At 33.2% G+C, this 57,671-nt stretch carries 52 protein-coding genes and 1 riboswitch (2 of these 53 running past the window's edge); of the genes, 16 read left to right on the forward strand and 36 right to left on the reverse strand.

The features are described 5' to 3' along the window. From dinB to lpxK, 5 genes are all read right to left on the reverse strand, one after another. A protein-coding gene (gene dinB, locus A0O34_RS12260; protein ID WP_066755002.1) for a DNA polymerase IV crosses the window boundary here: on the reverse strand, positions 1–129 show its 5' portion. The gene continues 969 nt to the left of window position 1, outside the view; 129 of the gene's 1,098 nt are visible here — the first part of the coding sequence; the start codon lies at positions 127–129; the stop codon falls past the left edge of the window. A 42-nt stretch (positions 130–171) separates the two neighbouring features. After that, on the reverse strand, positions 172–627 hold the full coding sequence (locus tag A0O34_RS12265) for a GNAT family N-acetyltransferase (protein WP_185097262.1): 456 nt from the start codon (positions 625–627) through the stop codon (positions 172–174). 3 nt (positions 628–630) lie between these two features. After that, positions 631–1,146, reverse strand: a complete 516-nt coding sequence (locus tag A0O34_RS12270) for a TlpA family protein disulfide reductase (protein ID WP_066755006.1) — start codon at positions 1,144–1,146, stop codon at positions 631–633. A gap of 104 nt (positions 1,147–1,250) precedes the next feature. Then, positions 1,251–2,066, reverse strand: a complete 816-nt coding sequence (locus A0O34_RS12275; RefSeq protein ID WP_066755008.1) for a purine-nucleoside phosphorylase — start codon at positions 2,064–2,066, stop codon at positions 1,251–1,253. Then, positions 2,053–3,075, reverse strand: a complete 1,023-nt coding sequence (lpxK, locus tag A0O34_RS12280) for a tetraacyldisaccharide 4'-kinase (RefSeq protein WP_066755010.1) — start codon at positions 3,073–3,075, stop codon at positions 2,053–2,055. The genes A0O34_RS12275 and lpxK overlap by 14 nt, the downstream gene beginning before the upstream one ends. Before the next feature lie 131 nt (positions 3,076–3,206). On the opposite strand from lpxK, the gene truA reads away from it, so the two are divergent. The 3 genes from truA to A0O34_RS12295 all read left to right on the forward strand — a co-directional run bounded on the left by truA (position 3,207) and on the right by A0O34_RS12295 (position 6,253). Then, positions 3,207–3,938: a tRNA pseudouridine(38-40) synthase TruA gene (truA, locus tag A0O34_RS12285; RefSeq protein WP_066755012.1), complete on the forward strand. Its 732-nt coding sequence runs from the start codon at positions 3,207–3,209 to the stop codon at positions 3,936–3,938. A gap of 28 nt (positions 3,939–3,966) precedes the next feature. Next, positions 3,967–4,305, forward strand: coding sequence for a hypothetical protein (locus A0O34_RS12290; protein WP_066755014.1), 339 nt, complete (start codon positions 3,967–3,969; stop codon positions 4,303–4,305). Between the two features lie 187 nt (positions 4,306–4,492). Beyond that, entirely contained in the window at positions 4,493–6,253 is a 1,761-nt protein-coding gene (locus A0O34_RS12295) for an ABC transporter ATP-binding protein (RefSeq protein ID WP_066755016.1), read from the forward strand. An 89-nt stretch (positions 6,254–6,342) separates the two neighbouring features. Here the strand turns inward: A0O34_RS12295 and A0O34_RS12300 are convergent, their stop codons facing one another. Together A0O34_RS12300 and A0O34_RS12305 are read right to left on the reverse strand one after the other, a co-directional pair. Then, a complete protein-coding gene (locus tag A0O34_RS12300; protein ID WP_066755018.1) occupies positions 6,343–6,681 on the reverse strand; it encodes an FEKKY domain-containing protein in 339 nt (112 codons plus the stop codon). A 69-nt stretch (positions 6,682–6,750) separates the two neighbouring features. Further along, on the reverse strand, positions 6,751–9,132 hold the full coding sequence (locus tag A0O34_RS12305) for a patatin-like phospholipase family protein (RefSeq protein ID WP_228394287.1): 2,382 nt from the start codon (positions 9,130–9,132) through the stop codon (positions 6,751–6,753). Positions 9,133–9,656: 524 nt separating this feature from the next. Between A0O34_RS12305 and A0O34_RS12310 the strand changes: the two genes are divergently transcribed. Then, positions 9,657–9,869, forward strand: coding sequence for a hypothetical protein (locus A0O34_RS12310; RefSeq protein ID WP_066755020.1), 213 nt, complete (start codon positions 9,657–9,659; stop codon positions 9,867–9,869). A 61-nt stretch (positions 9,870–9,930) separates the two neighbouring features. Here the strand turns inward: A0O34_RS12310 and A0O34_RS12315 are convergent, their stop codons facing one another. The 18 genes from A0O34_RS12315 to A0O34_RS12400 form a co-directional block, all read right to left on the reverse strand. After that, positions 9,931–11,229, reverse strand: a complete 1,299-nt coding sequence (locus A0O34_RS12315; protein WP_066755021.1) for an MFS transporter — start codon at positions 11,227–11,229, stop codon at positions 9,931–9,933. A 21-nt stretch (positions 11,230–11,250) separates the two neighbouring features. Then, the gene (locus tag A0O34_RS12320; protein WP_082891152.1) at positions 11,251–12,666 is read right to left on the reverse strand and encodes a hypothetical protein; all 1,416 of its coding nucleotides are present in this window, start codon (positions 12,664–12,666) and stop codon (positions 11,251–11,253) included. Between the two features lie 102 nt (positions 12,667–12,768). Continuing rightward, a complete protein-coding gene (locus tag A0O34_RS12325; protein WP_066755023.1) occupies positions 12,769–14,037 on the reverse strand; it encodes a sensor histidine kinase in 1,269 nt (422 codons plus the stop codon). Positions 14,038–14,105: 68 nt separating this feature from the next. Continuing rightward, positions 14,106–14,783: a response regulator transcription factor gene (locus A0O34_RS12330; protein WP_066755025.1), complete on the reverse strand. Its 678-nt coding sequence runs from the start codon at positions 14,781–14,783 to the stop codon at positions 14,106–14,108. 318 nt (positions 14,784–15,101) lie between these two features. Continuing rightward, positions 15,102–15,854 carry a DUF3575 domain-containing protein gene (locus tag A0O34_RS12335; RefSeq protein ID WP_066755027.1) on the reverse strand — a complete coding sequence of 251 codons (753 nt, stop codon included), beginning with the start codon at positions 15,852–15,854 and terminating at the stop codon, positions 15,102–15,104. Positions 15,855–16,111: 257 nt separating this feature from the next. Next, positions 16,112–17,110, reverse strand: a complete 999-nt coding sequence (locus A0O34_RS12340) for a T9SS type A sorting domain-containing protein (protein WP_066755029.1) — start codon at positions 17,108–17,110, stop codon at positions 16,112–16,114. 145 nt (positions 17,111–17,255) lie between these two features. Continuing rightward, positions 17,256–17,906 (reverse strand): 3,4-dihydroxy-2-butanone-4-phosphate synthase, encoded by a 651-nt coding sequence (ribB, locus tag A0O34_RS12345; protein WP_066755031.1) that lies wholly within the window; start codon positions 17,904–17,906, stop codon positions 17,256–17,258. 90 nt (positions 17,907–17,996) lie between these two features. After that, a riboswitch (FMN riboswitch) is annotated at positions 17,997–18,122 on the reverse strand. Positions 18,123–18,260: 138 nt separating this feature from the next. Then, positions 18,261–18,701: a DUF1801 domain-containing protein gene (locus A0O34_RS12350; protein WP_066755033.1), complete on the reverse strand. Its 441-nt coding sequence runs from the start codon at positions 18,699–18,701 to the stop codon at positions 18,261–18,263. Positions 18,702–18,703: 2 nt separating this feature from the next. Beyond that, entirely contained in the window at positions 18,704–19,459 is a 756-nt protein-coding gene (locus A0O34_RS12355; RefSeq protein ID WP_066755034.1) for an SMI1/KNR4 family protein, read from the reverse strand. A gap of 12 nt (positions 19,460–19,471) precedes the next feature. Further along, positions 19,472–20,140, reverse strand: coding sequence for a DUF4272 domain-containing protein (locus A0O34_RS12360; RefSeq protein ID WP_066755036.1), 669 nt, complete (start codon positions 20,138–20,140; stop codon positions 19,472–19,474). Between the two features lie 132 nt (positions 20,141–20,272). Next, complete coding sequence (locus A0O34_RS12365) at positions 20,273–20,794, reverse strand: GNAT family N-acetyltransferase (protein ID WP_066755038.1); 522 nt, start codon at positions 20,792–20,794, stop codon at positions 20,273–20,275. A 44-nt stretch (positions 20,795–20,838) separates the two neighbouring features. Beyond that, positions 20,839–21,243, reverse strand: coding sequence for an NAD(+)--rifampin ADP-ribosyltransferase (gene arr / locus A0O34_RS12370; RefSeq protein WP_066755039.1), 405 nt, complete (start codon positions 21,241–21,243; stop codon positions 20,839–20,841). 2 nt (positions 21,244–21,245) lie between these two features. Next, entirely contained in the window at positions 21,246–21,836 is a 591-nt protein-coding gene (locus A0O34_RS12375) for a hypothetical protein (protein ID WP_157886011.1), read from the reverse strand. 138 nt (positions 21,837–21,974) lie between these two features. Then, positions 21,975–23,153 (reverse strand): hypothetical protein, encoded by a 1,179-nt coding sequence (locus A0O34_RS12380; RefSeq protein WP_066755043.1) that lies wholly within the window; start codon positions 23,151–23,153, stop codon positions 21,975–21,977. 164 nt (positions 23,154–23,317) lie between these two features. Next, complete coding sequence (gene groL, locus A0O34_RS12385) at positions 23,318–24,943, reverse strand: chaperonin GroEL (RefSeq protein WP_054511663.1); 1,626 nt, start codon at positions 24,941–24,943, stop codon at positions 23,318–23,320. Positions 24,944–25,023: 80 nt separating this feature from the next. Further along, positions 25,024–25,302 (reverse strand): co-chaperone GroES, encoded by a 279-nt coding sequence (locus A0O34_RS12390; RefSeq protein ID WP_066755045.1) that lies wholly within the window; start codon positions 25,300–25,302, stop codon positions 25,024–25,026. A 154-nt stretch (positions 25,303–25,456) separates the two neighbouring features. Beyond that, positions 25,457–27,835, reverse strand: coding sequence for a M1 family metallopeptidase (locus A0O34_RS12395; RefSeq protein ID WP_066755047.1), 2,379 nt, complete (start codon positions 27,833–27,835; stop codon positions 25,457–25,459). Positions 27,836–27,850: 15 nt separating this feature from the next. After that, positions 27,851–28,222 carry a winged helix-turn-helix transcriptional regulator gene (locus A0O34_RS12400; protein ID WP_066755053.1) on the reverse strand — a complete coding sequence of 124 codons (372 nt, stop codon included), beginning with the start codon at positions 28,220–28,222 and terminating at the stop codon, positions 27,851–27,853. 137 nt (positions 28,223–28,359) lie between these two features. Between A0O34_RS12400 and A0O34_RS12405 the strand changes: the two genes are divergently transcribed. Then, positions 28,360–29,694 carry an MFS transporter gene (locus A0O34_RS12405; protein ID WP_228394288.1) on the forward strand — a complete coding sequence of 445 codons (1,335 nt, stop codon included), beginning with the start codon at positions 28,360–28,362 and terminating at the stop codon, positions 29,692–29,694. On the opposite strand, the gene A0O34_RS12410 is transcribed toward A0O34_RS12405, so the two are convergent. Next, on the reverse strand, positions 29,674–30,252 hold the full coding sequence (locus tag A0O34_RS12410) for a HupE/UreJ family protein (protein WP_066755057.1): 579 nt from the start codon (positions 30,250–30,252) through the stop codon (positions 29,674–29,676). The two genes, A0O34_RS12405 and A0O34_RS12410, sit on opposite strands and share 21 nt — an antisense overlap. Positions 30,253–30,373: 121 nt before the next feature. On the opposite strand from A0O34_RS12410, the gene A0O34_RS12415 reads away from it, so the two are divergent. The 4 genes from A0O34_RS12415 to A0O34_RS12430 all read left to right on the forward strand — a co-directional run bounded on the left by A0O34_RS12415 (position 30,374) and on the right by A0O34_RS12430 (position 36,795). Then, complete coding sequence (locus tag A0O34_RS12415) at positions 30,374–33,601, forward strand: S8/S53 family peptidase (protein WP_066755059.1); 3,228 nt, start codon at positions 30,374–30,376, stop codon at positions 33,599–33,601. Between the two features lie 147 nt (positions 33,602–33,748). Then, positions 33,749–34,207 carry a DUF6702 family protein gene (locus A0O34_RS12420; RefSeq protein ID WP_228394289.1) on the forward strand — a complete coding sequence of 153 codons (459 nt, stop codon included), beginning with the start codon at positions 33,749–33,751 and terminating at the stop codon, positions 34,205–34,207. A gap of 465 nt (positions 34,208–34,672) precedes the next feature. Beyond that, positions 34,673–35,488, forward strand: coding sequence for a hypothetical protein (locus tag A0O34_RS12425; RefSeq protein ID WP_066755063.1), 816 nt, complete (start codon positions 34,673–34,675; stop codon positions 35,486–35,488). Positions 35,489–35,982: 494 nt separating this feature from the next. Then, positions 35,983–36,795 (forward strand): hypothetical protein, encoded by an 813-nt coding sequence (locus tag A0O34_RS12430; RefSeq protein ID WP_066755065.1) that lies wholly within the window; start codon positions 35,983–35,985, stop codon positions 36,793–36,795. A 96-nt stretch (positions 36,796–36,891) separates the two neighbouring features. Here the strand turns inward: A0O34_RS12430 and A0O34_RS12435 are convergent, their stop codons facing one another. The 3 genes from A0O34_RS12435 to A0O34_RS12445 form a co-directional block, all read right to left on the reverse strand. After that, positions 36,892–37,491, reverse strand: a complete 600-nt coding sequence (locus A0O34_RS12435) for an acyl carrier protein phosphodiesterase (protein ID WP_066755068.1) — start codon at positions 37,489–37,491, stop codon at positions 36,892–36,894. A 93-nt stretch (positions 37,492–37,584) separates the two neighbouring features. Further along, a complete protein-coding gene (gene radA / locus A0O34_RS12440; protein ID WP_066755071.1) occupies positions 37,585–38,934 on the reverse strand; it encodes a DNA repair protein RadA in 1,350 nt (449 codons plus the stop codon). Positions 38,935–39,002: 68 nt separating this feature from the next. Beyond that, complete coding sequence (locus A0O34_RS12445) at positions 39,003–40,214, reverse strand: glycosyltransferase family 4 protein (protein WP_066759682.1); 1,212 nt, start codon at positions 40,212–40,214, stop codon at positions 39,003–39,005. Between the two features lie 41 nt (positions 40,215–40,255). Here A0O34_RS12445 and A0O34_RS12450 point away from each other — a divergent pair, with 41 nt between their 5' ends. The 3 genes from A0O34_RS12450 to A0O34_RS12460 all read left to right on the forward strand — a co-directional run bounded on the left by A0O34_RS12450 (position 40,256) and on the right by A0O34_RS12460 (position 42,825). Continuing rightward, the gene (locus tag A0O34_RS12450; RefSeq protein ID WP_066755073.1) at positions 40,256–41,050 is read left to right on the forward strand and encodes a glycosyltransferase family 2 protein; all 795 of its coding nucleotides are present in this window, start codon (positions 40,256–40,258) and stop codon (positions 41,048–41,050) included. Further along, on the forward strand, positions 41,044–42,129 hold the full coding sequence (locus A0O34_RS12455; RefSeq protein ID WP_066755075.1) for a radical SAM protein: 1,086 nt from the start codon (positions 41,044–41,046) through the stop codon (positions 42,127–42,129). The genes A0O34_RS12450 and A0O34_RS12455 overlap by 7 nt, the downstream gene beginning before the upstream one ends. A gap of 123 nt (positions 42,130–42,252) precedes the next feature. Continuing rightward, complete coding sequence (locus A0O34_RS12460) at positions 42,253–42,825, forward strand: YceI family protein (RefSeq protein ID WP_066755077.1); 573 nt, start codon at positions 42,253–42,255, stop codon at positions 42,823–42,825. A gap of 188 nt (positions 42,826–43,013) precedes the next feature. Here the strand turns inward: A0O34_RS12460 and A0O34_RS12465 are convergent, their stop codons facing one another. The 6 genes from A0O34_RS12465 to A0O34_RS12490 all read right to left on the reverse strand — a co-directional run bounded on the left by A0O34_RS12465 (position 43,014) and on the right by A0O34_RS12490 (position 49,362). Beyond that, positions 43,014–44,708 carry a bifunctional alpha/beta hydrolase/class I SAM-dependent methyltransferase gene (locus A0O34_RS12465; RefSeq protein WP_066755080.1) on the reverse strand — a complete coding sequence of 565 codons (1,695 nt, stop codon included), beginning with the start codon at positions 44,706–44,708 and terminating at the stop codon, positions 43,014–43,016. Positions 44,709–44,710: 2 nt separating this feature from the next. Then, positions 44,711–46,081: a phosphatase PAP2/dual specificity phosphatase family protein gene (locus A0O34_RS12470; protein WP_082891154.1), complete on the reverse strand. Its 1,371-nt coding sequence runs from the start codon at positions 46,079–46,081 to the stop codon at positions 44,711–44,713. After that, complete coding sequence (locus A0O34_RS12475; protein ID WP_066755084.1) at positions 45,994–46,746, reverse strand: SDR family NAD(P)-dependent oxidoreductase; 753 nt, start codon at positions 46,744–46,746, stop codon at positions 45,994–45,996. Before A0O34_RS12475 ends, A0O34_RS12470 begins: the two co-directional genes overlap by 88 nt. Before the next feature lie 179 nt (positions 46,747–46,925). After that, complete coding sequence (locus A0O34_RS12480; protein WP_066755086.1) at positions 46,926–47,963, reverse strand: patatin-like phospholipase family protein; 1,038 nt, start codon at positions 47,961–47,963, stop codon at positions 46,926–46,928. 3 nt (positions 47,964–47,966) lie between these two features. Continuing rightward, on the reverse strand, positions 47,967–48,770 hold the full coding sequence (locus A0O34_RS12485) for a phosphatidate cytidylyltransferase (protein ID WP_066755088.1): 804 nt from the start codon (positions 48,768–48,770) through the stop codon (positions 47,967–47,969). After that, a complete protein-coding gene (locus A0O34_RS12490; RefSeq protein WP_066755090.1) occupies positions 48,760–49,362 on the reverse strand; it encodes a CDP-alcohol phosphatidyltransferase family protein in 603 nt (200 codons plus the stop codon). Before A0O34_RS12490 ends, A0O34_RS12485 begins: the two co-directional genes overlap by 11 nt. 152 nt (positions 49,363–49,514) lie before the next feature. On the opposite strand from A0O34_RS12490, the gene A0O34_RS12495 reads away from it, so the two are divergent. Further along, a complete protein-coding gene (locus A0O34_RS12495) occupies positions 49,515–51,122 on the forward strand; it encodes a CTP synthase (RefSeq protein ID WP_066755092.1) in 1,608 nt (535 codons plus the stop codon). Positions 51,123–51,299: 177 nt separating this feature from the next. Beyond that, entirely contained in the window at positions 51,300–53,096 is a 1,797-nt protein-coding gene (yidC, locus tag A0O34_RS12500) for a membrane protein insertase YidC (protein ID WP_066755093.1), read from the forward strand. Positions 53,097–53,212: 116 nt separating this feature from the next. On the opposite strand, the gene A0O34_RS12505 is transcribed toward yidC, so the two are convergent. Continuing rightward, positions 53,213–53,797: a ribonuclease HII gene (locus A0O34_RS12505; protein WP_066755094.1), complete on the reverse strand. Its 585-nt coding sequence runs from the start codon at positions 53,795–53,797 to the stop codon at positions 53,213–53,215. Between the two features lie 512 nt (positions 53,798–54,309). Between A0O34_RS12505 and A0O34_RS12510 the strand changes: the two genes are divergently transcribed. Both A0O34_RS12510 and A0O34_RS12515 read left to right on the forward strand, forming a co-directional pair. Continuing rightward, positions 54,310–57,270, forward strand: coding sequence for a SusC/RagA family TonB-linked outer membrane protein (locus tag A0O34_RS12510; protein WP_066755095.1), 2,961 nt, complete (start codon positions 54,310–54,312; stop codon positions 57,268–57,270). A gap of 7 nt (positions 57,271–57,277) precedes the next feature. Then, positions 57,278–57,671 carry the 5' portion of a SusD/RagB family nutrient-binding outer membrane lipoprotein gene (locus A0O34_RS12515; protein ID WP_066755098.1) on the forward strand. 1,067 nt of this gene lie beyond the right edge of the window, so only the first 394 of its 1,461 coding nucleotides appear in the window; its start codon is at positions 57,278–57,280; the stop codon falls past the right edge of the window.

Genomic DNA, 57,671 nt, shown 5'->3' on the forward strand with positions numbered 1-57,671 from the left:
ACCACGATGTTCGCCTCCAACAGCAATGGGTTTTCCTCTCAATGCTGGATTATCATATTGCTCCACGGAAGCATAGAATGCATCCATATCAACATGAATAATTTTACGAAGGGGAAAAGGAAAATCCATATCACAAAGATATGGATTCATTTATTTTTAATGATCGAATTATTATGATTTCAATCTCATCGTAAGAAGTAGTGGCTCAAAACCTGCTTTTTCATAAGCTTTTACGGCAGATTCATTTTGATCATAAACATCCAGTCTTATTTCTGAAATACCTTTATCTTTTACCCAAGAAATAAGTGCATCTACAATTAACTGGTTGACTCCTTTTCCTCGATGTTCAGGCTTTACATACATAAAACCGAGATAACCGTATTCTTTGAAGTTATTATAATTTTTTTCAGACTTTTTAATCAAAGCGTATCCTGATGCGATGATCTCGTTATTTTCTTCAACAACCACTAAATGGGCATCTGGCGAAAGAATAAGAGCATGTAAATCGTAGTAGTGAATTTTGCCATCCTTTAAAGTTTCATTAAAAGGTCTTTCCGAAGAAACAATACCTTGTTCAAACTCTAAAAGTATTTCTAAATCCTGTTCTGTAGCTTTTCTTACAATCATAATTTATTTTAAAAGCTTATCTATGGTTGTCTGAATTTCAGGATCTTCGGGAGAAATAGCATAATATTTTGCAATCGCAGATTTTTGATCGATCACCATATATCTTGGAATCCAGTTAAGGTCAATATAATTATTGAAATCATTTTTCCAGCCGGAAGAAAACCAGTAATTCTCTTTGTCTTTCATTTCGAATCTTTCAAGACTTTTATTAAATCCTTCTTTTGATCGGTCTAAGGAAAGGAATACAAAATCGATATTCTTGTTTTTTTCTTCTAATTCTTTAGCTTTTGGAAGTGCATTTAAACAATCTCTACACCATCCGGCCCAAAAATCAATCACTAAAACTTTTCCTTTATGCTGATCCAGAATTTGTTGAATGGTAACGCTTTTACCTTCTTCATTTTCCAGTTTTTGACTTAAAGCTTCTTTAGAAAATTTAGTTTTAAGAACTGTTGGGATCTTTTGAGAACAGCCTAGTCCAAAAATACACATCATCAATAGTAATAATAACTTTTTCATTTTTTCAATTACATTTAATGCAAATCTAAACAATGAAACGCAATTGGAGATTGGTTTCTTATTATTTAGCAAAAATTTAAGAGATTGAGAATTTCTATAAATGCTTATTGATAGTTCTTTACCAAACCTTTTACCAACGTAATAACATTCGGCATTGCTTTATTGGCAGCATTTAATACTTCTTCGTGAGAAACGGCAAAGGCAATGTCCGGCCCACCAAGATCTGTAATAATGGAAACGCAAAAAACTTCCATTCCCATGTGCTTGGCAACGATAACTTCGGGAACGGTACTCATACCGACCATATCGCCACCGATGGCTTTGATCATTCCGTATTCAGCTGGAGTTTCAAAAGTAGGGCCTTGTAAAGCAACATAAACTCCCTGTTGAAATTTAATATTATTTTCTGAGGCAACTTGTTCTGCTACTGCAATCATCTTTTTGTTGTAAGGTTCACTCATATCAACGAAACGAGGACCAAAAGAGTCTATATTTTTTCCACGAAGCGGGTGTTCGGGCATCATGTTGATATGATCTTTTACAATCACAACATCTGCAACGCTAAAATTAGGATTTACTCCACCACAAGCATTAGAAAGAATCAGGTTTTTAATTCCTAATAAATGAAAAATTCGGATAGGAAAAGTAACAGTTTCAATAGAATGACCTTCATAATAATGAAAACGGCCGCTCATCATCAATACTTTTTTGCCTTCCAGAATTCCATAAATTAATTTTCCGCCATGACCTACAATCGTGGTTTGAGGAAAATTAGGAATGTCTTTATATTCTAAAATATGAATAGCTTCCACCTCGTCTTGAAGTTTTCCTAATCCAGATCCTAAAACAATGGCAAAATCAGGAATATCCTGAATAATATTTTTAATGAAATCAGCGGTCTGCTTACTATTTTCTAACATAATCTAAGATGATTTGGTTGAATTCCTCTTTTTTATCGATCACTACATTAATAGGCCAATAGTAAACGATGTCTCTAAGATAATCAAAGGATTTCAAACGAACATAATCTTTCTCAGTTGTTAAGATCAATTTGTATTCACCTAATTTTTTATAATCGGCAATGATCTTTTTAATATCATCTTCTGTAAAATTATGGTGATCTCTGAATTTTAAATGCTTTACTCGTTGTGAAAATTTGGCTAAATGTGCCAACAACGGCTTCGGATTGGCGATTCCTGTAATTAACAGAATATCATAGTAATTCAGGTTGTTGTCAGGAAGCATTTTTTCTTTTCCGTACACATTTTCGTCATACCCGATGGATGAAAAGAATACTTTTTGGGTACGATCCGGTCTGATTCTGGAAATATAATACTGCTTGGTTTCTTCTGTCAGTTCATCAGGACATTTGCTGACCATAATGATGTCTGCTCTTTTATAACCTGTTCTGGATTCTCTCAAATCTCCAGCAGGAAGCAAATGATCTTTAAAGAAAGGATCATTAAAATCAGTCATCAAAATATTAAACCCTGCCTTGATTGCTCTGTGTTGAAATGCATCATCCAAAACCAAAACATCAAGATCCATATCTTCAATGACTTTTTTGGCTCCGGGAACTCTTTCTTCAGAAACGGCAATCACAAAACGGTTTTTGAAACGTTCAAATAATTGCATTGCTTCATCGCCTACAGTTTTATAATTACTCTCGTAATTCGTTACATCATAACCTTTTGTAAGTCTTCCATAACCGCGCGAAAGCACACCTGTTCTGTAATGTTTAGAAAGGTATTGAGCAAGATACATCACCATTGGCGATTTTCCGCTTCCGCCCACGGAGAGGTTACCGACATTAATTATCGGAGTCTTGAATTTCGTAGATTTAAAAATTCCCAGGTCATACATTGTGTTTCGGATACCCGTTACCATATGATAACCGAGGGAAAAAGGATAGAGGTACCATCTTTTCATACGCTTGCAAAAATAAGGATTTTCAAAAGTATTTGGCTAAATATTAACAATGATTTTTCAACATTTATTTTGATAAATGAGTTCATGATTATCATTAAATTAAAGTATTTTTGTAGAGTTATTTTATTACATTGAGGTATTTTATTGAGTTTTCCTATAACGGCAAAAATTATTTCGGCTATCAGATCCAGCCGACTGCTATTACCGTGCAGGAAGAATTGGAAAAGGCACTTTCCACTATTTTAAGAGAAGAAATTAAGACAACAGGCGCCGGACGAACAGATACTGGCGTTCATGCCAAGAAAATATTTGCTCATTTTGATACCGATCAGGTGTTGAATGATCAGTTTTCTCATCGATTAAACAGTTTTCTTCCGGCTGATATTTCCATCAAAAGAATTTTTGAGGTTAAAGATGATTTTCATGCACGTTTTGATGCTACTTTCAGAACATATGAATATTATATCTCGATGGAAAAAAATCCGTTTACACAAGATTCTGCCTGGCAACATTGGAGAAGACCTTTAGATATTAATAAAATGAATGAAGCCTGTAAGATCTTATTTGAATATGATGATTTTACAAGTTTTGCAAAACTTCATACCGACAATAAAACCAATCTTTGTAAAATGTACAAAGCAGAATGGCAACAAAACGGGACTGAATTAAAATTCACTGTTTCTGCGAACCGTTTTCTTAGAAATATGGTACGTGCGATTGTAGGAACCATGGTAGAAATAGGTTCAGGGAAAATAAAACCTGAAGAACTACGAAATGTCATTGAAAATAAAAACCGAAATTCTGCCGGAACTTCTGCTCCTGCACAAGGTTTGTTTTTGGTGGATGTTGGATATGAATTTTAAATAAAACTATTAAAAAAACTAAAACATTATGGTGTCAATTTTTATAATTATTGGAGCTTACAGGTATTATGCCGGCCTTGCGGAGAGGTTTGGAAAAACGAAATGGCATTTCGGACTTTTAGCGATTGGAATTTATCTTGGATTTCAGATTTTATTTCTTTTTTGCTATGCAATTTATGAAGGACTTACAAATCCAGGAAGTTTGAACGATAATAACTATAGCGGTTTTACATTGGTTAATTTAATAAGTTGGTTATTTGCTATTGGTGTTGTGTATGCATTTCATACCTATCTTGAAAAGAAATTTACAAAGGAAATGATAAGAAAACCTTCTTTAGAAATTGAAGAAATTGGAAATAAAGAATAATAAATGATGGTGACTAAGATTGGTATTTAAGACATTAAGATTTATAAAAACCAAAAATTATCTATACCATAAATATCAGCTATCTGATATTTTCTATTACTATTTGATGAAGTTGTAAAGGCAGACAAATTTTAAAGTCTTATTTTTGCAAAAGAATTTTATTTAATTCCTTTCTTCAATTCCTACAATGAAAAAACAAGATACCGGGGCAATTATCAAAAGATTATTCTTCATCGGGATGAAATTCCGTTCGTGGTTTATCATAACTTTGGTAATTTCTATATTTCTTTCCATCGTTTCTACTTACAGGCCGTACCTTACCATGCAGGTGGTAGATAACGATATTACCAAACTTCACGATAAGGCTTTGATGATGAAGCATATTTATCTGTTGGTAGGTTTGGTTTTTGCTGAAACTGTTTTAAACTTTTTCTTAGTGTATTTCTCTAATTATATTTCTCAGAATGTTATCAGAGATATCAGAGAAAGATTATATGCTAAACTGATCTATTTCAGAACATCATTTTTTGATAAAACGCCAATCGGGCAGCTCGTAACGCGTGCTGTAGGAGATGTGGAAACCATTGCGACGGTTTATACCGACGGTTTCCTGATGGTTTTCGGGGATATTTTGAGAATCGTTTTTGTGTTGATAATGATGTTCAGCACGAACGTTCATTTGAGTTATATTACGTTGGCGATTTTACCCTTAATGGTTTTGATTACGAGATTTTTCCAAAAAAGATTGAAAAAAGCTTTTGGAGATGAAAGAACTTGGACTTCAAATCAAAACTCTTTTGTTCAGGAAAGATTAGCAGGAATGCCTATTATTCAGGTGTTCAACAGACAGCAGGCTGAATATAAAAAGTTTGATGATATTAATATTACCTTAAAAGGAGCATTATTGAGAACTGTTTTTATCTTCTCATTATTCTTTCCTGTGGTTGAACTTATTTCTTCACTTTTTATAGGATTTATCCTGTTTTATGGAGGATATATCACAATTAGTGCTGGGGTTGTTATTGCATTTATTCAATATATTTCAATGTTGATTCGTCCTTTGAGACAGATCGCAGACCGTTTCAACAATATCCAACGTGGAATTGTAGGTGCAGAAAGAGTTCTTGGAGTGATGGATGAAGATTACGCAATGCCAAACACTGGAAAAGTGGAGAAAGATCATTTTGACGGTAAAATTGAATTCAAAGAAGTTCGTTTTGCATATGATGAGAAGCAGGAAGTTCTTAAAGGAATTGATTTTAAAGTGAATCCGGGAGAAACCGTAGCGATTGTTGGAGCAACCGGAGCCGGAAAATCTACCATTATTAGCTTGATTACAAGATTATATGATATTAATTCCGGTGAAATATTTATTGATGATGTTGAGCTTAAAGATTACGAATTATATAATTTAAGAAGTCATATCGGAGTCGTATTGCAGGATGTTTTCCTATTCCATGGAAGTATTTTTGAGAATCTTGCTTTTGGGGATGATACGATTACGCTAGAAAAAATAAAAGCGGGCGCCAAAGAAATTGAGGTTGATGATTTTATTGAAAGTCTTCCCGGAGGATATGAATATGTGGTGAGTGAAAGAGGTTCATCGATTTCTTTAGGTCAGAGACAATTGTTATCTTTCCTAAGAGCTTATTTATCTGATCCAAAAATTTTAATTCTGGATGAAGCAACATCTTCTATTGACCACGAAAGTGAAAAACTGATTCAGAGAGCGACAGAGAAAATTACTAAAAACAGAACGTCAATTATTATTGCCCACAGACTTTCAACCATTGAAAAAGCCGATAAAATTATCGTCATGGAACATGGGAAGATTGTAGAAGAAGGTAAACACCTTGAATTATTAGACAAAAACGGATATTATTCCACTCTTTACAAGGCTCAGTTGAGACATGAAGTAGAGGAGAGTGAGGTTGTTGAAAATAATTAAGCTAAAATTATTTTTAGTTTAAAATAAAAAAGATACTTTATTATAAAGTATCTTTTTTTATGCTTGAATGTTTGATGAAAGCCAAGAATCTATAATCCATAAGGGATAATTCCAAGATCTTTTTTCCAAGTTTCACCGTATTTATCAGTTAGACTTTTCGCTAGGGCTAAATTATTTTTCTCCGCTTGTTTTGAAATGGTTGGACTAATCACACAATTTTCATAAACAACATCAACCTTATATTTTTTCCTGAAAGCTTCATGATTTTTCGACATGATCCCGAATTGAATAAAATGAGGTAAGATTTCTACGTCTCTTTTTCCATTTTTATCTTTAATAGTTACTTTAACATCTTTATTTTTCTGCGCAAAGCTTACGCCTGAAAAGGATAATGCAATCAGTAAAAGAAATAATTTTGAGTTTTTCATATATGGTTCTATAACTTATAGATTCAAAATTCAGGTGGAGGTTAAATTTATTTAATTTTAAAATAGTAATTAAAACTTAAAGCCTATACTGAAATATACTCTCCAAAAATTAATCGCATTATTTTTGGAAACATTAATATTGATAGGGCCTAAAATTGATTCATATCCTAGATTAAGACCATATCCATAAATGTCAGAACCTTCTTTTGTGAAGGGTGAAAGATCGTTACTTGCTCTGCCATAATGAAAAGAAGGCGTAAGATAAAGATTTTTATAAAGGTTGTATTGAATATCCACACCCAGTTTAGCGAATGAATTTGTGGGCACTTCTTTTTGTCGCAAACCGTTGAACTCTGGGTTTATTCCGCTAAAATTGTATTCGCTTCCGCCAAGATTATATTTTTGATTTAAAAAAAGATAAGGAGTTTTTTCTAAATTCTGATCTGAATTTTTAGATGAAAAATGAGTCCCTAAAAATGCATTGGCTTTAATCGAAATATTTTTAGTGACGGGAAAAACAAAGTTTTCGTTAATTGCTAAGCTTAATAAGTTTTTTGGAATATAATAATACAAATCAGCCGGATTCAAATAATTATAAAGTGCCGGTTGTATATTTTCTAGATCATATAAATTATACTGATCTCCAAAATAATATTTACTTATAATCTGCAGATTGTTTCCAGAAGTAGGATAATATCTTTCATTTAAACTATTCTGATTGAATTTAAAAAACAGATCAAAATTATTATGCTGATATACCTTATTATCATAGCTGTAACCCGTTATAAATTGGCCTATTTTATCTGCTGAACGATTCAGTTTTTCTGTATTATATTCCATTCCCAATGAAGCCATTGAGTTTGGAGTAATTATGTAATTAATTGCTGTATTGGCAGTTGTATTTCTGTAAATAAAATCAGAGGAATTGGAATTAACTGTTTCGCTATCAAATTCATTACTTGCCCGAAGTAGGAAATCATTACTTTTCAGGTGAGAGGTGGTTCCTTCAGCACTTATCCACCAACGGAAATTCTTATCCATAAATTTTTGAAATTGCAAACGACCTTTGAAACGTTCTGAAATGTCTAAAGTGGCTAAGGCGCGAAATCTATTTTCAATATTTCGATAAGTATAGTTAACGATAATACCGACAGACTGCTCGTTATCATAATGTAATGCAAGCTTAAAAGCACCTGCTTTTACTCTTTTTATAAATATATTCATAATGAGCCCGTCTTCAGAATCGGTATAAGTATAATACACCTTTTCGTATTGCCTCATCCCAAAAACCTTATCAATAGACTCGTTTACTGTTTTTGCATCATAATATTTTCCTTCACTTAAACCCATTAAGCTTTTAATACTTTCAACTTCAGAATGATTATTTAAAGGTGTTCCGTTGTCTTCACTATAAGTGAATTTTATGGTTGGTTTTTTTATTTCTTCAATTAGTTTATGATCATAAATAATTCCTAGTTTACGCTGTTCATTGGCTAAAGCAATAAATTCCGGGATGTGTTTTCTTGCTTCCTGCTCTCCGATTTTAATGATTTCTTTATAATTTTTGAAATCTTTTGTAGTGTAATCATTGAGAGGAGCTACAAAATCAACCAAAATATCAGACATTTTCTTTTGTTGATTAAAATCCTGAACGGAATGGAAAGCGTGGGTTTGGTAGATCATTTTCATGGGATTTTCTATTTCCTTTTTTGTGAAAAGTCTAAACCCGGTATACCCACCAATAATATAATCTGAACCCATATCTTTTACTTCCTGTACCGGAAAATTACGGTCTAGTCCACCGTCTACAAGAAGTTTACCATCAATATAAACCGGTGCAAAGGCTGCAGGAATAGCTAATGTTGCACGTATTGCTAATGGAAGGGAGCCTTTTTTCTGCATTACAAGTCCGCCATTTACAATATCAGAAGAGGTAAGTTGTACAGGAATCTGAAGCTTGCTGAAATCGTTAATATGTTTGGCAGGAAAGGTTAGTGTATTGAGTACTTCAGACATATATTGTCCTTCTATAAAAGAACTCGGTAATGAAGGCAGACCACCTTCAACCGGAAATTCTATGATATACTTATTGTACTCATCTTTCTCGCTGATATTTACCTTATTGTAAGGGATCTTATTGCTTAAAACTCTTTTCCAATTTGTGTCGTACACAATTTTCTTAAGCTGGTCTCCATTATATCCCATGGCATACAAACCGCCTAAAATCCCACCCATACTGGTTCCGGTGATATAATCGACCTTAATTCCCAATGAATCTATTACTTTTAAAATTCCTATATGAGCGAATCCTTTTGCGCCACCACCACTTAGAGCAAGACCGAATTTGGTGTTGCTGGTAATGACTTTTGGAGTGGTTTTTATAGAATCCTGTGCGGGAAGCAATATATAAGTAAAGATGATGTTGAAAATAATTAAAAATTGCTTCATCATATTTTTTTCCAAAAATATAAAAAAATTCAAAGATTGATTTTTGATTTATATTAATTAAAAATCATAAAATGGTTTATATTAGTTGCTTATATTATTTTTTTTAAAGTTTTTTATCCTGTTAACAGTGATTTAAATGAGAATATTTTTCTAAAATATTTGAATAATAAAGACTCTGAATTTCTATTCTCAATATTTTTAATTAAATCATCATCAAAAGTTTTAAAATAATGTTTTAAGTATATAAAATATTGTTAAGCTTAGAATCATTAAAAATAAAAATCCTTTTATTAGCAAGAGTTATGATAATTTTTGTTAAAGTTTTAGGAATTCCAAATCTATGGATTGTATAGGTGTTTTACGAAAAATGGTTGATATTTTCAAATTAAATGATAAAATCTTAACGAAACATTATGTTTGTATCGAAAAATTTATTAATTTTAATGTGAAATTGAACGACTACTCTAATAATTGGTAGGGTGTTTGATATAATTGAATGCTTTTTTTAATTAAACCCCAAAATATAAATGAATAATATACAAGATGAATTTCAGGTCTTCAGAGACGAGTTAAGAAAATTGAATATCGAAGTACAGAAAGTAGTAAAGGTAGGTAACGGTAGCATGGACTTTCACGAGGTTTTTTATAAATCCCCAAGATATGAGGATGTAAAGACTGTCTATGTTCAACGTCACTACCTGGATGAACTTATTGTAAAATTCAGACAAGCTTATAGCTAAAAAATAAAATACGCGGCTCAGGAAACCTGAGCCGCGTATTATTTATCATGTTTGAATAAATTTAATCTTTATCCAACGTCGAATTTTCTTTGGTGTCTTTCATTCGCACATACACGAGCAATGAAAACAAAATACATGCAGTAATGTACCAATAGAAATAATGTTCGGCTCCAAATTTCTTTAGCCATAACGCAATATACTCTGCACTGCCTCCAAATATCGCCACGGTTAAGGCGTAAGGTAGACCTACTCCTAGGGCACGCACTTCTGAAGGGAAAAGTTCTGCTTTTACGATAGCGTTGATAGAAGTGTATCCGCTCACAATAATTAATGCTGCCATGATCAGGAAGAATGCCGTCCACATAGAAGTTGTATGACTTAATGCCGTAAGTAACGGAACAGTACATATCGTTCCCAAAATTCCGAAACCTAATAATAAAGGTCGTCTTCCGATTTTATCCGAAAGTCCTCCAAAAACAGGTTGTAAACAGGCAAAAATAAATAAAGAGATAAATGAAATTAATGTAGATTGTTCTTTAGTAAGATGAACAGTATTCACCAAAAATTTCTGCATATAAGTGGTGTAAGTATAGAAAGCCAATGTTCCTCCCAACGTCAATCCGATTACGGTAAGTAGAGCTTGTGGATGTTTAAGGAGTTCTTTAATGGTTCCTTTTTTCTTATCATTTACATCTTTTTTATTTTCAAAAGCTTCAGTTTCATGAAGGTTTGATCTTAAATATAATGCGATTACCGAAAGAATAGCTCCAATTACAAAAGGAATTCTCCAGCCCCAATCTTCTAATTGAGTTTCTGTCAGAATTAATTTTTGTAAAACCAGCTGTATTCCCAACGCGATTAATTGTCCGCCAATTAACGTCACATATTGAAAACTTGAATAAAAGCCTCGCCTGTCTTCCGTTGCCATTTCGCTGAGGTAGGTTGCCGAAACTCCGTATTCTCCACCCACACTTAATCCCTGTAATAATCGGGCGATAAGAAGTAGAGCAGGGGCTAGGATTCCTATTGTATCATAAGTTGGTGTTAAAGCAATTAACAAAGATCCGAATGACATTAACAAAACTGAAAGCGTCATTGCTTTTTTCCTTCCTATTCTATCGGCGATACTTCCGAACATCCATCCTCCGATGGGACGCATCAAAAATCCGACGAAAAATATTCCGGCTGTGTTCATTAATTGTGCATTAAGATCAGATTCCGGGAAAAATGAATTGGAAAAATAGATGGCAAAGGCAGCGTATGCATACCAGTCATACCATTCTACCAAGTTTCCTATAGAACCGCCCACAATGGCTTTTATCCTTTGGGCAGTTGTAATTTGAGTAGTATTAGCGTTCATATGGGTAAGATATTAAATTTTTTAAAGTACAATTTGAAAAGACAGTAAAAATTCTCCTTTTCTGTCAAAAATTCTTTTTGAAGCGGTATCATATAACGGTCTGCTGCTGTATTGAGCAATAATTCTTGCGTTTTGACCGTATAAAAAAAGATTAGCGCCGATGTCGTAGTAGCTTCCGCTTTGGTTTAATGCTTTCATATCTTTAAGAGCATAATTAAAAAACGGCTGCACTTTCACGATCTTGCTGAATTTAGGAAGTACAAAACCTACTTGGGAAAACCATATATTTCCTGTTCCCATCAAAACTCGATTGTTTCCGGCTCCTTCTAAAGCTTTTTCGCCTGTAAATGTTGCATCAACAGTTCCGGGATTCATAATTCCGCTTACTCTCAGATAATTTGGGCCGTAGTTATAATTATAGAAAACAGAATAGAGCGTAAGTCCCATTTCTTTACTTTTATCACCTAATGGAAGCTCAGAATAAACATCTGCTCCGAAAATGTTGGTATCATGAGATTCAAAAACGTTTTCTGTAGGCTGAGATTGCGTTGCATCTTTATTGGTATAAAAACCTGCTCCAATATTCAGTACTTTTTTTGCAGCTAAATTATTTCCCGCTAAAAATGATGTAGAAGTAACTTCTTTATTAAAAAACTGATAATAAGCATATCCTGCATAAGACAATTTTCCGCTTTGGTTGTTATCAACAGCAACTCCGCCAACAGCGGGTTTCAGATTGGTTGCAAAAGGTTTGTTTACACTGAAACGATAATTAATTCTGTCAAATTCCCCATGAACAAAAACTCCGAATTGTCTTGAAAACTGATCTGCAATTTCAATTGTCGGGAAATTAAAAACAGGAATATCACCCGCAAGCATTTTAGTTGTACTCGCATTCGTCATTCGGCTCACACCGTTCCATGAATGAAGTCCCGCTCCCAAATAAAGATTATTCTTATTAGGTTTTCCTGTCTGAAAATCATTTCTCGGAATAATAGCAAATTCATTGTAAGCATCATGAAAAAAGAAAGGTGCTTTTTTTCCTGCTCCGTTATTTCCTGTTCCAGTTCCTCCGCCAGAAATAAAATTTTGATTATTAATTCCCATCTGCAAAAAGACAGAATAGAACGGCGTTAACTGACTTTGGATAATCAATCTCATTCTTCGGATTCCCGCATCATACGTCTGATCCTGCGGAACTCCATTGACGGCCGTTCCCGGATTATTATCGATACTTCGAAGCCAGATTTGACTCGAAATTCCGAATTTTAACCATTTATCACCTTTTTGATTAAGGTTGATTTTAAGCTCTCCAATATCCAACGGATTCTTTTCTACAGTTGGAACTTCTTCCATCTTTTTTTCGGACTTAATCGTGTCTTGGCTATAGGCGAATTGCACTGCAGTTAAACCGAAAAGTAAGAGTAATTTTTTCATAGGCGTTTTTACTTGTGCCTAAACAAGAAATAAATTCTGAAGAAATTTTGAAGTTTTCACAGAATTTGAATTTTTGTTGTTATGTTTTTGAATTTCAGTTAATTATTTTGTGAAATTAATTTTGACAGTATGTAAATTATGTTCAAAATGATAAGAAATTTCAGTATTATAAATCTCCAAAATCTTCTTCACAAGCGCCAAACCAATCCCAATGGAATTTTGATTGGGATTTCCTCGCTTGAATCTTTTGAATAATTCTTCCGTAGAAATTGTGGGCGGATTTCCTGTATTTGAGATCTGAAAATAAGTTTCTGTAAGCTTTACAAAAATCTTTCCGTTTTCGATATTATGCCTTTTTGAATTGTTGATAAGATTGTTAATAACTATAGATGCCAAATTTTCATCAAAATTAAGATATACATCATCCTGAATTTCGTTAACCAAAGTAAGGTTCTGAATTTCAAATAAATCCTCAAAATAATGAAGTCTGTCTTTTAATAATTCCGAAAAATTAATCAGTTGTGAATCATTTTTTTCAAAATGTTCCAATTTAGCAAGAAGAATTAGAGATTGATTGATAGATGAAAGCCTGTCCAATTCATCATTCATCGAAGAAAGTGTGATCAATTGATTTTCTGAAAGTTCGCTATCCATTAATAATTCTATTTTACCTTTAATAGAAGCTAACGGTGTCTGTAATTCGTGGGAAGTATTTTCTGAAAGTTCTTCCAAAACGTTGTAATCTTTTTTGGAGCTTTCGGACATTTTTAAGAGAAATTTATTTAATGATTTAAATTCTTCAGTCTCTGTTTCCATTAAATTCATCGGGCTGTTATCTCTCAATCTGAATTTTTTAATTTCATCCATCGCGTGATAAAAAGGATCGAGAATTTTTTTTGAAACTAAAACACTCACAATAATCGTGAGAATGACAAGAAAAACCATGATCCACGCTACAACCATGATAATGCTCATCATAAAACGGTTTTCGATAATCGTGATATATCTTACGCTCGTAATAGAATATTTTTTCTGATGAATAACAGGGTAGGTAGTAACGGAAATTCGGTTGATATAGGACTGTATGCTTTTATTCCAGAGATATTTTTCCTCAATAATTTTTTCTTTGGCGATTTTTGTATCAGGCGGAAGAATTTTAACCTGAGTTTGTCGATGATGAGATTTTAAATAATCATAAGCCGAATCTTTCTCCAATTTATGAGTGACATATTCGTTTAAATCTTCCAATTTCAGAATGGCAGAACGCATTGTTGCTCTTTCAAAAGCAAAATACAAAATAGCAAAGCCTGTGACGAGGACAAAAAATACCAAAAAGGTAAATGCTCTGGCAAAACGGAAGCTTAAATTCATTTAATGAGAAGTTAGAATTTAGAGGTTAGAAATTAGTTTTACAATGATTATGTTATTACTAATATTTTTTATTTATCAATCCATTTATAACCCAATCCATAAACGGTTTGCAGATAATCTTTTCCACCTGAATCCAGAATTTTCTTTCTTAAGTTTTTCAAATGTTGATAGACAAAATCTACATTGTCAATACTGTACGTGTAATCTCCCCAAAGATGGCTTGCAATCGCTTGTTTAGATAACATTCTGTTCTGATTATTAATGAAATAGATCAATAAATTCAATTCTTTTTTGGTGAGATTGAGCAGTTGACCGTTAATTTTACACTCTTTAGATTCCAGGTCAATTGTAATTTCGTTAAAACTTAAAATGCGGTTAGCTTCCGGAGTCTTTCTTCTGAGAACCGCTTTTATTCTTGAATGAAGTTCGGGCAATGAAAATGGTTTTGTTACGTAATCATCTGCGCCGTCGTCTAATCCTGTAAGTTTTGTGTCCAGAGAATTTTTTGCTGAAACAATAATTACGCTGGCAGATGGAGAATAATTTTTGATATGTTTGAGGATTTCCAACCCATTTCCGTCAGGAAGCATAAGGTCTAAAAGGATGCAGTCGTATTCAAAAAGTTCAATTTTTTCTAACGCTTCTTTTGCACTAGAAGCCACTTCACAGACGTAATCTTCTTTTTTAAGATAATCTGTGATGTTGGTTGCAAGTTCCTTATGGTCTTCTATGATTAGGATTTTCATATAAAATTATTAAACTGAAATATCGTATTCTTCGGTTTAAAGATATAAAAAAACCGTTCAGCAATATTGAACGGAATTTGTATGTTGAAATTTAATAAAAAATTTAGGCACAAAGGTTTTAACACTTAAGTTTATTTAAGTTAATAGAATTATGTATAGAAGAACACTTTAGTTCTTTTGAAAATCAAAGATTTTCATCTTATGTGAACTTTTGTATTTTCAAAGTAATAAGCTTTCTAAAACTTAAGTGCTCTAAAGTGTTTAATACAAACTTTTGCTTCTTTTGTGGTAAAATTAAAATTTAAACAAGTCTAATTTTTAAAATCTATATCCGAGGGAAAGTCCGCTTCTGAAACCTGCCCAAGGCCCATCGATTTTTATTCGGGCTCCTTTTTCATTGGTTTCAACGGTGTAATCTACAAAAGGAATGTCCAGATCTTCAATTTCTTTTTTTAATTGAGCCTGCATTTCGGGAGTCAGAACGTAGTCGCTTGTCATGGTAAAGTCACCTTTTCCGCTTCCGTAATGTCCGCCAGCGATCCAGAAATCAAGAACGAGATTTTGACTTCTGGTTAAAAGAAACTGAACGCCGACCATTACTCCGCCACTGTTTCCGTTGGCGCTTCCTGTACCTTTTAAGGGGATTTGATAAGTGTTTCCATCGATCGCGTTGTAGTCATAATAGAAATCGAAAGTATTGGAAGTTATCTTTGAATATCTGTAATAAGGTGCGATGTAAAAGCCCTTTCCGTAGCCTTTTCCAAGATAAAAACGAGGTTCTACCGTGAAATTTGTTGCTTTTACTCTAAGATTTTGAAATCTTTTTTCATCTTCGTCACTTAAAAATGAGTTGATGAAAGGAACCTTACCTTCCGGCATCGTTCCAAAGCTTACATTCATTGAAAACCATTGATTTATCGATCTTTCATAAGACAAATTAATGTTTCTGAATACATATCCTGTAACATTGGTTTTAATGATGTTCATTTTTTCCAGAGGTTCGCTGCTGGTTTCCTGTGCGTTGAATTCTGAGAACAACAAGGGAAGAATTATAATGAAATATTTTTTCATGATTTTAAATTTTCATTAAACATTAAGTGATTGGTATTGATACGAAAGCAAAAAACGGGCAGGAAATCAATAAACTGTGAATTTAATTTTCAATTATGATTAAAAATAGTAAACAAATGTTGATTATGGAAGTAAAATTTACCTTTTGAGTGTTTTCTTTTTAAATATAATTCTAAAATCATCAATGATAAATTAAAACAAAAAAAATCCGCTCATCAAGATGAATGAACGGATTTTGTTTTATTGAGTGTTGATTTCTATTTCTTAATAAATTTCGCAGTCTCAGCTTTAGAATCTTTTCCTGAAACTTCAATAAAGTAAGCAGCAGGCGGTAATTCTGAAATCTGAACTTTTCCGGCTTTAAGATCTGCCGTTTTTACTAATTTTCCATCTAAACTGTATACTTTAGCTGTTGAAAAATTTCCTGCTCCTTTCAATTCAATAGCATCTTGAGCTGGATTAGGATAAATTTTTAAACTTTCTTTTTTAGCAACAAAATCTCCTGTTGATAATGTTGGTAAATTAAGAGCCTGAGCAGCGTTTGAGGTTTGGTTATTAATTCCTGCTACAGGAACATTAACAATAGTTTCAATTGTCGTTAATAACGGGAATTTGTGAGTGCTGTCGTAATATGCATAAGAAGTATTGGTAATAGATCCTATTGGAAATATAAACGATGTATCATTCGGTAAGTGAAGATTGAAAGTCTGAACAGATTTGGTTCTCAATACGTTATTAAATGTAGCGGGTCCCAAAAGCAATGTTCCCGATGCGTCAGCAGAAATATTAATTGTTCCTTTGCATAATCCGCTCGCAGAAGGCGATGTGAATGTTCCCTGTGCCTGATCTACCTCAGAATATCCAAATGCGGCAGGATAAGAAATAAATGTTCCGTTATTGGTTGCCAGATTCAAAGTAGCATCTGTAGTTACCAATCCTGTGATTTCCAGTTTTGAAGCCGTTTGTTTGTAGTAAACTGTAGTTCCGCTTCCTACCATTTTCAAAGTAGAACCGGGAAAAGTCGTGATTTCACCAGCAGAAGGAGTCGAATAAACAGTTGAAGATGCTGCACCAGCCGTAAGTTGAGTATTGGTAAAAGTTGTGTTTGCTCCTGTTGCAGAATTATTAGGCGTTCCTGTTACGGATAAATAACTTACCGTTTCGCCAGTCAAAGGATCGTTAAATGCTTTGGTAATGGTAGTTTGCGCTGTATAAAGCCCTGAAGCCATCAGCAAAAAAAGTACAGATTTTCTCATAGTTAAATTTTTCTTTAAAGATAATTAAAAACTGTGTTTCAAAATGTATTTTATTTAATCATAACGGATTTTTAATGAGAGTCTTAAAAACAAAAACCGTCCAATAAAAATTGGACGGCCATTTCTGTGCGTTGAATACGATTTTTTAATTCTGGCTGATAATCATTTTTCGATACATATAAATATCTTCGATTGTTACGACGGTCATGTCTTTTCTTATGGCAAAATCTACAATTTCAGGAAGTCTTGCCATTGTTCCGTCTTCGTTGGTGAGTTCACAAAGTACTGCATCATCACCAAGATTGGCGAGTTTTACAAGATCTACACTTCCTTCTGTGTGTCCGCGTCTTTCGAAAACACCGTCTTTTTTAGCAATTAAAGGAAAAACGTGCCCCGGACTTGCAATATGATCGGCTACTGCATATTCTGCAACAGCTGTTCTGATCGTTGTTACACGATCTTTTGCTGAAACTCCCGATTCCACGCCTTCTTTAGCTTCAATGGAGATCGTAAATGCGGTTTGATTTTTTGAATTGTTGCTTTCCACCATCGGACGGAGGTTAAGATGTTTACTTTTCTCCTCAGAAATGCATAAACAGACGATTCCGCTGCATTCGCGGATCAAAAGTGCCATGTCTTTTTCTGTAATAGTGGATGCGGGAAAGATGATGTCGCCCTCATTTTCACGGTTTTCATCATCAACTAAAAGGATGCCTTTTCCCTGTTGTAATTTTAGAAGTGCATTTTTTACACGTTCTTGTGGAGTTGCTCCGAATTTTTCTAATAATTTTTCCATGTTATTTTAATTTTAAGTTAAAATACACTTCGGTACATGGAAATGAAATACAACACAATAAGCCTATAAGAATAGTCTTATTGATTGTTTCATTTTCTTCTCCCATCCAGACTGTAACTGTCGGTTTTGGAATTTCACCAAATCAGTCCTTTCGTTAAAAAGGAGTCGCGGACTGTAACCGCCGGTAGGGAATTTCACCCTGCCCCGAAGAAAACTTATACTAAGTTTTACTGTATGTTTGTTGTAATTGTTCTTTAATTCATTAATTTTTTATTTAACGCACAGATTACAAATTTCGGGAAGTTTTTTGGAATAGGGAAGAGTTTGTAAATTTATTGTAAATGATGTTTGAACTTATTTTTCTCTACAAGCACATTCATGATTTTCATTTAAATAGGCAATTGTTGCTTTGCACATTTTTTCTAACGTATCAATATTGATGTCAGACAATTTTTTGACATAAATACAGGCTTTACCCATTTTAAATTTTCCAAAATCATCTAATAAATGCTTACTTTCTTCGGTTGGCGAATAAACATACAGTGAAAATTCTGCTTTACGTGGCGAAAAGCCAATGAGTGGCATGTCGCCTTCATGTCCGCTTGCGTATTTATAATGATAGCTACCAAATCCGATAATGGTTGGTCCCCACATTTTAGGCTCAAATCCTGACCATTTGCTCATAAGCTCAATTAACTGAAAGCTATCTGCTTTCTTGTCGTCTTTTTCTACAAATGAGTTAATGAAATCTGTTATGTTGACGGTGGTTTCGGTGGTTTTGTTTGCTTTGGCCATGGTTATTCATATTCTTTTAAATAAGTTACCATTTTTTTCTCAATAAAATCAGTGAATGAATTTGCAATTTTTATAGCTTTAGGAGGTTGATTTTCGTGGGCAAAAATATAAATGTTGTGATTCTCTAAATTGTACAGCAATTGATCTCCATCGCCATACAGCCAAAATTCACCTAAGGTTAAATATTGTTTTTTCTGAATCGTTTCGATGGTTAATTCTTTAAAATCGATGTCTATACCTTCAAGTTGTAAAGTTGATACATTTTGATACCATATTACCAGATCTTCAGGGAGTTGTATAGAAAGTTCTTTTTCTGTATTTTGAATAGCTTCCTGTTTTTCGCCTGCTTCAATAACATCGGAATTACTGTAAGATTTAGTTAATTGTCTGAAAAATTTTGGATAAATATTCTTTAGATATCCGAATTTATTTTCGACTTCCTTTTGAAGCTGTTTTTCTTTTTGTTTTTCTGCTTTACAGAAATCATCAAATTCTTTTTCCCATCCTTTTTTATAAAGATCGGATAAAGCAACAGTTATTTCTTTTGATGTTAACCAGTCAAAAGCTGCTAATTGTCCGATGTATAAATTTCTGATATCACTAAAACTTTCTTTAGGCTTTACTTTAAGAAAAGTCGTTCTCCCGCATATTTTTTCGATACTGTCTTTATATTTTGTAAACCAGCCTATCCATTCCTCGGCAACGAGTTTTCCTTGTGAAAGGCTAGTGAATTTTTCAATAATTTCTTGTTGAGTCATATTTGAAACAGATTAAGTATCACAAGAAACATCATCCCATTCCTGTCCCATATAACTAATAAGCCAATTGAGTGCATATTGTCTTTCATAGACAATTCCCGAATCTATGAGTGTCATCTCGAGATTGTTTAATCGGGCGTCAACACATGCCCAATGATACCTGTAATAAAGATCATTAGCGTCTAATATTTCAGCTTTTGAACGGAGTTGATGGTTGGAATTGATGAAATCATTAGGGTCGTTTTCCCCGCCGATTGGATATTTTTCAAGAGGAATATCATTTAAATCACATAATTCATTCGGAAAAGGTAGTGTGTCCACAAGTTGTAGCGCCCAAAGCAAAACCCAAATACATTCACACTTCCAGGTTTCCTGAAATTTTTTATCTTCTGTAGGATTTTGTAAAAAATCTTTTTCATCAGATGTTGTGGATTCCCAAAGATTACACTCTTTAAGATAGCTGATGGCTTCTTCCGAATCTATACTATCAAACGCAACTAAGTTGGTGATGGCAAGAATACTAACTCTTGTGGCGACCTCCTTAGAAGTTCGAAGGGTTGTTTCTTCTTCCGATTCAATATGGGGGAGGTTAAAATTAATTTTTATTCCTTCTTTTTTAAGAATTTCCTGACTCTTTTCTTTTCTGGAAAGCTCTTCTTTATTCTTCAAAATATCTGTCATATAATGGATTTAAAGTGGAAGGCTAACTTACGAAAAGTATAAATTATTTTGATAATATTATATCTTAAAACTTTCTAAAATGATGGTAGGGTTCTGTTAATAAAAAAAAGAATTAGCTTAGATATAAATTTTTCATATTGACCTTTGTAATGACCAATGTATCATTTCCTGATCCTGTTTTGTTTCTGTAAAATGTAATTTTCGTAGTAAATTAATCGAGCTGAGGTTCTCTAATGCACATCGGGCAGTTATTTCCTTTACAATTTCTGTTGAAAATGCCCATTTGATAAGCTCTGTTACAGCTTCCTCTGCATAGCCTTTTCTCCTTTCTTCCTTAATAATTCCATAGCCGATGTCAATGCTTTGTCTTTCAATATTGAATCCTTTGAACCCTGCGTCTCCAATTATTTCGAGGGTATGTTTTTTAATAATCATCCAAGACTCAAATCCTGTTGGGGATCCGATTGGCAATAGATTATTGATAATTTTAGGTAAGGTTTCCATAACATCAATATCGGGCCAGCTTTTTCCTTTTTTTAAACCTAAAGTGGATAAATCGCTGAAATCATTATTCAACAAATTTTCACAAATCTGTATGGTGAATGGAATTAGAATTAACCTTTCTGTGCTGAGTTGATCTATTTGTAATGTCATGACTTTCAATTTAATGCTGTTTTCTGGGTCGTTTTTTATTTTAATTAATCTTCAATCGCTTCAATTCCCTGTTCTCTTAATTTTTGAAGATGGTCTTTCATTGTTTTGAGTTGCTCCGGTGAATGTCCTTGCCATTTTTCAACTTCTCCAACTACTTTGAAAGGATGTTGAGAACGGTAAGATTTTGTAGGATTGCCTGGAAATTTTTTATCTGTCAGATTAGGATCATCTTCAATTGAGCCTGTTAGTTCTACGATGTAAATTCTTTCTTTTCCGTCTCCAAAAGCCAATTCTGCACCCCAAGTTGCTGCTTCCAGTGTTGCGGAAAGATAGATGTATTTTGATTTTCTCTGCGTTCCATAGTTTGAAGTGAAACCGACTTCGATAAGGTCGCCGATTTTTAAATCTGCTCTTGTGCCGTGGTAGTAGGTTGGGGGAGTTGTGTTCATTTTTAAATTTCTTTTTTAATAGTGAAACCTTGAGACTGAAGATATTCATCAACGTCAACATCAAAAGGAACTTCATAGCCATTATCCAGATCAAACAATCCGCCTCCAGCGTCGGAAGATTCCAAAAATCCGATCATTTTAGACTGAGTTTTTTCTTTTGCATTTCTCCAGCAGTTCATTAAGAAATCGCTTTCCAAACCGAACTGATTTTCCCAATAATTAGCATAATCTAATTGGTTGTCTTCATCTAGATAGGCGGAATAATCGATACTATTTTCATTCAAAACTTTTTTGCATAATTCCTGAACATCAATATAAGAATAATCTTCAAATGAATGCTCTTTCAAATGCAGTTCTGCAATCTGAATCGTTTTATCCGGAGAATAATATTCATAATTCGGCAAAGCAAATAAAAAGCTTAAAGGACTTGAAGCATAATAATATAAGCTGATCACTTCAATTTTTTGATCGTCTTCTCTAAATTTATATTTTGAATTTAAAACATCAACTAAGAAATCTGTTACTACTTTTTCTCTAGGAAGTAGAAAGGTATTTTTAAATGCTTCATCGATTTTCGTTTCTATTTTCTTCATGTTTTCTTTTCTTTTTTGAGATGTAAAAATAAAGAAAACCGTTCTGGAAATTGGAACGGTTTGTATATTAAATTTCAATTTGGGCTTATGAAATTATTTTTTGATGTCGCAAAGTCGGGAGACTTTGCGGAGCGGGGATTATTCGATTAAATCCTCAATTATGTCAAAAATCACTTTGAAATTTTCGAAATCTTCTTTTGTTGCATTAGTACATACCCAAGCACAAAAGTTTTTTTTCTCATCCTTATTAACTTCGCAATGTTCTTTTTGATATTTTACTCCTCTAGTAATACCAGACTCGTTTTTAAAATCTACATATGCATTTTTTTCTTTAATAGCTTTATCAATAATAGTTTTAGGAAATAAATTTTCAATTCCATTTTTAATAATACCATTTGCTAATGTCGGTATTATTCTTTTATAGTGATGCCCAAAATCTTCATTTTCTTTTTGAGTATCACAATCATAAAGAAAAATTTTTATTTGTGGAATTGTTTCCCAACTTTCTTTCTTTAATTCACTCCAAAGTTTATCTAAGTTCCTGAATCCTTCCCTTTGCCTTAATTCTATCTTATCTAATAGTTCGGATTTATTTAATAATTCTGCAGCTTTATTAATATAAGTAATGTCATGTTCGCCTTCTAAAAAAATTACCGGTTTTAACTTAATTATCTTTTCTTCTTTTGAAATTATTTCTCCATTTTTCCAAGGAGTGAAATATTTTTTAACAATATTGATTAATACTTGAAATAAATCATCAGCTAAAATAAAGTAGTCTTCAATGTTTTTTACTTCTATAAGTTCAGGTATCTTTTCAACACAATAATAATTATAGTTAATTTTTCTTATTTTTTTATTTGTACTTAGAAATGATTGAAGAGGTAAAAATAAAGGAGGACGTTCGTAATCTTCATACTCTTCCAAATGTTTCCTTTCAATAGTTTTATTTTTGAAAAATGAATCACTTTCTTTATCTATTTGCTCCTCATACTTTTCATAAATCTCATTATTCCATTTATATATTTGCTCTCTAAAATAATCTATTGATAAATTTCCATGAAGATTTACTACAAGATCATAAAGTTGCTTGAAGTATTCGTCTATAGTAGATTGATTTGTTGTATTTATAACTTGAAGAATTTCATTTTCAAAACTTACCAATCCTTCTTTCCAAATTTCGATTGAATTATCAAAATATTCCTTTTTCCAAGAATTTGGATTTTTTATAATCTCAGAATGCTCTTGAACTTTTGATTTTTGAAAAAAATCCCATAATTCATTTATTGTAATATTTCTGAATGGAAAATTTAATGTCATTTCATTACTAGTTTTTATTTATTGTAGGTTTAATTTACAAATTATACGACTTTAAAAATAATGTATTTTCCTTTGTTTTGGGGTGCTTTTAAACTTTTTTTAAATAAAAACCGCCCCACAAAAAGCAGAACGGTTTAATTTATATTTGCCTCGGTCGCTGACCGTTACATCATTCCCGGCATTCCACCTCCCATTGGCATAGCAGGTTCTGCGCTTTTCACTTCCGTGATTACACATTCAGTTGTTAACAACATTCCAGAAACAGAAGCTGCATTTTCAAGGGCAACTCTTGTTACTTTAGTTGGGTCAATGATTCCTGCTTCAAGCATGTTTACATACTCGTCAGTTTTAGCATTGTATCCGAAGTCTCCGCTGCCTTCAGCAACTTTAGCAACGATTACAGAACCTTCACCTCCTGCGTTAGCAACAATTTGTCTTAATGGCTCTTCGATCGCTCTTTTTACGATTTTGATTCCAGTAGTTTCGTCAGCATTAATACCTTGAAGATTTTCTAAAGCAGAGATTGCTCTTACAAAAGCAACACCACCACCTGCAACGATACCTTCTTCAACTGCTGCTCTCGTAGCATTCAATGCATCGTCAACTCTGTCTTTTTTCTCTTTCATTTCAACTTCAGAAGCTGCACCTACGTAAAGTACGGCAACACCACCAGCTAATTTAGCCAATCTCTCCTGTAGTTTTTCTCTGTCGTAGTCAGAAGTTGTAGTTTCCATTTGAGCTTTGATCTGGCTTACTCTACCTTTGATCTTGCTTTCGTCACCACCACCGTTTACAACAGTTGTATTGTCTTTATCGATAGATACTTTCTCAGCAGTTCCCAACATATCTAGAGATACGTTTTCCATTGTGAAACCTTGCTCTTCAGAAATAACCTGTCCACCTGTTAAGATAGCGATATCTTCCAACATTGCTTTTCTTCTGTCTCCGAATCCTGGAGCCTTTACAGCAGCAATTTTAAGAGAACCTCTTAATTTGTTTACTACTAAAGTTGCCAAAGCTTCACCTTCAACTTCTTCAGAAATAATTAATAAAGATTTTCCGCTTTGTGCGATTGGTTCAAGAACCGGAAGTAATTCTTTCATTGAAGAGATTTTTTTCTCAACTAAAAGAATGTAAGGGTTTTCTAGTTCAACTAGCATTTTTTCAGGGTTAGTCACGAAATATGGCGACTGGTAACCTCTGTCAAACTGCATACCTTCTACAACGTCTACTGTTGTATCGATACCTTTAGCTTCTTCTACAGTGATAACTCCTTCTTTACCAACTTTTCCGAAAGCTTCAGCGATCAAAGATCCGATTGTTTCGTCATTGTTAGCAGAAACAGAAGCTACTTGCTTCACCATTTCTGTAGAATCACCAACTTGCTTAGACTGTTCTTTAAGGTTAGCAACAACAGCAGTTACTGCTTTGTCGATTCCTCTTTTTAAGTCCATTGGGTTTGCACCAGCAGCTACATTCTTAAGACCTTCTCTTACGATAGCCTGTGCTAAAACAGTAGCGGTAGTAGTACCATCTCCTGCGATATCATTAGTTTTGGAAGCAACTTCTTTTACCATTTGCGCTCCCATATTTTCTACTCTGTCTTCAAGTTCGATCTCTTTTGCAACAGACACACCGTCTTTAGTTACGTGAGGTGCACCGAAAGATTTTTCAATAACAACGTTTCTTCCTTTTGGTCCTAACGTTACTTTTACTGCATTAGCCAATGCATCAACCCCTCTTTTTAAAGCGTCTCTTGATTCAATATCGAATTTTATTTCTTTTGCCATTTTATTCAGATTTTTGGACGTCAGAATCGACGTCAAGCATTATTTTTAAATTAATTTTTTATTCAGTTAAATCAGGAATATTATCCGATAACACCCAATAAATCTCCTTCTTTTACGATTAAGTAATCTTTTCCGTCTAATTTTAATTCAGAACCTGAATATTTTCCATAAAGAACTTTGTCACCTACTTGAACAGTTGTAGGCTCATCTTTTTTCCCTGGACCTACTGCTACTACTGTACCTTCTTGTGGTTTTTCTTTTGCGGTGTCTGGAATAATAATACCTGAAGCTGTTTTAGTTTCTGCAGCGATCGGCTCGATCAAAACTCTATCTGCTAATGGTTTAAAGTTTACTGACATAATATGTTTAATTTTTAATTATTTCTGTGTTATAATTCTCTAAATACGTGCCAAGCATCTGAAACGAAATTTTTGGCAGACTTTTATTCCGCGATGTGAAATTTTGGCAGAAAAAAAAGTATCCAGAGTCTGAATACTTTTTTGAAAATTATTTTTAGCTTTTCTTTCCGGCGGCCTGCATTGGATTTACTTTTCCGTTTGAACCTCCTCTTACCGGGCCGTCTTGTTTTTGTTTAAATAATTGGAATTTTGAGCTTGTCGTAGAACTTCCGTCATTACTCCATAAATTATTTGAAGTATCAATATCCGCCGTTTCTCTCATCGGATCAAGCTGAATTGATTTTAATTTTTTATCAAAATAGAATGTCTTCGAAATTTTCTTTTCATTCTGTCTCCAAATTTGAGCCGAAGATTTATCGTAAAGTTTTGTGCCGTCTTCAAATGTAAATTCAAGAATAACAGGCATTACCAATCCGCCCTTGTTTACAAAATCGATTTGATATGCTGTGATATTTTTAAATTTATCCTTGTCTTTAGAATCTAAAGCTGCATTTTCATCTTTCTTTAAAGTGTAGGTTTTGCTGTTATCTACTTTTTCCTGACCTCTGTCATAACGATAGTAGAAATCCTGAAGACTTTTATCTTTTTCTACATCAAAAGTGATATTTTTATCTTCTTTATTTCTGATTTTTGAAATATCCTGAAATTCGTTTTGTAAAGGCTTATCAACCGTATAAGTTTCTTCTTTTGCCATTGGAATTGCATCTAAATCTGGAGTTGCAATAGTCACTTTATCTATGGCGATGTCTACAGGATCTGTTCCGTAAAACCAGCCTCTCCAGAACCAATCCAGATCTTCACCGCTTGCATCTTCCATTGTTCTGAAAAAATCTGCAGGCTCAGGATGTTTGAAAGCCCATCTTTTAGCATATGTTTTATAAGCTTTGTCGAAAAGTTCTCTACCCATAATGGTTTCACGAAGAATATTCAATCCTGTTGCAGGTTTTGAATAAGCATTTGGGCCAAACTGAATAATATTTTCAGAATTACTCATAATAGGTTCCAACTGATCTTTCGGAAGTTTCATATAATCTACGATTGTCCAAGCCGGACCACGTTTTGAAGGAAATTTATTATCCCATTTTTCTTCCGTTAAATATTCGGTAAAAGTATTCAATCCCTCATCCATCCAGCTCCATTGTCTTTCGTCTGAATTAATGATCATTGGAAAGAAATTGTGACCAACTTCGTGAATTACTACTCCGATCATTCCATTTTTTGTACCCTCAGAATAGGTTCCATCTTTTTCTGTTCTTCCGAAGTTGAAGCAGATCATCGGATATTCCATTCCGTTGGCAGCTTCCACAGATTGTGCAACAGGATACGGATAAGGAATTGTAAATTCTGAGTATGTTTTAATGGTATGCGCAACCGCTTTCGTTGAATATTTTCTGTATAAAGCATAAGCTTCTTTCGGATAGAAACTCATCGCCATTACTTTATTATTGTTTTCAGGAATTATTACACGCATCCCGTCCCAAACGAATTTTCTTGAGGTAGTCCAAGCGAAATCTCTTACATCATTTGCTTCAAAATTCCATGTTTTTCTTTGTTTTGAATGATTTTTTTCTGCTTTTTTAGCTTCATCCAACGTCACGATTTCTATTGGTTCGTTTGCGCTTTCTGCTTTTCTGTATCTTCCTAATTGATCTGATGTCAACACCTGATCGTAGTTTTTACATTCTCCTGTTCCGCCTACAATGTGATCAGCAGGAACGTTCATTGAAACTTTAAAATTTCCGAAAACTAAAGCAAATTCACCTCTTCCTGTGAATTGATGGTTTTGCCATCCGTGAAAATCGCTGTAAACGCACATTCTCGGATACCATTGTGTCATCGTGTAAAGATCATTTCCGTCTTCCGCGAAGTTTTCATAACCGCCACGACCGCCCATTTTCATACGGTTTGGAATATTATAATTCCAATCTACTTTAAAAACAAGCTGTTCTCCTTTTTTTAAAGTTTTAGGCAAATCAATACGCATCATGGTTTGATTTATTGTATATTTTAAAGGGTTTCCTGATGCATTGGTCACTTTTTCAAGGTTTACTCCGTATCCGTTATCTTTTACAGGAAGTTCAGAAACTTTTAATTGCTGATCATTTGTTGATTGCGGTAGGGTAGAAGAAAACTGGAAATCTGCTTTTTTTACAGTTGACTGTTGATTTTCATCTAGTTGTAACCAAATGTAATCCAAATCATCGGGAGAATTGTTGTAATAAGTGATGGTTTCGGAACCTTTTAAATTTCTTTTATCTTCATCAAGATATGCTGTGATGTTGTAATCGGCTCTGTTTTGCCAATATCCGTGTCCCGGAGCTCCGGAAGCTGTTCTGTAAATATTGGGAGTAGGAAGAATTGTACCTAATTGCTCAAATCTGTTTCCGTGGTTGCTTCCAGGGTTATTTTGAATGTTTTGTGCAACAATACCCACGCTACAAAAAGAGAGTATAAAAAGGATATTAAATTTCATAGCTACTAATGTTTATTAATTATTTTTAGGAAAGGCTAACCACCAGTCTTCCATTGATTTTATAATAGGTAATAAGGCAATGCCCTTTTCTGTTAATTTGTATTCCACTCTTGGCGGTATTTCGGCATAGGCAATTCGCAGGACAATGCCGTCATTTTCCATTTCTTTTAAAATTGTACTTAAAGTTCCTTGTGCTAGATTGTCTAATTCTCGTTTCAAAACTCCGAATCTTTTCGGGCAGTCATTTGCAATGATTTTGATCAGCGAGATCTTCCATTTTCCATTAATTAGCTTCAAAGCATGTTCTGCGTAGCAGTTATTTGCTAAAAACAGAAAATTTTCTGTGCAGCTAACGATTTCATTATCAGAATTAGTACTAAAATTCATACTGAGTATGTTTTTTTTACCTACTTGGCAGCAGGGATGGATGTTGTTACTTTTGAAGTGGTAAAGTTAAAATTTTATCAATAAATATGAGGAATTTTCGAGAGTTTAACAAATGGTTGAGTTTAATAGTGATCTCAATGTCAATTTTTTTATGTGTTTTAGATCTTTTTATTGTAAATATTGCAATACCGTCGATAAGAAATTCTTTACAGGCCAATTCTGCCGAGGCACAGTTTATTATTGTTTTCTACATTATAGGATATGGTGCTTTTTTGATTACCGGAAGTAAAATTGGAAATAAATTTGGTCATAAAAAGACCTTTATAGCTTCCATGTTTAGTTTTATGGTGTTCTCATTTTTATGCGGAATCTCGACTTCAGCGATCGAACTGAATATGAGCAGACTTTTTCAGGGCATTTCGGCGGCTTTTATGGTTCCGCAAGGGGTAGCTTTAATATCCAGCGTTTTTGAAGTTGAAGAAGAGAGGGTAAAAGCGCTTGGAATTTATGGTGCAATTGCGGGTATAGCTTCGGTGTTTGGGCAGGTGTTGGGCGGCATCATTCCGGATCTCAACTTTAGTTTTGATGCGTGGCGACTTGTTTTCTTTATTAATATTCCGCTTGCATTTTTAGTGATTATTTTGGCGAAAAAATATTTAAAAGAAGTTGAAATAAAGACCAAAGAATCAATACAGATGCTTCCCCAGATCATCTTAATAATTTTGTTAATAATTCTGATGTACGAGATTGTTGCCGGTGGGGAAGAAGGATGGAGTGGAAGTAATATTTTATTAATGCTTTTATCTGTAATTGGCTTTATCATTTTTATTTTTCATCAAAAAAGTAAATTTAAACAAGGAAAAGAAGTTCTTATCAATATGCAGCCTTTTTTCTATCCGAGTTTTAAAATAGCACTTTTGGCAGCGGTTACTTATTATTTAGTTCAGGATTCTTACTTTTTTGTCAATGCCAATTTTCTTGAAGAACAGCATCATTTGAGCTCTACGAAAACTGGATTATTGTTTGCCTGTCAAGGTGTTGGATATGTTATCGCATCACTTTTATCTGTGAGATTTTTAAATAAATATCAAGAAAAATTTATTATTTTCGGTTTAGTTATAATGGTTGTAGGACTTATCGGGCACATTTATACCATTGGCACATCCACTATCAATTTACAGGCAACGACTGTTGTTTTGTTTTTTTATGGCATTGGCTGCGGAATTGTTTTGCCCTCAATGTTCACCAATGCAATGCGAAAATTACCGGTTTCTATAACGTCAATTGCCACGGGAGTTTATTTGACGATACAGCAAATTTCTGTGGGGTTTGGGGTAAGCCTGGTTGGACGTATTTACTTTAACTTTACGAATGGATATTTAATGGCAATATATGCCATGATCTTTTTACTATTGATAACTATAAGTATATTTTTGATTTCAGAGTTTAAATTAAAAAGGAATTCTTTCTAAAGCCATTTTTAAAGAGAGCGCAAATACTCCGGACGAGACAAATAGAATCCAATCTTTTTTATTGATTTTGAATATTTTAAGTGAAATAAATAATATGATTAGTATAGCAAAAACAATCACGATCTGTCCCAATTCCAAACCAATATTGAAACCCAAAAGCGGAAAAAAAATACTTTGACTTTTCGCGATCATTATTCGTGCTGTATTCGCAAAACCCATCCCGTGGATTAATCCGAAAATTAAGGCTAAATAATAATTCAATTTCATTAAACCGTTCTTTTTATTTTTCATTAAAATATTACCTAATGAAGTCAGAACGATCGTCACCGGAATCAAAAACTCTACCCAATTTGAAGAAACTCTTACAATGTCTAAAATACTTAAAGCCAACGTAATGGAGTGGCCAATTGTAAATGCAGTTACCAAGATCAGAATTTTCTTCCAATCATTATAAGAATAAATTGCTATTAAGGCTAAAACAAAAAGCTGATGGTCGAGAGCATCCAGAGAAATAATGTGTTCCCATCCTAATTTTAAATAAAATATAAAGTCCTGCATAAATTGTAATAAATTAAATAATTATTTGGTATTATAAGATGTTTTAATTTTAATAATGTCTGTTAATTAGCTGTAAAATAAATAAAAATTGTATAATTGTAATGTTAAAAAATTACACAACATGGATTTAAAACTATTATTTACAAAAGTACATATTCCCTTTACAGGAAAGAATACTTTAAGAAATGTAGCTGCTGTTTTTCTTGGCCTTTCGTCTTATGGAATGTTTGGTCAGGTTCAAAAATTAGACTCTCGATTTGAAATTTTGTTGAAAAACAAAGATAAAGTATCAAGAGGAATTGAAATTAAAGATTTCGACCGTCCTGAAATGCAGCTTGATAAACACTTGGTTGTAACTTCGAAAGGAGCGCAAACCATGTATTCTTGTATTATTTATACAAAAACACCGGAAAAACTAAAAGCTGATGGATTTTTAGTTCAAAGTCAGCTTCCTAATTTCGTGACCGCACTGGTAGGCATAGAGGATATTGAAAAATTGACTCAGCTTCCATACGTAACTTCTGTGATGGCTCCGACTTTTGATATTCTTCATAATGATGTTAGCCGAGCGCAATCCGGAGCAAGTCTTTTGCAGGATGGAGCTTTTAATAATACTTCATATGTAGGAACAGGAGTTTTAGTTGGAGTGTACGACACAGGTATCGATTGGAAACATCCTGATTTCAGAGGAGCTACAGATCAGACGAAAAGTAGAATTTATTCAATTTGGGATCAAACCTTAACACCACAAGGAACGGAAACTTCGCCAACCGGTTTTGCTACAGGCGTAGAATACACAAGAGCTCAAATTGAAGATGAATTAGACGGTTCACCAGCCAATTTTGTCCGTGAAAATGATACAAATGGTCACGGATCTCACGTTGCCGGAACAGCTGCCGGAAACGGATCTGCATTTGCCGATAAAAGACATAAAGGTTTTGCTCCCGGAGCAGATATTGTTTTTGTAAAAGGAGGTAACGGATCTTTTCCAACGACTAATACCATTAATGCATTAACTTATTTTAAAAACGTAGCAACAGCTTTAAACAAGCCCATTGTTGTTAATATGAGTATAGGAGGACAGGGTTCTGCTCATGATGGAACAGGAAGTCATGAGGTTGCAGTAAATGCTTTTACAGCTTCAGGTCCGGGTAGAGTAGTGGTGATCTCTGCAGGTAATGATTATGGTGGAAATATCCATAAAACCGTAAATATTGCACCTAATGTAGCTCAAAACTATACTTTTACAGTAGCAAGTAATACTTCTGCAGCATCTATATTTTCATTTTTGATGTATGCAAATGATGATTCTCCGGTTACAGCAAAGCTTACTGCACCGGATGGTCAGCAGTATACTTCTAATATTACAACAACAAATACTTTTAATATTTTAGGAGGCGGATTAACAGCTACAATGTATAATTATTGGAGTACGGACAATAATAAAAGATATGTACAGTTGGTCGTCAGCAGACCAAGCGGAACTACAAATGCCCAAGGTACCTATACTTTAGAAATCACAAATAACGGAACTCAGCAGATAACAACACATGGCTGGCTGTATAGCCAAGGTGTAGCGACTACCTTGACGGATGGAAACAATCAGTATATTGTAGGTTCACCAGGGAATGCCTCAAGTGCTATTACTGTAGCTTCTTATATGGGAAGAGCGAGTTGGTATACTGCGGCTGGAGGTTATTATGTTCTTACTCCACAGGAATCAATTTCATCATTTAGTTCTGAGGGACCTAGAGTTGACGGTTTCCAAAAGCCGGAAATAACAGGTTCAGGACAACATGTGATCTCTGCAAGATCTAGTAATTCTGCTCCGGCAGCAACAGATATCATTAATGGGACTACCTATTACGTAAAAAATCAAGGAACGAGTATGTCTTCACCGGGAGTTGCAGGAGCGGTAGCTTTGTTGCTTCAGGCAAATCCTACTTTAACAGCAGCTGCAGTAAAAAGCAGATTGACTCTTAATGCAAGACAAGACGGTGCAACAGGTGCTGTACCAAATCCAAGATGGGGTTTTGGTAAACTTGATATTTATAAAGCAGTTACAGATGAGTTAAACTGTGTAAAATCAAATTTTGAAACAGTTACTTACGATGAACCATACATTTTAGCAAATGCTGAAAATAATAACTTCTTTGATAACACGGCTTTAGCGGTTCGTTATACGCCAACATTAACGGGCAAATTGGGAGGTTTCTCATTCCTTACGGGAACTTCTGCAATTCCTAGTGATATGGCAGTTGATATTCAGGTGAGAAAAGTGGATGCCAACGGAAATCCGGGCGATATTATTGCTACTAAAACAGTTTCTTCTTGGGTAAATGATATCCAGAGATTTACTTGGAACTATGTTAATTTATCAGATTTAAATATTCAAACCGTTACAGGAAAAGATTTCTATATCGTTATTAACGGATTGAGCGGAAGAATTTCTATGAAAAACGAATCTGTTGTAGTAAATAACAGATCAAAAACATCTACAGACGGAACAACTTGGACGGCAAGAACATTCGATCTTAAAATGAGAGCAACGGTTTATGAAAATGTAGCTGAGGTTAAAGCTTTAGCAACAGCAAATCAAACTAAACTGGCTCCGGTTGCAACGGGATATAATTATTTTGTGAATAACTGTCAGTTGATTTCAAGAGTAGAAAAAGAAACGGCAAGCACCATAACAGGAAATGTTACTTCTAAAGTTTGGGTTGATAATGCTCAGCCGAACTATGTTTCAAGAAGATTTGAAATGAATCCTGAAACAAATGCCACAACGGCAACTGGAAAAGTAACATTGTATTTCAAACAATCAGAATTTGATGCTTATAACCTTTTAAATGCGGTTAAATTGCCAACTTCAATTACAGATAATGCCAACAAAGCTAATCTTATTGTTGAAAAATATACAGGAACAAGTGCAAGTAATACAGGAACAATAGCTTCTTTCGGAAGTGCTGCAACTCCAGTTGCTGTAAATGTTGCTGATATTGTTTGGAATGAAACCTATCAATATTGGGAAGTTAGCTTCCAGACAACAGGATTCGGAGGTTACTTTGTAAAAACAAACTCTGTAACTTTAGGAGTGAATGATACCAAAGACAATGCTGATGTTAATGTATATCCTAACCCTGCGAAGAACTTTGTAAATGTAACTTTAGGTAAAGCTTCTAAAGCTGCGGTTACAATACACGATGCTTCCGGTAAGTTTGTGAGAAATGTAGATATTAGCTCTACTGCGAATAAAATCAATGTTTCTGATCTTGTAAGCGGAACATACGTATTCACAATTACGTTAGACAATAATTCTAAAGTAGTGAAAAAAATTATTAAAGAATAATCTCACAATAATTTTTACAATTAAAGAGTGGCAGCTAATAACTGTCACTTTTTTTTATATTTGTTTAATAATTTCATATCAATGTTTTTGAAGCTTAATTTTTTGTTTGTAGCACTTTCTCTGTTGTTTTCTGTTAAATCCCATGATTTGAAGGCTGCGGGAGAATTTCATCCCTATCATGTAGGTTCTGTGGAAATCAATTACAATTCAAAATCAAAGACCTTTGAAATCACCGGACGTTTTTTTCTAGATGATCTGGAAAATGGATTGACTAAAAAATATGGTAGACCTTTTCATTTTAATGATGAAAAATACAAAGCTCAGTTGAATGAAGCTTTAAAAAATTACAGTTCAGAATATTTAAGACTAAAAGCAGACAACAAATTCTTAAAGGTAAATTATATCGGCTATGAAGAAGACAGCGAATCTGTGAACGTTTTCTTAGAATCCGAAACACTTACTTCTCCTAAAAAAGTGGAAGCGGCGGTAAGTTTTCTATATAATTTATTTGATGATCAGATCAACATTGTTCATATCATTGTTAATGGAAATCGTAAAAGCGAAAAGCTTGTTTATCCCAATCGCTATCTATTTCAGCAATTTTAATTGTTTTTTGTCTAAAAATAAAGTTTTCATAGCATTATGGAAATGTTAAAATTATTCAAATTATGCGATATATTTTTTTTTGATTAAAATATATATATACATTTGTACCGAAAGAATAAACGTTTAATTATTTTTATATCTTTTTGTAAAACACAATTTTAAAAAGCACTCAATAATGGAAAAAAATATTAAAATACAAACAGTATTTGCTATACCTCTATGTAGCTATCTTACTTTTGCCCAAGTTGGCACATACATCCAGAATATTTACGGTATCGAATAAATTTTGCTTTAGTTCTAGTACTTTAGTAAGAATTATTATATATATGGTAGAGAAAACTCTATCCGTTATACTGTGCTTTTTTTCAATGGTTTTTTAAGATTTGTTGAATTAAATTATTTCTTAAAAACCTCCTAAGTACTTATAAAATCTTAAAAACATAAACAAACAAAAACTTAAATGTAATGAAAAAAATTAAAATCTATTTCGTACTGGTATTATTATCAGTAACTACAACACTATCCGCTCAAGTAGGCATCAGTACGTCAAATCCACAAGGAAGTTTTCATGTGGATGGCGCAAAAGATAATCTTGCAACCGGCGCTCCAACAGTGGCTCAGCAAGCTAATGATGTTATTGTAACTTCAGATGGTGAATTGGGCGTAGGCACCACTAATCCCACAAATTCACTTCATGTGAAAGCAATAGTTGATCCTGTAAAAATAGAAGGATTAGCAGACGGTAATACAACTACAGATCGTCTTCTGGTAATTGATCCCACCGGAGTTGTGAAAAATATTAAAACTTTAGGTGGATTATCTATTCCGAATCCTGCTATTTTCAGATTAGAAACGGCACAAACTAACTTTTTAAATGGTGTAGTTGGCGGAGGTACTTCAGTTGTTCCTATGACGGTAGTGAAAAATACAATTCCTGGAATGACTTATAATTCAGGTACAAGTACAATTACTTTCCCCTCAGGAACATATCAGATGACATTCGTTTATGAAGCGAGCCATAATGCTTCAGGATGTTCAATAAGTTCTTATTTTGTAGATTTCCCTCTTAATAATACAACTACGAGAATTCACAGTACATCTGCATTTGTACAAGGTGCAAATGCAGTTTATGGAAATTCTGTGACATATGCTACTGTTATTCCTGCAGGTAGAACATGGAAAATCGCATTAGGAAGAGGTGTATCAGGTAATTGTAGTGGGCCGGGAAATACGTTGGCAGCAACTTCAACACAATTATTAATTTTCAGAATCGGAGACTAATTTATCATAACCAATTAATTTTAATGTAAGCATTTGCCTTAAAGGTGAATGCTTTTTTTTGTTTAAAATTTGACTTAGAATATGTTTTTATTTAAAATTAATAAGAATGAATTACATAATTAATTTACATTTTGTTAATAGTGTTTTCTTTGATTAAATTTTCTAAAAAATTATTTTTTTAACATAATAAAACACTTAGAAGGGAATAATATTCAGATTTCAATTAATGTTTAACCAAATTTTAAAGTATACACTAAAATCATATATCCTGATTTAAAGGTGTTTATTAATAATAATTAATATTTATTATTAAAATTTGTATTATAAACAAAAAACATTATATTTGTTTTAATATAAAACGATATATTTTATATAAAATTTAACATTTTGTGTAAAATAATGAAACTTTGTTTTTCCAAAATCAGAAAATCACTTTAAGCAATTTTAATTCATTATTACTTTAAGTAGAAAAATAAAAACTAAATAAACTTGTCATGAAAATTAAACAATTTTACCTTTTGCTTATACTTGCTAGCTCGAGTACAAATTTTTACGCTCAGATAGGGATTAATACTTCTAATCCACAAGGAGCTTTCAATATTGATGCAGGGAAAGATAATCCCGCTACAGGCGCTCCTACAGTCGCACAGCAAGCAAATGATATCAATGTAACAACTGCTGGAAATGTAGGTATAGGACTTACTGCTCCTACCAATAAACTTCACATCAATGCAACGGATCCTTTACGTTTACAGGGCACGACTGCTGGAGTTACGACTACAGATAATTTACTAGTTCTTGATCCTACTGGAGTTGTCAAAACTATAGGGACTTTAGGTTCTTTATCTATCCCAAACCCTGCAGTTTTTAGATTAGAAACAGGACAGATAAACTTTTTGAATGGTGTTGCTGCTGGTGTTACGCAAGTGGTTCCAATGTCGGTTATAAAAAATACAATTCCGGGGCTGACATATAATACAGGGACAAGTACAATCACTTTTCCGGTAGGAACCTACCAAATGACTTTTGTCTACGAAGCTACCCATAATAATACAGGATGTACATTGAGTTCTTATTTTATTGATTTCCCTCTTAATGCGGGAACAACGAGGGTTCACAGTACGGCTTCCCATGTTGAAGGTACAAACTCTATTCATGGGAATTCCATTACCTATGCTACTACAGTTCCTGCAGGCAAAACTTGGCAGATTGCTTTGGGGCGTGGAGTTTCTGGTAATTGTGCGGGAACAGGGAATACTCTGGCTGCAACATCAACTCAGCTGCTTATCTTTAGAATTGGAGATTAATTTTTTCAGGCACAAATAATTCTACAAACACAAAACACCATAAATGTTCCCAAACATTGAAAAACACTTACTGCAGTAAGTGTTTTTATTTTATCATTAAAATGGATTTTCTGTTTTTAATTGGGCATTCACAGCTTGTGCATGAACCAATAGATCAGGAAAAAATGCATCATAACATTCCTGAAGGATCTCTTTATTTTGAAGAAATAATTCAAAAACAGGAAGGTCTTTATCTAAATATTTTGCTTTATTAAGAACATTTTGAATACTGAACTTAATTCCCCAATCTTCACGGTAATTATAAAGCCAGTCATCATGTTCCATTTTTGTGAGCATTCTTTTAAAATTTTCGGGAAGCCATTTTTCATTTTTATTGAGAACGCGGTAGACTCGTAAAGAATGTTCTTTCCACCCTTGAAGCGAGTTTAAGCTTAAATCATTCGCTAAAAAATAATCCATCGAAACATCTACAAACGCTCCAGAATATAATCTCACTAACGGACTGAAAACTTTTTTAGCTTCATGCAGCGCAGGATGAGAGTCTGTAAAGGTATCAATAGCTCTGTGCAGGGTAATTCCGTCCTGAATATCTTTAGGAAAAGAAAAACGGTCTTTGTTTCGGATAAAATCTTCAAGAAACTGACCGACGATTTGTCCGTCTGAAAATGTGAGAAAAGAATGAGCTAAATAATTCATACTTTAAAGTTATGAATTAAAAATTGAATAATTAGCTCTGAATTACACTACCAAATTCCCAATCTTTATTCTATTACCCTCCAATTCCAAAATTTAGAACAGTCTTTCATGAAAATCCTCAATTTTACTTACTTCTTCTATTTTGATACCGTGTTTTCTTTTTGCAATTTTATTAAGATTAGAAACAAAAATAACCTCGTACCCTAACTTTTCAGCTTCCGTAATTCTCTGTTCGACTTGTGCAACGGGACGAATTTCACCACTTAAACCAATTTCTCCTGCAAAGCAAAAATGTTCTGAGATCGCAATATCTTCATTCGAGGACAAAATAGAAGCAATAACCGCAAGATCCAAAGCAGGATCATCAGTTTTTATTCCTCCGGTAATATTTAAGAAAACGTCTTTTGAACCCAATTGAAAACCTGCTCGTTTTTCGAGAACTGCCAACAACATATTCAGTCTTTTGGCATCGAAACCTGTACAGCTTCTTTGTGGAGTTCCATAAACGGCAGTACTTACCAATGCCTGAATTTCTAAGAGCATCGGGCGGTTTCCTTCTAAAGTTACGGCAACAGAATTTCCGGAAAGTTCTTCGAATTTTTTAGTAATTAAAATTTCAGAAGGATTTTTAATTTCCTTTAAACCTTGGGAAACCATTTCATAAATCCCGATTTCAGCAGTAGATCCAAAACGGTTTTTGTTCGCTCTCAATAATCTGAAAAGGTGATTTCTGTCTCCATCAAAATTTAACACAACATCTACCATATGCTCCAAAACCTTTGGTCCGGCGATTTGTCCGTCTTTTGTGATGTGACCGACTAAGAAAACCGGTACATTATTTTCTTTAGCATATTTAATGATCTCGTTAGAACATTCTCTGATCTGAGAAACGGTTCCGGGCGAACTTTCAATTAATTGTGACTGTAAAGTCTGAATTGAATCAATTATAACAAAATCTGGTTCCAGTTTTTTGGCTTCATGAAGGATTTTTTCCAGTGAAGTTTCTGTGTAAAGAAAACAGTTCGGGTTTTGAACATCCGTTAATCTGTCAGCTCTCATTTTGATCTGAGAAGCACTTTCTTCCCCTGAAACATAGAAAACTTTTTTCTTCATTTTTAGGGCAAGCTGTAAAAGCAACGTCGATTTTCCAATTCCGGGTTCACCGCCGATCAAAGTAACGGAACCTAAAACAATTCCGCCTCCCAAAACTCGGTTAAGTTCTTCGGAAGGAGTTTTTATACGGGGTTCTTCTATTGTTTCAACTTCAACAATATTAATGACGTGTTGCTTTGTTTTAGAAAAAGGAGGTGTTTTAGATGAGGTTTTTTCTACCACTTCTTCCACCAAAGTATTCCATTCTCCACAGTTTTTGCATTGTCCCATCCACTGAGAATACTGTGTTCCGCAGCTCTGACAGAAATATGCTGTTTTTAATTTTGCCATACCGCGAAGTTCTTGAAAATTTTTGAAATTTTAGCTAAAAGGAAATAGGGCTTTCATTAAAATAGTATTTACATTTTTGATTCTATATGTTTTATAATAGCCTGATATGAAACATTGACCAAATATTTATCGTTTAATAGTTTCCATGAGTTTTTTTTCATTTCATGAAAAGTTTCAGAATTATTATACAAATATTCAATCTTTTGTTGAAAAGCCTCACTGTCTCCAAAATTTATTTTATAGCCGCAATTGGCTTCTTCTATTATATTCCCAACATCTGTGGCTGTATCAGTTGCGGCTATCACGGGCAGATGCATTTCTAAATATGATAATAGTCTTTGCGGAAAATTAGGAATAGTAAAATCTTTGGAAAGTAAAATTAAACCAACATCACACGCTGATAATAATTCATCAAATTCTTTTTTTTGTAATTTATTTAAGATTAATACATTTAATAATTTTGATTGAGTATGCCAATTTTTTATTTTTTTAAATTCTGTTCCATCCCCAACGATTAAAAAAAACGCGTTAGTATTAGTGTTTTTTTTAATAAAATTCAATAAAAAATCAATTCCCTGAGGTTTACCACAATTCCCGCTAAATACAATTACCATTTTGTCTTCAGGAATCTTATATTTCTGTCTGATTTCTATTTTTCTGTCATCGGAAATATTTATATGTAATGGTTCAATGCTATTAGGGTTGATCTCTAGTTTTGATTTTTTGATGGAAGTATTATTTTCAAGAATATAATCCATATTTGCTTGTGACATACAGCCTATCATATCTGAAACATCATAAAGTTTCTTTTCTTTTTCTCTGAAAATATGATACATCAAAGAGTTTTTCTTTATGTATTTTAAGTCAACAGCGTTTTGAGGAAAGATGTCTTTAAGCAGTAGATAAGTGAAAGCATTATCACGTTTTTTGATATAATTAATTGTTTTCAAAAAAGTAATAGGTGGAGTAGAATAGAATATTAAATCAAATTTGGTGGCTTTTAAGTGCTTTTTTACAGAATGATAATATTGATACTCGGTCGCGAAAAATCCGAGAGTTTTTTCTAAAATATTAGTGTTTCTATAATTGAATCCCCAAACTCTTAACAAGCTATAGCTCTCTTTTTTTATGAATTGGGTTTTGCTTTTTTCTCTCCTTTCTACAGGGCAAACTATTGTAATGTGATGCCCTTTTTTTTTGAAAATTCTTGCCAAATCGCTATAAATACCCCTTTCATTTATGTCATCAATTTTGGTAAAGGTTAAAAATAAAATATTCATATAGTTTGCAATTGATTGTAAAATTATAAATATATTTAAAGATGAATAATTTTTCAGTATTAATTTTGACATATAATGAGGAAATTAATATTGCTGATTGTATAAAATCAGTTTCTAGATCAAATGACATCGTGATATTAGATTCTTTTAGTACTGATTGTACTGAGGAAATAGTCAGGTCTCTTAAAGTAAGATTTTATAGAAAGGAATTTATAAACTATAGTGACCAAAGAAATCATGGTTTACATAATATAAAGTTTAAAAATGAGTATGTATTGATATTGGATGCAGATGAAAGGGTTTCTGAGGATTTACTGAAAGAAATTTGTACACTGTGCAATGACGATGAACCTAATAAACGGAACGTATATTTAGTAAGAAGGAAGGTTGTAATAGATGATAAGATTCTGAAATGGAATTTCTCAACATCTTTTTGGATAGAAAGACTGGTGAAGCCAAATAAAGTTAAATTTCAGGGAATTGTACATGAAAAACTAATCTATGAAGGAGGAAACGGATTTTTAAATAATTATATTTTACATCATCAGTTTTCAAAAGGAGTAGACCATTGGATGATGAGAAGAAAAAAATATGCACAAATGGAAACAAGAGCTGATGAGATGATAAGATGGGAAGACATAAATGATAATGTGATATCAAAAAGGCTTAAATTGAAAAATTTTATTGTTTCAAATGTACCTTTTTTCTATTTTATTTATTTTTTCTATAATTTTTTTGTAAAACTTACTTTTCTGGACGGCTATAAAGGAGTGAAGTATATAACACTTGAAACATATTCTCTATATTTAATTTCTAAATACAAAAAAAAATGCTAGATAACCTTAAGTACCTTAAATATTTGCCTGCTCTTATAAAAAAAGACAGAATTTCAGAAGTTACCTTTTTTATTACAGATATATGCAATATGAAATGCAAGCATTGTTTTGTATTAGATGCATTAAATAAAAAACTGCCTTTGCTGAGCCCAGATGAAATAAGGAAAATGGGGAAATTCGTTACTCCGGTTCAGAGAGTACATGTGGGTGGAGGAGAGCCATTTACTCGAAAAGATTTGCATGAGGTAATTGAGGCAATTGCTGAAACATGGGATCCTGGTGTTATTTGTATTCCGACAAACGGTTGGTTTACTGACAGAATTCTAGAGTTTATCGATTATTATGGAAAAAAAGGCAAAGGTAGTATTAGAATTCATTTTTCTATTAACTCTCCTTATCCTGAAGATATGGATCAGTTTACTACTTTAAAGGAAAGTTTTAAAAAATGGAAGGATTCTATTACAAAAGCTATAGAAGCCGCAAAAAAATATAAAAACATTACTATTGTTGCTTTGGCAACATATAATGAATATAATCAGAATGTTTTCAAAGAATTGATTGACTATTTGCATCAAGAGATAAAAGTTCCCGATTTCAGTTTTCAAATTGCCAGAACTCATGAAAAATATAACCCTGACTTAGATTATCAGAGATTTAAAGAAGTAAATAATTATTATTTTGATAATTATAATACTCAAGATGCCTTCATTTCTTCCTTCAGAAAGCTCTCACGTGAGAAAAGTGTAAGCTATTTTGAGAATCCTGTCTTCAAGAAAGAATGTACTTCTGGTAAACTAAGAGTAGTGGTGTCTCCAACAGGTGATGTTTATCCTTGTGAAAAACTTGGGTATCCCAATTTGAAAGAAATGAATAAATGGCTTTTAGGAAATATTAGAGATTTTAATTATAACCTGAATGAATTGGTAGCATCAACTTCTGCTTCTGCATGTTATAATAAAATATGTAGTAGTAAATGCCACTGCGATCATAATATAGATCAAAGTCTTAGTTTGCTTTCTGACAAAAAACACAGAAAAGAGTTGTTAAGAGAAACTTTAAAAAAAGTCATTAAAAAGTAAGTTAATTCTAGATAAATTTTCGCAAAAATAAATTCATCTAAAATCAAAAACTAACATAGATCAATGTCAGGTAGTTTTTTACGACCTACATTTGCCATAAGATTAATCTAAAATAAATATATAATGAAAAAAGTATTCTTAACTTTTGTATTCGCTTTACTAAGCGTTGTGGGATTTGCACAAACAGGCTGGGCAGTAGATCCAATGCATTCTTCAGTGAATTTCAATATCAAACATATGGGAATCAGCTTTGTACAAGGTAGATTTGATAAATTTGACGGAAAAGTAGCCGCTAGTAAAGAAGGTGGTTTAGATAAGGCAGAGTTTAGCTTCTTTGTGAATACATCTTCTGTAAATACAGGTGTTGAAATGAGAGATAAGCATTTGCAAAGCGCAGATTTCTTTGACGCTGAGAAGTTTCCTACAATGAATTTTGAAAGTACTTCTATCACAAAAGAAAAAAATAATACATACACTTTAAAAGGTAAATTAACCATTAAAGATGTTACTAAAGAAATCAGTGTTCCAGTAACTTACGGTGGAATTACTAAAAATAAACAAGGAAAAGAAGTGATGGGTTTCCAGACAAAATTTACGGTTAACCGTTTAGATTATAACATTAAATATGATCCAACTGGTGCTGGCGTAGCTAAAGACGTTGACGTTAACTTATATTTTGAGTTAGCTAAGCAATAATTTTCATATAAATTTGGTTTAAGAAAAGGCTTCTCAATAATATTGGGAAGCCTTTTTATTTGAATATTTACCACAAAGGTTTTTTAATAGTAGTTTTAATCGTTTTCATTCAATTTTTATCGAAGATAAAAATCCTTGCGCCTTAAAAAACATCAATGATTATAAATTTGCGTCTTTGCGTTTAAAACTTAAAAATTAACCTTTCCAGAAGACACCGTAAAAATTCCAAAATCATCGATCAGCATGTTCTCTTTCTGAATATTGTTGAAAGCCATCATTCTGTCAAGTTCTTTTTGCGAACGTCTTCTCATGATCCAGTCTTTATTTTGATGATTATTCAACACATAAGCGATCATTTTTAATTGTGGATGCCAAGGCTGTCCCGTATAAACAATGAATGAATTTTGTTCTGAAATAGAATTGATTCCCTGAATGGCTTTACTCGCCATTTCATTATCTCCGAAAAGCTCTAAAATTCCAGAAACTATTGTAATATTAGGCTCAAAATCTAATTTTTTATACGTTTCAGGGTCAAAACAATCAAAATTAGTAAATCTGATGTTTTGATATTTCTTGTCCTGAATTACTTTTTCTCCAATCTCAATATTTGCTTTTATAAATTCATTGATAACGATTTCAGCTTCAGGATATTTTTCTTTAATATCGAATAAATAATTGCCAGTTCCGCCCGCAATATCAAGGATTTTTACTTTTCTTCCTTCTTTTTTCAGACTTTGAATTTTTTGTTCTAAAAGCTTAATCAAATGCTGTTTTCTGATTCGAATTCCCGTCCAGCCGATAGCTTCAAGATAGTTTTTATCCATCATTTTTCCGAAACCTAATTTTCCTTGAGGCTGATTATGATAGACATAATCCAAAGAAGCTCCGGAATCAAAACCATGTTTCAGACCGATCTCCATTCCTTTACTGATCTTTCCTATAGTGTTAAGAGACCATTTTTGAAATTTAAAGTTGAGATTATTACCTACATTATTTTGAAGATCTTGATATTCTTTTACAGAAAATTTATCGGGTGAAAGTGATCCTTTTTTCTGAGTTTGATTAAAACATTTTTCAGCAAAATCTTTAATTTTATCATAAACCAATTCTTTTCCTGTATCAAATAAAATTCCATGGAAAAAGTTGGGAAGGACTTCGTATTTTTTTAAATCTGTATCTAATTTATCATGGAAAATTTTCTGATCTTTATTAAAAACAACATGATCTTTTTCAGCAGATAAAATAAGGGTAGGTGTATCAATTGCTTCTGCATCTTCTACCAAACGTTTTCCTGCTTTTGCGAGATCGATCAGTAATTCTGCGTCAATAGATCTTGTGATCAACGGATCTGTATCGTAGGCTTTTTGTTGTTCAGGATCGTGAGTCAGCATCGTTGATTTTACATAACTTTTGATGATCAATCCTTTCTTCAATTTTGTTCCTAAAGTGATCATTTCATTCGCCAAAGGAACGATAAGATTAATTCTGAAAGCAGGTGCCAAAAGAGCCATTCCTGCAATATTAGGCGCAAAATCATGAGCCCAGGCCGAAGCGACAACGCCACCAATACTGTTGGCAAGTACGAAGATATCGGAAATTTTCACTTCATATTTTGACTGTAAAAATTTTGAAAAAGAATCCAGATCACGAACATAATCCATAAAAATGGAAGATGTTGGCGTTTTTGTATGGCCATGCCCGCGAAGGTCGAACGCAAAAATATTGTAGTCTGAAAATTGTGGTGATTGTGCGATATCGTTCAGTCTTTCAGAATGTTCGTGTCCGCGATGGATAATGATGATACTTTTTTGTTGAGGTTGATAATTCCACTCGCGATAAAAGATTTCGCTTTCATCAAAACTCTTAAAATTTCCGCTGTTCATATTTAAATTTTTTTCAGAAAATCGTAGATGTAAGAATGAATGATTGCATTCTTATTCAGGACTTTCATATTGGTTATTGCTTGGTCTAGAGGTAAAGATAGAATATTTTTCATTACTAAAATTCCGATGACAGAACTTCTGGTGTAGCCCATCGTACAATGAATCAATATTTTCCCGTCTTTCGGTAACTGATGATAATTTTCTGTGATTTTTAGAACTAATTTTTTCGTTTGATGAATATCCAACATCCCAATATCTAAAAAAGGAACAGAATAATAGGTGGATTTTTCTTTTATTTCAGAATTTTCTTCTATTTCGGATGAGAGATCGTAGATGAAAATATTTTTATTAATTTCAAAATCTTGCAAATCCTTTTTATCAGGTTTTGACGAAATATAAATGTTGTCTACAATTTCTAATGGTCGTTTATTCTTTCGTAAAAACTTCCAAAATATCCAATAAATTAATGAATAAGGAAAGTAAAATATCTTTTTGAAGAAAGAAATGTTTCCGTTATTATCTTTTAAAAAGTGAATATTATTTTTTTGATATTGATAGCCAACTATGATCATAACGAGAGCCATCCACAAAAAAATCAACCAATATGCATGTGAAAATTTATACAATAATAAAGAGACTGAAACAATGATCCAACCTAGTAAAAAGTAGAAATTAGCGACTTGAAAATTCCTATATAAAAAGTTGTTTTTCTGATAAGGAAATATGATGAAGCTAATATGAGCCAAGATAGTTCCTGAGATAATATCAATCAAATGATGTTGATAAGTTGTTAAAGTAGAAATTCCTATAGCAACGAGCCAGATCATTAAAAAGATTCTCCATTTTTTTAAATTTCTAAAAACGCTCCAAAAAATAAAGGCATACACAATATGTAGGGACGGCGCTTGGTTGAAAGGCGAATCAAAAGTTGTTAAAAACTGAAATGAATATCCGAAAATAGAATTATTGACTTCCGGTCTCTGTAAAGAAAATTTTAATGGAAATAATAAAAAACAAATTCCGGCAACAACAGTTACAAACAGCATTCTTTGAGTCAGAACTTTGAGTTGTTCTTTCGTATTACAAAAGAAAAAAACGGAACAAAAAAACAGTCCGCTTGTCATATAAGGTATGATTGTCCAAGGGAGAAACGGAATATATTTCTCAAAATCAAAAACAAAAGAAGGAACTTTTTCAAGCCTTGAAACATACCACGCTGTATAATTGTAAACAATCATGAATACAACAGAACAAAGCAACAATGCATAGATTTTATGCTTAAATTTTAGTCGTTTTTCATCCATTTTGCCTTTCTGAACATGATAATATTTAATAATGAAGAGGGAAGGATGGATAATGACTTCATCATCCATTTCATTTTTGCAGGGAAAATAATTAATTTTTTTCGCTTTTCAATAGCGTCCGAGATTGTTACTGTAGCAGTTTCAAGATCAGTAAGAAATGGTTTTTTGCTTAAATCATTATCGTTAAGCTGTCTCAATTTCAAAGTATCAACATAACCTGGAGCAATCGTCGTTACAGATATCCCAAACGGTTTCAAAGCTCTACGATAAGCATCTGCAATTTGGATCACTGAACGTTTAGTCTTGGTATATAAACTAGAATTTTCATAGTCCATAATCCCTGAAACGGACGCGATAACAGCAATGTTTCCTTTATTTTGACCTTTCATTGCTTTTCTTGCCACCTCGAAACAATTTACAGTTCCTAAAATGTTAGTTTGTAGCATTTCTTCAGCTTCTTCATAAGAAATATTTCCGGCAACATCTTCAGCATAACTTCCGGCGCAATTGATGAAAATATCAAGATCCTTATTTTGTAGAAAATCATTTACTGCCGAAAAAATTGAGTTTATATCACAAACATCTGCTTGAAATATTTTTAAATTTTTTGAACTGTTTTCAGGGGTTTTAGTTAAATCCCTTCCGCAAATCCCCACGCAATATCCTTTTGAAAGATAATACTGAGCAAGAGAATAGCCGATTCCCGAAGTTCCGCCTGCGATAAAAACGTTCATGAGCGTGTTGTGATTTTCAATTTTAAGTAAAAATAGATTTTATTTAATAATGGAAATCTTATTTTTTAAAATTTAGTTGTAAAAGTTTTAATGTTTAGTTTGCAAACCCATGTCAAGGTTCAAAACCTTGACATGGGTTATAAATGCCGGTTTTAGCTAAAAACGTATGTGTTTTCAAATTATATTTTTAAACTTTTCATCGTCTGGTCAAAACCATATTGCCATTGAATTTCCATATCTTTTACAAATTGTTGATGACTTTTTGGCAAAGAAAGTTCAATCTCAAGTTTTTTCCAATTGATGCTTTTTTTGATATAATGTCCTTCCAATTTTTGCTTGATGTCATTGGTGTCAATTTCAAAATCTGGTGACTGTTTTTCAATTTCTTCCAGCCTTTTATTTCCGCTATATCCTAAAACGGCACGAACAAAAGCCTCTTCAACAGGAGTATAAGATTGTTTTTTTTCAATAATAACTTCTTCTGCAAGATGCTTTGCCAATTCAATGGGAATGAGGTCAATAGCACCGCCAGCAAAATATTTTCCCTGAAATGAAGCGGGAGCAACATAAAACATATCAGAAACAGAAATTCTTGTGCTTGTCAACAAAGAAACATTAGTTCTTATTTTGGGAACTTCTTCGACGGCACTGTGTTTTATATTTTCAGAATTAATGATGAGCTGTTGCGGAATTATTTTCTTTGCTGTTTCAGTATCTGTGAAAATTGTTTTTTGATATAATTTTCGGTTATTTCGTTTTTGTCCAATTTCTATTGAATCAAAATTGAGTTGTGAACCGATAATTAAAGTCGGAATTTCTTGAGAAAATTGTGCGTTTTTTAATGAAGGAAAATCTTCGGATAAATCCTGATTCATTTCAACCAGATATCGATTAAAGACATCTTCAATATAAGGAGCGTTCTTTTTATCGAATATTTTTTTTAAAGAGAAAAGTCCGATTTCAGAGAGCTTTTTTTGTTTTGTTAGTGTTGTTTTGGATACAAACTGAAAATATTCTTCGGATTGTAAATATTCTTTTCTTGAAAGATTGTCGGGGAAAGCATTGATGATAGTTGCTGCAAAAGCTCCACCACATGAAGCGATAAGAACATCGGGTTTCATTTCTAGTTTTTCCAATGCTGCAAACATTCCGAGGTAGATCATTAATCTTGTTCCACCTCCTGAAAAAATCAAAGCTCTTTTAAATTTTTCGTTCATTTTTTACATCTTTAAAAGAAATGGAAGTATCCAGAAAAAAATTGGAGCATTAAAAATCAGGCTGTCCATTCTATCTAATAAACCACCATGTCCGGGAAGTAAATTTCCGGTGTCTTTTACGTCTGTTTTCCTTTTTAAATAAGACATGAAAATATCTCCACAAAATCCTGAAGTTCCCAAGATGAAGCCTAAGATCGTATTGGTAAGAATAGTGGAATTCAATAAAAAGAATCCTAAAATATTACTTAATATAATCGTCAAAAATACTCCTCCAATAAAACCTTCCAAGGTTTTATTAGGACTGATCTTCGGAACGATTTTATGTTTTCCAAAGAATTTTCCCATTAAATATTGAAAAACATCATTGAGTTCAGTGACAACAACAATAAAAATGATTGAATAAATTCCGGAAATATTTTCTCTAATAAAAGCTAAATGTGGAAAAGCAAAAAGGCAAATTAGCAAAGCAGTTAGAATTCCCAAGATTTGTTTTCCGGATGATTTTAAAATTGAAAAATATAAGATTATAATGATTGATAGAGCCAAACTGTAAAGGAAATAATTCTCGATATTCAAAAAATACAATAAAAAGAACTGTGAAACACCAACGAAAATTGAAGGAATCATTTTGTTTGTATTCACGTTGAACATTCTCAAAAATTCAAAAAAACATTGAAAACTGATCCATGAAACAAAGATCTTCATTGCTAAAGGATGAGAAATTCCAAGTGCAAAAACTAGGATAATGTAAATCCATGTTTTTACACGTAAAGGAACGTCTGCAAATTTATTTTCTTCAGGCTTCATGGAGAGAATTTTTAAGTCGGGTATAAGTACTGATAAGAAGTAATAAAATAATTAGCCCAAATATATATTGAGAATAATTTGAAATATTCACTCCAAAAAATGCGATCAAACCATATAAACCTAGAATCAAAGCACGGTCACTTTTCCCCATTGGTCCATCATAACGGCGTTCTTTTCCGACAGCTTTTCCAATCAATCCTGCAAATTCATTAATAATGCTTAAAATAATAAAGACGATAATTAAATATAAACTCTCCGGCTGAAATTTTAACAAAGGAAAAAAGATAATCACATCAGAAACAATATCGCCGATTTCATTCAAAACTTCACCTAATTTAGTCGTTTGATTGAATTTTCTTGCCATCATTCCGTCCAGCGCATTCAAAGCCATTCTTATCAGTAATCCGATCGGTAAGCTAAGGAAAAACCATTTTGAAATATCGGCATTCCAAAATAGGACTCCAATAATAACAGATAATAAAATGGAACTGATCGTAATTTGATTCGCTGTAATTTTCTTTTTATTTAAAAATAATAAAATAGGAGTGAGCAGCTGCTGGAATTTTGGTTTGAGTTTATATACCGAAATCATTATGGTTATGGCTTTTTGTGTTTGTTGAGATCAAATATAGATAAATTTTTTCATCAGGATTTATAAATGATAGAAGCATGTTTTACAATTTCATAAAGGTAAAAAATTGCTTTGTGTTTCTTTTTCCCCTAACTTTGCACAAACCTAATCTAATGAGTAAAAAGAATACAAAGTACATCTTTGTGACAGGAGGTGTAACTTCATCTTTGGGAAAGGGAATCGTTTCTGCTTCTCTGGGACTTCTACTAAAATCACGTGGCTTTAATGTAACGATCCAAAAACTAGATCCTTATATCAATATCGACCCAGGAACATTAAACCCTTATGAGCATGGAGAATGCTATGTAACCGAAGATGGTGCGGAGACGGATCTGGATTTAGGTCACTATGAGCGTTATTTGGACGCTCCAACTTCTCAAAATAACAACGTTACGACAGGAAAAATCTACCAAACTGTAATTGATAAAGAAAGAAAAGGAGATTTCCTTGGAAAAACAGTTCAGGTAATTCCTCATATCACGAACGAAATTAAGCGTAGAATTAAAATTTTATCTAAGCAGAACTACGATATCATTATTACTGAGATCGGAGGAACTGTTGGAGATATTGAATCTTTACCATACATTGAAACTGTTCGTCAGTTGAAGTGGGAATTGGGAGAGAAAAATTCTATGGTGATTCACTTGACTTTATTGCCGTATTTGGCTTCAAGTGGAGAATTAAAAACTAAGCCATCTCAGCATTCTGTTCGTCAATTGATGGAAAGCGGGATTATGGCAGATGTTTTAGTGTGTAGAACCGAACACAATATTCCAAAAGATCAGAGAGCGAAATTGGCTCAATTCTGTAACGTTTCTTTAGATAATGTGATTGAATGTAAAGATTTGGAAACGATCTATGAAGTTCCAATGTACCTTCAAAAACAAAATTTTGATGATGTAGTTTTAAAAGAATTAGATCTTAAAAATGATAAAGAAGCTGATCTTAAAGACTGGAAAACGTTCCTTAAAAAATTCAAAAACCCTAAAAGAACGGTAGAAATTGCCTTAGTAGGTAAATATATTTCTCTGCAGGATTCTTATATTTCTATTGCCGAAGCTTTCAAGCATGCAGGAGCAAGTCTTGAAACTGAAGTGAAAGTAAGATGGGTTTACAGTGGAGATATTACTGCCGAAAATATCAAAGAAACTTTAAATGGTGTTGATGGAATTCTTGTTGCCCCAGGTTTTGGTGACAGAGGAATTGAAGGTAAAGTTCTTACGGCTCAATATGCAAGAGAAAATAAAGTTCCGATGTTGGGAATCTGTTTAGGAATGCAGATCATGACGATTGAATTTGCGAGAAATGTTCTTGGACACGCGAAAGCGAACTCAATGGAATTTGATACTTCTACACCAGATCCTGTAATTTCAATCATGGAAGAGCAGAAAAATGTAGTAGATAAAGGAGGTACAATGCGTCTTGGTGCTTGGAAATGTTCATTGAAAAACGCTTCTAAGTTATATGATATTTATGGAGCTAAAAATATTTCTGAAAGACACCGTCACCGTTATGAATTCAACAGTGATTACCTTCAGGAATTCGAAAAGAATGGTTTCTTAGCAACAGGAACAAACCCTGAAACAGGATTGGTTGAAGCATTAGAAATGCCAGATCATCCGTTCTATGTTGGGGTACAGTATCATCCGGAATACAAGAGTACGGTAACAACACCACATCCTTTATTTAAAGCTTTTATTAAGGCTTGTGAGAAAAAATAAGGTAATTATTTAATTACAAACGTCATATATTAAACTCAGGTTGATTATTATCAGCTTGAGTTTATTATATAGTAATATATTATAGGATAGAGTTTTGATAAAAAAACAGTATTTTTGTCGACTCGAAATGTAGCATGGCTACATATTTAAATAGGTAAAAAATTTAATTAAAATAAAATGCAACAGAACAACGGACTCGATAAAAGTCAAATGATTAGTTTTGCGGTTTTATGTTTGGTACTCTTCGGTTTTATGTTTTATTTCCAAAACAAACAATCGAAAGAGGAAGAGGTAAAAGCTCAGCAACAAAAGACTGAACAAGTTAAAAATGCTGTAAAACAAACTCAGGCAAGCAATATCAATCCAAATGTAACTCCTACTGCAATTCAGACTGCAAATTTGGCAAACAATGAATTGAAATTGGAATTTTCAAGTTTAGGAGGACAAGTTTCTAAAGTAGAACTTTTAAAATATAAAGCTTACGATCATAAAAATGACAGAGCTGATCTTCCTCTTTATCTGATCACTAAAAATAACTCAAACTACGGTTTCCAGTTTAAAGATAAAACAGGTAAAGTAATCAATACTAAAGATTTAGTTTTCTCTCCAACAGTTAAAGGAAATGCTGTTACGTTGACGGCTAACTATAACGGAGCTATTATTCAGTTCATTTATACCTTATTAGATAAATACACGGTAGATTTCAAAGTAAGATCTCAAGGTCTTGCTAAAGTTACTTCTGATACTAAAGCAGATTTTATCTGGGATTACAGTGTAAGAAACTTAGAAAAAGGTAGAGCTCAAGAGCAGTCTCACTCAGAATTCTCATACGCTTTCAATAATTATAAAGATTATGATTATGACGGAAGAACCACAATGGAGGAAGAAAAAGAAACCCTTAACTGGATTGGTGTAAAACAACAGTTCTTCTCTTCAGTAATTGAAGCTAAAAACGGATTTACACACAGTAAAGGAAATCAGGAGTCAATTGAAGAAGGAGAATATTTGAAAAAACTAAACTATGAAGGTTTCGTTCAAATGACTGGAAGTGAATTGAATCAAGACTTTACTTGGTATTTCTTACCTTTAGATTTACCGTTGTTAAAATCATACGATAAAAACTTTGACGAGATCTTACCATTAGGATGGTCATTAATAGGGTGGATGAATCGTGGATTCTTCATGCCGATGTATAATCTAATTGCCTCTTGGGGAATTGCAGCAGGTTGGGTGATCTTCTTAATGACGATTATTGTGAAGCTGATTCTATCACCAATTATGTACAAACAGCATAAATTGAGTGCAATGATGAAAGTGATTCGTCCTGAAATTGACGAAGCTAACGCAAAATTCAAGGATGCAGATCCTATGAAAAAACAACAGGCTACAATGGAAATCTATCGAAAGGCAGGAGTGAATCAGATGGCGGGATGTCTTCCGGCATTGGTACAGATTCCGATTTTCTACGCCTTATTCCGTTTCTTCCCGAACTTTATTGATTTGAGAGGACAAGGATTTTGGTTTGCAAAAGATTTAACGGCTTATGATGATTTAATTAAATTGCCATTTAAAATTCCTTTCTTGGGAGATCATTTAAGTGTATTTGCTTTAGCATGTACAGTGGTGATTTTAATCTATACAGTAATGACTTCAGGAAATATGCAACAGCCTCAGCAAGAAGGTATGCCTAACATGAAAGTGTTAATGTATATTTTCCCTGTTACGTTCTTATTCTTCTTGAATACTTCGGCGTCTGGTCTTTCTTGGTATTATTTTATCTCGAATGCGATCAACATCTTAATTATTTTGGTCATTAAGTATGTAATCTTGGATGAAAAGAAAATTCACGCGCAGATTCAGGCTAATAAGGAAAAACCAAAAACAGAAGGTAAGTTCCAAAAGAAAATGCGAGAAATGATGGATAAAGCTCAGCAACAACAAAGTACAGTGGAGCAACAAAAGAAAAAGAAATAATATTTGTTAAAACATAAAAAGGAGTAGATTTATCTACTCCTTTTTTGTTTATTTAGATATAATTTAAATTAAACTATGTTTGATTTGAAAATCCATAATTCATCCATTCCAAGTCTTTAATCATATTTAAGCCTGAAAGATTGTCTGTGATATTTCGTCGGACCGTGCTTTATCAGGGCTTCCTGATGCTTTTTTGTAGCATATCCGAAGTTGGTGTTCCATCCGTATTCAGGATGCTCTTCATGAAGCTCAATCATCAATCTGTCTCTATAATTCTTTGCTAAAATAGATGCCGCCGCAATCGATAGTACCTTTGAATCTCCTTTAATAATACATTGGTGGGGTATGTAATTGTAAGGATGAAATTTATTTCCGTCTACTAAAATAAGTTCAGGTCTTATCGTTAGTTTATCCAACGCTCTGTGCATTGCATGAATGCTGGCATTCAATATATTATGCTGATCTATAAATTCCGGAGGAAGCTCTGCAATTGCATAACTTTTAACATTCTCTTTAATATAGTCATCGAGCTCCATTCTGGTTTTAAAATTTAACTTTTTAGAATCATTAACTAAATTTTGCTTAAAATTATCATCCAAAATGACAGCCGCTGCCACCACCGGACCACATAAACATCCTCTTCCGACTTCATCACACCCTGCTTCGATATAAGAGTTTGACCAGCTTTTTAGTAAATCCATGAAAATCTATATAAAATATTGAGGGATAAAATTAAAACAAAATATACTTTACTCCATAACAGGTTATAATATTTATATGAAAAATAACAAACTTGATTAAAAAGGAAAAATTTGAGTTTTATTATTCCGCTTTGGCCTCAATATTTTTTCTATTTGGTGGAGGCTATGACGATTCTTGTGTAAAAAAAATATATGCATAGCATTGATTTTTTTTAGTGTAATATTCACTTATTAAAGATTAAACAGTGTAAGGTGTTGAATACTAGGTGTTAATTGGGTTTTGTCTACTTGGTGTTATAGATTAAATCAATAATATTAATTGTTATTGTATTTCAAATAAAAGTAATGTTAAAGTGTTTTGTTTTTGTTAAAGAGATACGTTTTAACTTAATTTAATGTTTTTAAACGTTGTTTTGTTGATAATATTTAAATAATTGATATTTTTTTAACATTTTCCTTTGTGTTGTTAATAAAGTTTTACAAATTTGTAGGGTACAAAAAAATAATTTGATATGAAGAAACTAACAGCAGGTGTGCTTGTCTTAGTGATATCTTCGTCTTTGGCTGTTGCTAACGCTCAGGAAAAGAAGAAAGATACTCTAAAAACACAAGACATCGAGGGTGTGGTAGTAACTGCACTTGGTATTAAAAGGGAGAAAAAATCTCTTGGTTATGCTTCGGAAGAGGTTAAAGCTGCAGAATTAACTGGCGGAACTACAAATACAGGTAACGTAGCAGCACTGCTTTCTGGTAAAGTTGCTGGTTTACAAGTGAATACGAATAATAACTTCGGAGGATCTTCCAACTTACTTATCAGAGGTTATAAATCTTTATCCGGAGGCTCACCACTTATTGTAATTGATGGTTCGCCTGTTAATAACAATACAGCAACAGGAGGTCCATTTGATTATGGAAATTTCCTCTCAGATATTAACCAAGAGGATATAGAGTCTATCAATGTACTTAAAGGAGCTGCAGCGTCTGCTTTATATGGTGAGAGAGGAAGTGATGGGGTTATCTTAATTGTTACTAAAAACGGAAGAGGAAAAGATGATGGAAGTTGGGGAGTTACCCTGACCTCTGGAATTACTGCTGGTTTTGTCGATAAGTCTACTTTTCCAAAATATCAGGATAAATATGGGGCTGGATATGGAGGAGAGTCTTGGAATGAAGATCCAGGTCCTGGAGGATACAATTATGCTAACTTCGGAGATGATGCATCTTACGGACCTGCATTTGATCCTAAACAATTAGTATACCAATGGGATTCATTTGATCCTTCTTCTCCAAATTATGGAAAAGCAACTCCTTGGGTAGCTGCTAAAAATGGACCTGTCAAATTTTTTGAGACACCAGCTACTTACGTTAATACCATTAGTCTTGAAAAAGGTGATAAAAAATCTAACATTTCATTGGCATATACCAATATGCTTTCTAGTGGTTTACTACCAAATTCTGAGCTAAGAAAAAATACGGTATCTGCAAAGTTTAATTATGATTTCACCGATAAATTGCATGCATCAGTTTTTTCTACCCTTACATTACAAGATACAAAAGGGAGAAACGAAACAGGGTATTCTGAAAATATCGTTTCTGGATTTAGACAGTGGTGGCAAACCAATGTAGACGTTTTAGCATTAAGAGATGCATATGCAAATAATGGAAATAGCAATTTTTCTTGGAATAGAACCTCACCTGATAATGGAACACCTCAATACTGGAATAATCCTTATTTCCAAAGGTATCAGAACTATCAATCAGATAGTAGAACAAGAACATTTTCTTATGCTCAGTTGAAATATGACATTTCTAAAAACTTTGGTATTACCGGTAAAGTATCCTATGATGACTTGCAGATGGTTATTGAGGAGAGGCTAATGAACGGGTCTATACCTCAGGTTTTTGGAGCATCTGGACAAACTGTAGGATCAGGATATGCTAGAACTAATGTAAAGAATACAGAAACTAATTTTGATTTAATTGCTAATTATAAATTCGATATTACTTCTGACCTAAATGTGAGTGGTATTGTTGGAGGGAATGTGAGAAGAAATTTAATAGATAATATATACGCTAGTACAGAAGGAGGGTTGTCTAAACCAGGATTGTTTGCATTGTCTAATTCTTTAGGGGAAATGCTTGCACCTGATGAGACTTACGCACAATTTGTTACTTCAAGTGCCTATGGAACAGCTTCTTTTGGATATAAGAATTTCTTGTATGTAGATGGAACTTACAGAGTAGATAGAAGTTCCAACCTTCCAAGTGCGAACAATACCTATGATTATTATTCAGCTACTGGGTCTGTAATTCTTTCAGAATTATGGAAACCGTCTTGGTTAAGCTTTTGGAAAATAAGAGGAAATTATGCAGAAGTAGGTTCTTCTACGACTAATTATAGACTACAAAATACATTTAAAGCTAGAGGTGGAGGATTATTTAATCAGCCTTATTTCCTAGCTAATCCAAATTTAAAACCTCAGAGATCTAAGGAAACTGAATTTGGTATGGAGGCTAAATTCTTAAAAAATAGACTAGGTTTTGATGTTGCAGTATATAAGACAAGAACATTTGATCAAATTATTAATCTTCCTGTTTCTTCTGCTACAGGGTACAGAACTTTCTTGGTAAATGCAGGACAAATTGATAATACAGGGGTTGAAGTGCAGCTAAACGGTACACCTATTAAAACTAATAATTTTACATGGGATGTTGATGTAAACTGGTCTAAGAATCAAAATAAAGTAATTTCATTAAACGGAAATTCTCAGAATTATCTATTGGCAACTTATCAAAATGGAGTATCTCTCAATGCTCGTGTTGGTCAAGCTTTTGGTGCTTTAGTAGGATCGGACTATGTATATGATGCTAATGGGCAAAAAGTAATTGATGAAGAGACAGGGAATTATTTAATAAATAATAATCAGGTAATAGGTAATATTACACCAGATTGGATTGGAGGGATTAGAAATAGTTTTCGATATAAAGATTTTTCATTCACTTTCCTTATTGACGTGAAGCAAGGTGGAAGTGTATATTCTGCAGATATGGCATATGGAATAGAGGGAGGACTTTATAGAGAAACAGCTGATTATAGAGAAAGTGGCGTAATCAATCCAGGAGTTAATCCTAATGGAAACATCAATACAACACCTACAAGCGATCCTGGGATAAGTGGAAATGTTGATGGATATAACGTTATGCCTCAGAAGAGGTTTGTGTATGATGCTTCTTATGTAAAATTAAGAGAGGCAAGTATAGGATATAATTTGCCAAAATCTCTATTGGCAAATACTTCTATTCGAGATGCGAAAATTTCTATTGTAGGAAGAAACCTGTGGATTATTCACAAAAATTTACCTTATGCAGATCCTGAAACAGGAGAAGGTAATGGCCTAGCCTCTAAGGGACAGTCTATAGGTTCGTTACCAACGACGCGTGATATAGGTATTGATATAACTTTTAAATTCTAAATTAATAATGAAAAAAATATTTTTAATACTAAGTTTTACTTCATTAATATTGACTTTAACTTCTTGTGAAAGAGATATAACGTCTTTAAATGAAGATCCGAAACACCCGTCAGAAGTTCCTTCTGGTGTGCTTTTCGCTAGTGCAGAACAGGTTTTGCTTGATCAGTTAATGACAACTAATGTTAATCGTAATATTTCTCGGTTTTTTACTCAACAGTGGTCTCAAACAACTTATATTGGTGAGAGTAGATATAATATGTCTTCAAGACCTATTCCAAGAAACCATTATAATTATATGATGGCATCATCTTCTGCTACAGTTAATTCTCCTGGAATTTTATCAGCACTAAGAGATGCTAAAAAATTTTTAGATGGAGAAGCGGGAACTCCTGCTCAAAAAA

The sequence above is a fragment of the Chryseobacterium glaciei genome (assembly GCF_001648155.1).
Classification (GTDB): Bacteria; Bacteroidota; Bacteroidia; order Flavobacteriales; family Weeksellaceae; genus Chryseobacterium; species Chryseobacterium glaciei.

What these genes read in the sequence shown, in the direction of transcription:
- A0O34_RS12455 (WP_066755075.1), top strand. Translation starts at nt 41,044, where the DNA reads ATGCTAGATAACCTTAAGTACCTTAAATATTTGCCTGCTCTTATAAAA.
- A0O34_RS12405 (WP_228394288.1), top strand. Translation starts at nt 28,360, where the DNA reads ATGTCAATTTTTTTATGTGTTTTAGATCTTTTTATTGTAAATATTGCA.
- A0O34_RS12400 (WP_066755053.1), bottom strand. Translation starts at nt 28,222, where the DNA reads ATGAATTTTAGTACTAATTCTGATAATGAAATCGTTAGCTGCACAGAA.
- A0O34_RS12310 (WP_066755020.1), top strand. Translation starts at nt 9,657, where the DNA reads ATGAATAATATACAAGATGAATTTCAGGTCTTCAGAGACGAGTTAAGA.
- A0O34_RS12430 (WP_066755065.1), top strand. Translation starts at nt 35,983, where the DNA reads ATGAAAATTAAACAATTTTACCTTTTGCTTATACTTGCTAGCTCGAGT.
- A0O34_RS12495 (WP_066755092.1), top strand. Translation starts at nt 49,515, where the DNA reads ATGAGTAAAAAGAATACAAAGTACATCTTTGTGACAGGAGGTGTAACT.
- A0O34_RS12435 (WP_066755068.1), bottom strand. Translation starts at nt 37,491, where the DNA reads ATGAATTATTTAGCTCATTCTTTTCTCACATTTTCAGACGGACAAATC.
- A0O34_RS12265 (WP_185097262.1), bottom strand. Translation starts at nt 627, where the DNA reads ATGATTGTAAGAAAAGCTACAGAACAGGATTTAGAAATACTTTTAGAG.
- A0O34_RS12365 (WP_066755038.1), bottom strand. Translation starts at nt 20,794, where the DNA reads ATGACATTACAAATAGATCAACTCAGCACAGAAAGGTTAATTCTAATT.
- A0O34_RS12360 (WP_066755036.1), bottom strand. Translation starts at nt 20,140, where the DNA reads ATGACAGATATTTTGAAGAATAAAGAAGAGCTTTCCAGAAAAGAAAAG.
- A0O34_RS12325 (WP_066755023.1), bottom strand. Translation starts at nt 14,037, where the DNA reads ATGAATTTAAGCTTCCGTTTTGCCAGAGCATTTACCTTTTTGGTATTT.
- A0O34_RS12425 (WP_066755063.1), top strand. Translation starts at nt 34,673, where the DNA reads ATGAAAAAAATTAAAATCTATTTCGTACTGGTATTATTATCAGTAACT.
- A0O34_RS12275 (WP_066755008.1), bottom strand. Translation starts at nt 2,066, where the DNA reads ATGTTAGAAAATAGTAAGCAGACCGCTGATTTCATTAAAAATATTATT.
- A0O34_RS12390 (WP_066755045.1), bottom strand. Translation starts at nt 25,302, where the DNA reads ATGTCAGTAAACTTTAAACCATTAGCAGATAGAGTTTTGATCGAGCCG.
- lpxK (WP_066755010.1), bottom strand. Translation starts at nt 3,075, where the DNA reads ATGAAAAGATGGTACCTCTATCCTTTTTCCCTCGGTTATCATATGGTA.
- A0O34_RS12470 (WP_082891154.1), bottom strand. Translation starts at nt 46,081, where the DNA reads ATGGATGATGAAGTCATTATCCATCCTTCCCTCTTCATTATTAAATAT.
- A0O34_RS12395 (WP_066755047.1), bottom strand. Translation starts at nt 27,835, where the DNA reads ATGAAATTTAATATCCTTTTTATACTCTCTTTTTGTAGCGTGGGTATT.
- A0O34_RS12380 (WP_066755043.1), bottom strand. Translation starts at nt 23,153, where the DNA reads ATGACATTAAATTTTCCATTCAGAAATATTACAATAAATGAATTATGG.
- arr (WP_066755039.1), bottom strand. Translation starts at nt 21,243, where the DNA reads ATGAACACAACTCCCCCAACCTACTACCACGGCACAAGAGCAGATTTA.
- A0O34_RS12320 (WP_082891152.1), bottom strand. Translation starts at nt 12,666, where the DNA reads ATGAAAAAATTACTCTTACTTTTCGGTTTAACTGCAGTGCAATTCGCC.
- groL (WP_054511663.1), bottom strand. Translation starts at nt 24,943, where the DNA reads ATGGCAAAAGAAATAAAATTCGATATTGAATCAAGAGACGCTTTAAAA.
- A0O34_RS12350 (WP_066755033.1), bottom strand. Translation starts at nt 18,701, where the DNA reads ATGGCCAAAGCAAACAAAACCACCGAAACCACCGTCAACATAACAGAT.
- A0O34_RS12465 (WP_066755080.1), bottom strand. Translation starts at nt 44,708, where the DNA reads ATGAACAGCGGAAATTTTAAGAGTTTTGATGAAAGCGAAATCTTTTAT.
- radA (WP_066755071.1), bottom strand. Translation starts at nt 38,934, where the DNA reads ATGGCAAAATTAAAAACAGCATATTTCTGTCAGAGCTGCGGAACACAG.
- A0O34_RS12270 (WP_066755006.1), bottom strand. Translation starts at nt 1,146, where the DNA reads ATGAAAAAGTTATTATTACTATTGATGATGTGTATTTTTGGACTAGGC.
- A0O34_RS12295 (WP_066755016.1), top strand. Translation starts at nt 4,493, where the DNA reads ATGAAAAAACAAGATACCGGGGCAATTATCAAAAGATTATTCTTCATC.
- A0O34_RS12290 (WP_066755014.1), top strand. Translation starts at nt 3,967, where the DNA reads ATGGTGTCAATTTTTATAATTATTGGAGCTTACAGGTATTATGCCGGC.
- A0O34_RS12355 (WP_066755034.1), bottom strand. Translation starts at nt 19,459, where the DNA reads ATGACTCAACAAGAAATTATTGAAAAATTCACTAGCCTTTCACAAGGA.
- A0O34_RS12485 (WP_066755088.1), bottom strand. Translation starts at nt 48,770, where the DNA reads ATGAAGCCTGAAGAAAATAAATTTGCAGACGTTCCTTTACGTGTAAAA.
- A0O34_RS12445 (WP_066759682.1), bottom strand. Translation starts at nt 40,214, where the DNA reads ATGAATATTTTATTTTTAACCTTTACCAAAATTGATGACATAAATGAA.
- A0O34_RS12490 (WP_066755090.1), bottom strand. Translation starts at nt 49,362, where the DNA reads ATGATTTCGGTATATAAACTCAAACCAAAATTCCAGCAGCTGCTCACT.
- A0O34_RS12480 (WP_066755086.1), bottom strand. Translation starts at nt 47,963, where the DNA reads ATGAACGAAAAATTTAAAAGAGCTTTGATTTTTTCAGGAGGTGGAACA.
- A0O34_RS12305 (WP_228394287.1), bottom strand. Translation starts at nt 9,132, where the DNA reads ATGATGAAGCAATTTTTAATTATTTTCAACATCATCTTTACTTATATA.
- A0O34_RS12300 (WP_066755018.1), bottom strand. Translation starts at nt 6,681, where the DNA reads ATGAAAAACTCAAAATTATTTCTTTTACTGATTGCATTATCCTTTTCA.
- A0O34_RS12330 (WP_066755025.1), bottom strand. Translation starts at nt 14,783, where the DNA reads ATGAAAATCCTAATCATAGAAGACCATAAGGAACTTGCAACCAACATC.
- A0O34_RS12335 (WP_066755027.1), bottom strand. Translation starts at nt 15,854, where the DNA reads ATGAAAAAATATTTCATTATAATTCTTCCCTTGTTGTTCTCAGAATTC.
- A0O34_RS12315 (WP_066755021.1), bottom strand. Translation starts at nt 11,229, where the DNA reads ATGAACGCTAATACTACTCAAATTACAACTGCCCAAAGGATAAAAGCC.
- A0O34_RS12505 (WP_066755094.1), bottom strand. Translation starts at nt 53,797, where the DNA reads ATGGATTTACTAAAAAGCTGGTCAAACTCTTATATCGAAGCAGGGTGT.
- A0O34_RS12415 (WP_066755059.1), top strand. Translation starts at nt 30,374, where the DNA reads ATGGATTTAAAACTATTATTTACAAAAGTACATATTCCCTTTACAGGA.
- A0O34_RS12340 (WP_066755029.1), bottom strand. Translation starts at nt 17,110, where the DNA reads ATGAGAAAATCTGTACTTTTTTTGCTGATGGCTTCAGGGCTTTATACA.
- ribB (WP_066755031.1), bottom strand. Translation starts at nt 17,906, where the DNA reads ATGGAAAAATTATTAGAAAAATTCGGAGCAACTCCACAAGAACGTGTA.
- A0O34_RS12450 (WP_066755073.1), top strand. Translation starts at nt 40,256, where the DNA reads ATGAATAATTTTTCAGTATTAATTTTGACATATAATGAGGAAATTAAT.
- A0O34_RS12510 (WP_066755095.1), top strand. Translation starts at nt 54,310, where the DNA reads ATGAAGAAACTAACAGCAGGTGTGCTTGTCTTAGTGATATCTTCGTCT.
- yidC (WP_066755093.1), top strand. Translation starts at nt 51,300, where the DNA reads ATGCAACAGAACAACGGACTCGATAAAAGTCAAATGATTAGTTTTGCG.
- A0O34_RS12475 (WP_066755084.1), bottom strand. Translation starts at nt 46,746, where the DNA reads ATGAACGTTTTTATCGCAGGCGGAACTTCGGGAATCGGCTATTCTCTT.
- A0O34_RS12375 (WP_157886011.1), bottom strand. Translation starts at nt 21,836, where the DNA reads ATGAAGAAAATAGAAACGAAAATCGATGAAGCATTTAAAAATACCTTT.
- A0O34_RS12460 (WP_066755077.1), top strand. Translation starts at nt 42,253, where the DNA reads ATGAAAAAAGTATTCTTAACTTTTGTATTCGCTTTACTAAGCGTTGTG.
- A0O34_RS12410 (WP_066755057.1), bottom strand. Translation starts at nt 30,252, where the DNA reads ATGCAGGACTTTATATTTTATTTAAAATTAGGATGGGAACACATTATT.